The organism is Streptomyces sp. NPDC004435 (genome assembly GCF_042873895.1).
Classification (GTDB): domain Bacteria; phylum Actinomycetota; class Actinomycetes; order Streptomycetales; family Streptomycetaceae; genus Streptomyces.
Genome location: NZ_JBIAMB010000001.1, coordinates 225,589 through 282,986 on the forward strand (window position 1 = coordinate 225,589; position 57,398 = coordinate 282,986).

Genomic DNA, 57,398 nt, shown 5'->3' on the forward strand with positions numbered 1-57,398 from the left:
CACATGTGACGAGGACGGGACCTCCGTGACAGAAGTGACGAACGGTCACAGCGGCGCGCCTCCGTGCGCGGAGCCCCCGGTCACACCCCGCAGGAGCGGAGATAGCCCCGGGTGCGCAGGGCGATCGGATAGGGGGCGTCCGGCTCGCACGGATACATGTCCTGCTCCACGATCGCGAAGAGCTCCACGTCGAGCGCCGCCGCGGCCGCGAGCACCGGCTCCAGCGCCGGCACCCCCGCCGGCGGCTCGCACATCACGCCCCGCGCCACCGCCGGCCCGAAGGGCAGCCCCTCGGCCCGCACCGACGCCAGCACCGCGGGATCCACCTGCTTCAGATGGAGGTAGCCGATGCGCTCCCCGTAGCTCTCGATCAGCTTCACGCTGTCCCCGCCCGCGTACGCGTAGTGCCCGGTGTCCAGGCAGAGCGCCACCGCCTCCGGATCGGTGGCGTCCAGGAAGCGGGTCACGCTCTCCTCGTCGTCGAGATGCGTGTCGGCGTGCGGATGGACCACGATCCGCAGCCCGTACCGCTCCCGCACCTCCCGGCCCAGCCGCTCGGTCAGCGCGGTCAGGTCCCGCCACTGCCCCGCCGTCAGCACCCGGTCCTCCAGCACCTCACCGGTCCTGTCGTCCCGCCAGAAGGAGGGGATCACCACCAGATGCCCGGCGCCCATGGCCTGCGCCAGGGCCGCGTTCTCCGCGACGTGCGCCCACGTCCGCTCCCACACGGCGGGCCCGTGGTGCAGCCCGGTGAAGACCGTGCCGGCCGACACCCGAAGCCCGCGCCGGGAGGTCTCCTCGGCGAGCAGCGCCGGATCGGTGGGCAGATAGCCGTACGGACCCAGCTCGATCCACTCGTAACCGGCCCCCGCCACCTCGTCGAGGAACCGCTGCCACGGCACCTGCCGGGGATCGTCCGGGAACCACACCCCCCAGGAGTCCGGGGCGGAACCGATGCGGATGCGGGCGGGCGACGGCGACGGCGGCGACGGCTTCGTCATGCCAGCCACCTTGACCGCGCCCCGGAGCAGCGTCAAGACACCCGCCGGACGCGCGGCGCATCCGTCCGAATGTCCTGACATATCGTTGACACGCCTCCCGGCGGACGGCTAGACCTGGGAACGGACGCCGGAGTCGAGAGGTGGCACGGGTGGAGTCGGAGCCGTACGACCTGATCACCATGGGGCGGCTCGGCGTCGACCTCTACCCCCTCCAGAGCGGCGTCGGACTCGACCGCGTCGAGACCTTCCGGCGGTTCCTCGGCGGCTCCCCGGCCAACGTGGCCGTCGCCGCCGCCCGCCTCGGCCGACGCACCGCCCTGATCAGCCGCACCGGCGCCGACCCCTTCGGCGGCTACCTCCGGCGCGAACTCAAGGAGTTCGGGGTGGACGCCCGCTGGGTCACCGAGGTCCCCGAACACCCCACCCCGGTCACCTTCTGCGCCCTCTTCCCGCCCGACGACTTCCCGCTCACCTTCTACCGCCGCCCCAAGGCCCCCGACCTGGAGATCCACCCGCACGAGCTGGACCTCGACGCGATCCGCTCCGCCCGCGTCCTGTGGACCACCGGCACCGGCCTCAGCGAGGAGCCCAGCCGGACCGCCACCCTCACCGCCCTGAAGGCCCGGTCCGGCCGCGCCCACACCGTCCTCGACCTCGACTGGCGGCCCGCCTTCTGGCCCCACCCGGCCACCGCCCGCCCCCACTACACCGAGGCCCTGCGGCACGCCACCGTCGCCGTCGGCAACGCCGAGGAGTGCGAGGTCGCCACCGGCGAACGCGACCCGGAGGCCGCCGCCCGCGCCCTCCTCGGCCTCCTCGCCCCCGGCGACGCCGGCACCGTCCCGCTCGCCGTCGTCAAACGCGGCCCCGAGGGCGTCCTCGCGCTCGCCGCCGACGGCCGGCGCGCCGCCGTCCCGCCGCTCCCCGTCGACGTCGTCAACGGCCTCGGCGCCGGCGACGCCTTCGGCGGCGCCCTCGTCGACGGCCTCCTCGCCGGTCTCCCCCTCGCGGACACCCTGCGCCGCGCCGGAGCCGCCGGCGCCCTCGTCGCCGGCCGGCTGGCCTGCGCCCCGGCCATGCCGGACACCGACGAGATCGACCGCGCCCTCGCCACCGGCTCGGGCACCCTCCCGACCGAGGACGACCCCTGGTGACCGACCGCCGCCTCCACCTCCCCGCCGGGAGCGCCGCCCGAGGGCCGTACGCCCTGGACATCGACCCCGTGACGGCCGGATGGAGCCGTTCCGCACTCCGCGTCGTCGACCTGCCGCCCGGCGGGGAGCACACCTTCGACAGCGCGGATGCCGAATGGGTGGTGCTTCCCCTCGCCGGGGGCGGTACCGTGCGCGTCGACGGGGAGTTTTTCGAACTCGAGGGGCGCGCAAGCGTGTTCGCCTCCGTGACCGACTTCGTCTACGTACCGCGCGACGCCCACGCCCAGATCGCCTCCGGCGCGGGAGGCCGCTTCGCTTTGGCAGGAGCGAACTGCGAGCGACGACTCCCCGCCCGCTACGGCCCCGCGCCGGAGGTTCCCGTCGAGGACCGCGGCAGCGGCGACCGCGCCCGCCGGGTGCGGAACTTCGCCTCGGCCGACGCCTTCCCCTGCGACCGGCTGATCGCCGTCGAGGTGATCACCCCCGGCGGCCACTGGTCCTCCTACCCGCCGCACAAGCACGACGAGTACCGCCCCGGGACCGAATCCGTCCTGGAGGAGATCTACTACTACGAGATCGAGGACCCGCGCGGCTACGCCTACCAGCGGATCTCGCCCTCCCGGCCCGGCGGCGCCGACCTCCTCGCCGAGGTCCGGCACGGCGACGCCGTCCTCGTCCCCGACGGCTGGCACGGCCCCTCGATCGCCCGGCCCGGCCACGACCTGTACTACCTCAACGTCATGGCCGGCCCCGGCCCCGCGCGGGAGTGGCGGGTCAGCTTCCACCCCGACCACACGGAGGGATACGCGTGAGGCTCACCGTGGCCCAGGCGCTGGTGCGCTTCCTGGCCGCCCAGTACACCGAGCGCGACGGAGCCCGGCACCGGCTGATCGCCGCCACCTGGGGCATCTTCGGCCACGGCAACGTCGCCGGGCTCGGCCAGGCCCTCGTCGAGCACGCCGACGGCATGCCCTTCCTCCAGGGCCGCAACGAGCAGGCCATGGTCCACGCCGCCGTCGGCCACGCCCGCCAGACCGGCCGGCTCTCCGCCCACGCCGTCACCACCTCCATCGGCCCCGGCGCCACCAACCTCGTCACCGGCGCCGCCCTCGCCACGATCAACCACCTCCCGGTGCTGCTGCTCCCCGGCGACACCTTCGCGACCCGCCCCGCCGACCCGGTCCTCCAGCAGCTCCAGCTGCCCCACGCCGGCGATGTCTCCGTCAACGACTGCCTGCGCCCCGTCTCCCGCTTCTTCGACCGGATCGGCCGCCCCGAGGCCCTGGTCCCGGCCGCCCTGGAGGCGATGCGGACCCTCGCCGACCCGGCGGCGACCGGCGCCGTCACCCTCGCCCTCCCGCAGGACGTGCAGGCGGAGGCGTACGACTGGCCGGAGGAGTTCTTCGCCGACCGGGTCTGGCGGGTCCGCCGCCCCCGCCCCGACCGGGCCGAACTCGACGCCGCCGCGCGGGCGCTGAGGCAGGCCGACCGCCCGCTGCTCGTCGCCGGCGGCGGGGTCCGGCACAGCGCCGCCGAGGACGCCCTGAGCCGGCTCGCCGAGCGGGCCGGGCTCCCCGTCGCCACCACCCAGGCCGGCAAGGGCGCGCTCCCGCACGACCACCCCTGCGAGGTCGGCGGCCTCGGCCACACCGGCACCGCAACGGCGAACGACCTGGCCCGCGCCGCCGACCTGGTCGTCGGCGTCGGCACCCGCTACACCGACTTCACCACCGCCTCCGGCACCCTCTTCGCCCCGGACGCCCGCTTCCTCAACCTCAACATCACCGGCTTCGACGCCCACAAGCAGGGCACGCGGCTGCCGCTCGTCGCCGACGCCCGCGAAGGACTCACCGCCCTCGCGGACGCCCTCGGCGACCACCCGGCACGCCCGCTGACCTGGACCGCCGCGAAGGCCGCCTGGGAGGCCCGGGTCACCGCCGCCTACGCGGCCCCCGACGAGACCGCCCGCCCCACCCAGGCCCAGGTCCTCGGCGTGCTCGACACCCTGGTCGACTCCACCGACATCCTGATCAACGCCGCCGGCTCGCTCCCCGGCGACCTCCACAAGCTCTGGCGGACCCGCTCCCGCGACCAGTACCACGTCGAGTACGGCTACTCCTGCATGGGCTACGAGATCCCCGCCGCCGTCGGCGTCCTCCTCGCCGCCCCCGGCCGGCCCGTCTGGGCGCTCGTCGGGGACGGGACGTACCTGATGAACCCCACCGAGATCGTCACCGCCGTGCAGGAACGCCTGCCCCTGAGACTGGTGATCCTCCAGAACCACGGGTACGCCTCCATCGGCGGCCTCTCCGAGGCGGTCGGCGCCGAGCGGTACGGCACGGACTACCGCCTGCGGGACCCCGGAGGGGGCTTCACCGGCCCCCCGCTCCCCGTCGACCTCGGTGCCAACGCGGCCTCCCTCGGGATGCGCGTGCTACGCCCTCGTACCGTCCGTGACCTGCGGGAAGCCCTCGCGGACGCACGCGCGGCCACGGATCCCACATGTGTCTACATCGAGACCGAAACGCCCGACAGTGTGTCGGGCCCGCCTCCGGCCCAAGCGTGGTGGGATGTGCCCGTGGCCGAGATCTCGACCCGCCCGTCGGCGGTCAAGGCCCGCGAGGAGTACGACCGGCACGTCACCGCCCGACGCCGCCGTCTCTGAAGGCACCGAAGGCTCTGAAGGAGTAACTCGTCATGACGAAGAGCGTCCACCACTGGATCGGTGGCAAGACCGTCGAGGGCACCTCGGGGAACTGGGGCCCGGTCACCGACCCGGCCACCGGCGCGGTCACCACCCAGGTCGCCCTCGCCTCGGTGGAGGAGGTCGACGCGGCCGTCGGCGCCGCGAAGGACGCCTTCGCCACCTGGGGCACCTCCTCGCTGGCCCAGCGCACCACGATCCTCTTCAAGTTCCGCGCGCTGCTCGACGCCAACCGCGACGCCATCGCCGAGCTGATCGTCGCCGAGCACGGCAAGGTCCACTCCGACGCCCTCGGCGAGGTCGCCCGCGGCCTGGAGATCGTCGACCTGGCCTGCGGCATCACCACCCAGCTCAAGGGCGAGCTCTCCACCCAGGTCTCCAACCGCGTGGACGTGGCCTCGATCCGCCAGCCCGTCGGCGTCGTCGCCGGCATCACGCCCTTCAACTTCCCGGCCATGGTGCCGATGTGGATGTTCCCGATCGCCATCGCGACCGGCAACACCTTCATCCTCAAGCCGAGCGAGAAGGACCCGTCCGCCTCCCTCAAGATCGCCGAGCTGCTCGCCGAGGCCGGCCTGCCGGACGGCGTCTTCAACGTCCTGCACGGAGACAAGGTCGCCGTCGACCGCCTCCTGGAGCACCCGGACGTCGCCGCGATCTCCTTCGTCGGCTCGACCCCGATCGCCCGCCACATCCACACCACCGCCTCCGCGAACGGCAAGCGCGTCCAGGCGCTCGGCGGCGCCAAGAACCACATGCTGGTCCTCCCGGACGCCGACCTCGACGCCGCCGCCGACGCCGCCGTCTCCGCCGCGTACGGCTCCGCCGGCGAGCGCTGCATGGCGATCTCCGCCGTCGTGGCCGTCGGCTCCATCGGCGACGAGCTGGTCGAGAAGATCCGCGAGCGCGCCGAGAAGATCAAGATCGGTCCCGGCACCGACCCGACCTCCGAGATGGGCCCGCTCATCACGGCCGTCCACCGCGACAAGGTCGCCTCCTACGTGCACGGCGCCGAGGCCGAGGGCTGCCAGGTCGTCCTCGACGGCACCGGCTACACCGTCGAGGGCCACGAGAACGGCCACTGGATCGGCCTCTCCCTCCTCGACCACGTGCCCACCACCGCCAAGGCCTACCAGGACGAGATCTTCGGCCCGGTGCTGTGCGTGCTGCGCGCCGAGACGTACGAGGAGGGCCTGGCCCTCATCAACGCCTCCCCGTTCGGCAACGGCACCGCGATCTTCACCCGCGACGGCGGCGCCGCCCGCCGCTTCCAGCTGGAGGTCGAGGCCGGCATGGTCGGCGTCAACGTGCCGATCCCGGTGCCGGTCGGCTACCACTCCTTCGGCGGCTGGAAGGACTCGCTCTTCGGCGACCACCACATCTACGGCAACGACGGCGTGCACTTCTACACCCGCGGCAAGGTCGTCACCACCCGCTGGCCCGACCCGGCCGACGCCCCGACCGGCGTGGACCTGGGCTTCCCGCGCAACCACTGACCGCCAGGGCGGCACACGAGCGTGCTTCGGCCGTTCCCCGGGCGCGCTCCCGGGGAACGGCCGAAGCGCTTCCCACGGCCGGGCAGAGCGCCGCGGACGCGCGGCGGCCCCACCCCTCCGCCGGGGCCGGGGCCGGTGCCAGGGCCAGGGCCTCCGCCGGGGCCGGCGGCGCCGGGCGGTCCGCCGGTGTCAGGCCTCGTGACCCTCCGCGCCGAAGGACCAGGCGAGGACCGCGCACACCCCGTCGTGGGCCGCGCCCGCCGAGCGGTATGTGGCGAGCGCCGGGCCGTTGTCCGTGTCCACCGGCACCCACATGCCCGCGCACCCGCGCTCCCGGGCGGCCGCCAGCAGCGCTTCCGTCAGCGCCCGGCCGAGGCCGCGCCGCCGGTACGCCTCGTCGACGCCCAGCTCGTACAGGCACAGCTCGGCGCCCTTGTCCGGGTGGAGCATCTCGATCCCGGTCACGAACCCGGCGGGCGTGCCGTCCGGCGCGTACCCGATCAGCATCAGGTGCCCGGGAGAGGCGAGAAAGCGCTCCGCCCACGCGGCCCGCGCCGGCCCGTCGTACAGGTGCTCCGCCGCGAGCAGCTCCTCCACCGTCCCGGCCCGCCGGATCTCGAACCCGTCCGCCACCGCGCGTCTCCCTCACCGCCGCCGCCCGGTCGCGCGTACCGCGACCGCTGTACGCGGACCGTACTGCGTACGACTCCAGGAGGCCGCGCATCTCCGCCCCGGGGCAGCCGTGCTCACACCGGCGGTCCGCCTAGGCTCGGGGGCATGCGACTCCGACTTCCCCGGTGGGCCGCGGTCACCGCCGCGCTCACCGTCCTCGCGGGCGCCGGCGCCCTGACCGCCGTCGCCCAGGACGAACCCCCGCCCGTCCAGCGCGAGGACCGGGCCCTCGACCTCGACGGGGTGCGGATCGACACCTCGTACTTCACCGGCGAGGGCTCGGGCCGCCGCCCCGCCGTCCTGCTCGCGCACGGCTTCGGCGGCTCCAAGGACGACGTCCGCCCGCAGGCCGAGCGGCTCGCCCGCGACGGCTACGCGGTCCTCACCTGGTCCGCGCGCGGCTTCGGCGCCTCCGGTGGGCAGATCGGCCTGAACGACCCCGACCACGAGGTCCGGGACGTCGGGAAGCTCGTCGACTGGCTCGCCGCGCGGCCCGAGGTCCTCCTCGACAAGGCCGGCGACCCGCGGGTCGGCGTCACCGGCGCCTCCTACGGCGGCGCCATCTCCCTCCTCGCGGCGGGCCACGATCCCCGGGTCGACGCCATCGCCCCGCAGATCACCTACTGGAACCTCGCCGACGCCCTCCTCCCCGAAGGCGTCTACAAGAAGCTGTGGGCCGGGATCCTCTTCTCCATGGGCACCCCCATGGGTACCTCCGCGGGCGTGCCCGAGGGCGTCCCCGCAGGCACCCCCTCCGGCACCCCCGAGGGCACGCCGGAGGGCCGTCCCTCCGAGGCTGCCCCCGGCGCCGCCGCCGCGGGTCCCGGCGCCCCGGGCGGCGCCTGCGGCCGATTCGCCCCCGAGATCTGCGCCCTGAAGGAGCGCGTCGCCGTCTCGGGCCGGCCCGACGCCGCCGCCCGCGCGCTCCTGGAGTCGCGCAGCCCCTCCGCCGTCGGCGACCGCATCAAGGTCCCGACCCTGATCGTCCAGGGCCAGACCGACTCCCTCTTCACCCTCGACCAGTCCGACGCGATGGCCCGCGCCCTCGCCGCCAACGGCGCCCCCGTCGCCGTGGACTGGGCGGCCGGCGGCCACGACGGCGGCGACCGCGAGACGGAGCGCGTCGAGGACCGGGTCGGCGCCTGGTTCGACCGCTGGCTGAAGCGGGACACCTCCGTCGACACCGGCCCCGCCTTCCGGGTCAGCCGCACCGGCGGGGTCGACTCCACCGACGGCCGGGCCACCCTCCGCGCCGCCACCGCGGACCGCTACCCGGGCCTGCGCGCGGACACCCGCGAACTCGCCCTCGCCGGACCGCCGCAGACCTTCACCAACCCGGCCGGCGGCGCCCCGCCCGCCGTCTCCGCCGTGCCCGGTCTCGGCGGCGGCCTCGGCGGACTGTCCTCCTCCCTCGGCGTCGGCCTCGCCCTCGACTTCCCCGGCCAGCACGCGCGCTTCGACGCGGCCCCGCAGAGCGCGCCGCTGCGCGTCACCGGCACCCCCACCGTCCGCGTCAAGGTCACCTCCACCGCCGCCGACGGCTCCGCCGTCCTCTTCGCCAAGGTGTACGACGTCGGGCCCGACGGGCGGCAGCAGGTGCTGCCCTCCCAGCTCGTCAGCCCGATCCGCGTCGAGGACGCCGGCGAGGGCCGGTCCGTCACCCTCACCCTGCCCGCGATCGACCACGAGGTGGAGGCGGGTCACCGGCTGCGCCTCGTCGTCGCCGCCACCGACCTCGGCTACGCCTCCCCGGTCACCACCGCCGGCTACACCGTCGCCGTCGAGGGCCCCCTCACCGTGCCCACCGCGCCCGCCGTCACCACCCAGGCCGCCGGCCTGCCCTGGTGGGTCTGGGGCCTGCCGCTCGCCGGCCTCGCCGTCGCCGCGGCCCTCCTGCTGACCGCCCGCCGGCGCACGGCCGCCCCGGCGCCGGACCCCGCGCTCGCCTCCGTACCGCTCCAGATCACCGGCCTGTCGAAGAAGTACAAGGGCGGCGAGCGGTACTCCGTCCGCGACCTCTCCTTCCGTGTCGAGCAGGGCCAGGTCCTCGGTCTCCTCGGCCCCAACGGGGCCGGAAAGACGACCACCCTGCGCATGCTGATGGGCCTGATCACCCCCGACGAGGGAGAGATCCGGGTTTTCGGCCAGGCCATCCGCCCCGGTGCCCCGGTCCTCTCCCGGGTCGGCTCCTTCGTCGAGGGCGCCGGCTTCCTGCCGCACCTCACCGGCCGGGAGAACCTGGAGCTGTACTGGAAGGCCACCGGCCGCCCGGCCGAGGACGCCCACATGGACGAGGCCCTGCGCATCGCCAACCTGGGCGGCGCCCTCCAGCGGGCCGTCCGCACCTACTCCCAGGGCATGCGGCAGCGGCTCGCCATCGCCCAGGCCATGCTCGGCCTGCCCGACCTCCTCATCCTCGACGAACCCACCAACGGCCTCGACCCGCCGCAGATCCGCGAGATGCGGGAGGTGATGATCCGGTACGCCGCGGGCGGCCGCACCGTCATCGTCTCCAGCCACCTCCTCTCGGAGGTCGAGCAGTCCTGCACCCACCTCGTCGTCATGGACCGCGGGCAGCTCGTCCAGGCCGGCCCGGTCGCCGAGATCACCGGCGCCGGAGACACCCTCCTCGTCACCCTGGGCGCGCCCGTCGGCGACGCGCTCGTCGAGAAGATCGCGGCCCTGCCCGGCGTCGGTGCCGCGGTCCGCGCCGAGGACGGCCTCCTGGTCCGTCTCGGCACCCCCGAAGGAGGCGCCCTCGAAGGGGCCTCCGAGGGCGCACCCGGCAGCTCCGCCGAGGGCACCCCAGACGGCACCCCCGACGGCGGCTCCGCCGACGTGACCGCGCTGATCGGCGAACTCGTCCGCCTGGACGTCCCGCTGACCGGGGTCGGTCCGCACCGACGCCTGGAGGACGCCTTCCTGACCCTGATCGGAGGATCCGCATGACCGCGACGGCCACCGGCCCCGGCCCCGGGAGCCTCGCCCCCGAGGCCCTCGCTCCTGGTTACCGCCCCGGGCGCACCCTGCCGCTGCGCGTCGAGGCCCTGCGCCAGTGGAAGCGCCGGCGCACCCTGGTGATGGCCGGGGTGCTCGCCGCCCTGCCCTTCGTCCTGATCGTCGCCTTCGCCATCGGCGGCCCCGACGCCGACGACCGCGGCGGCCGGATCACCCTCATCGACACGGCGACCGCCTCCGGCGCCAATTTCGCGGCGACCTGCCTCTTCGTCTCCGCCGGTTTCCTCCTCGTCATCCCCGTGGCGCTCTTCTGCGGCGACACCGTCGCCTCCGAGGCCGGCTGGTCCTCGCTCCGCTATCTGCTCGCGGCGCCCGTACCGCGCCATCGGCTGCTCGCCGCCAAGCTGACGGTCGCGCTCGGCTACAGCACCGCGGCGCTCTTCCTCCTGCCGCTGATCGCCCTCGCGGCCGGCACGGTCGCGTACGGCTGGGGACCGCTCCAGCTGCCCACCGGCGGCTCGCTCCCGGCGGGGGAGTCCGTCCTCCGGCTGCTCATCGCCACCTCCTTCGTCCTCGTCTCCCAACTGGTCACCGCGGGCCTCGCCTTCTGGCTCTCCACCCGCACCGACGCCCCGCTCGGCGCGGTCGGCGGCGCCGTCGGGCTGACCATCGTCGGCAACGTCCTGGACGCGGTCACGGCGCTCGGCGACTGGCGCGACTTCCTGCCCGCGCACTGGCAGTTCGCCTGGATCGACGCGCTCCAGCCCCGGCTGGAGTGGGGCGGCATGGCCCAGGGGGCGGCGATCTCCGTCACCTACGCCCTGGTCCTCTTCGCCCTCGCCTTCCGGGGCTTCGCCCGCAAGGACATCGTGTCCTGAGACCCGGTGGGACCGGGTCTCACAACCACCCCCGACGAGCCGCTTCCGCGCCCGCGCGGAAGCGGCTCGTCGTCCCCAGGGCCGCCATCAGCTCACCCACCCGCCGGCTGTAGGTCCGTGCCGACATCCCGAGCCGGGCCGCCGCCGTCTCGTCCGTCACCCCCGAGAGCAGAGCCTCCAGGACCGGCCGCAGCTGCTCGGGCGGCCCGCCCGAGGACCGCGGCGGAGGGATGTGCCCCAGCTCCTCGGCCGTCGCCCAGCAGGCGTGATGGGCCCGCACCAGGGCCTGCACCACCACCGGGTCCCGGATCAACAGCAGCCCGTTGTACAGCAGCTCCAGGTCGAGCGGGATCGCCGCCACCGTCCGGTCCACCACGATCAGCTTGAACGGGATCGAGTCGGCGAACCGCGCCCGCCCGGGTATCCGCGGGCCGTCCGCCAGCCGGGGGAGCGCGTGCCGGGGCACGATCCGCCGCACCTCACCGGCCCGCTCCGCCGCGGCGCGCATGCACGCCCCCGCCAGCTCCAGGAACGGCCCGGGGATCGCGTGTTGCGCGGAGGCCACCGGATCGTCGAAGGTCAGCAGCTCGTGCCGGGTCGAGGCGGCCAGTCCGGCGAGCGCCGCGCTGATGCGCCGCGCCCCCCGGACCGGGCGCCCCGCGGGCCGCTGTCCCTCGGTCGCGGACCGGTTCATCGCCGAACGGGCGAGCATCACGGAGCCCGCGCTCTCTGCCACCGCTGACCACCCCCGCCCGCTCGATGTCCACTCTATGTACTCATGTGACTGCTTACGGTGACAACCCCTGTGGACAAACCTGGCGTCTCCATGCCATCGCCCCTCGTTCTGTCTCTCGTTGCCACATCGAGATCCATCCGCAACTCCTTCGCGGGGTCCGCGCACGCCTCCCGTTCGTCACAGTCGCAGGAGCCGGGGCGCGGCTCCCGCCGCACCCGGTGGTGGCCCGTGCTCGGAACAAGGTCCTTACAGAAACGGGGAGTTGTCCATGAAGCGTGCTCACAGGAGAAGCGGGGTCCTCGCCGCGGCGCTCGTCGCCGGGCTCCTCCTCGGCGGCTGCGCCGGCACCGGGAAGGAGTCGGCGAGCGACGGCCACAAGGCGGCCCCGTACGTCCCCGACGGCGGCGGCAGCGCCGCGCCCCGGCCCTCCGGCGCCCCGCCCTCCGCCGCTGCCGAGGACCGGCCCACGGGTGGGCCCGAGGGGGAGCAGCGGGCCCCTAGCCCCGCCCCCGACTACCTCTCCACCTTCGCCCTCGACGTCGACACCGCCTCCTACGGCTACGCCCGCCGCTCGCTCGCCGAGGGCCGGCTGCCCGACCCGTCCACGGTCCGGCCCGAGGAGTTCGTCAACAGCTTCCGCCCCGACTATCCGCGCCCCGCCGACGACGGCTTCAGCGTCACCGTCGACGGCGCCGCCACGGGGGCGGAGGGCTGGTCGCTGGTCCGGGTCGGTCTCGCCACCCGGGGCGCGGACCGGGCCGGCGAACGCCCGCCCGCCGCCCTCACCTTCGTCGTCGACGTCTCCGGCTCGATGAGCGAGCCCGGCCGGCTCGACCTCGTCCAGCACTCCCTGCGGCTCGCCGCCGACGAGCTCCGCGACGACGACTCCGTCGCCCTGGTCGCCTTCAGCGACGAGGCCGAGACCCTGCTGCCGATGACCCGGCTCGGCGAGGCCCGCCCTCGCGTCCGCGAGGCCGTCGACGCGCTCGCCGTCCGCTCCTCCACCAACCTGGAGGCGGGGCTGCGCACCGGCTACGACGTGGCGTCCGAGGGCCGCCGCGAGGGCGCCACCAACCGGGTCGTCCTGCTCTCCGACGCCCTCGCCAACTCCGGTGAGACGGGCGCCGACGCGCTCCTCGGCCACATCGACGAGCAGCGCAGGGAGCACGGCATCACCCTCTTCGGGGTCGGCGTCGGCAGCGACTACGGCGACGAGCTGATGGAACGGCTCGCCGACAAGGGGGACGGGCAGACCACCTACGTCTCCACCCGTGAGCAGGCCCGCAAGGTCTTCGTCGACCAGCTGCCCGCCCAGGTCGAACTGCGCGCCCGGGATGCCAAGGCGCAGGTCGCCTTCGACCAGGAGACCGTGGAGCGGTTCCGGCTGATCGGCTACGAGAACCGCGAGGTCGCCGACGATGACTTCCGCGACGACCGGGTCGACGGCGGCGAGGTCGGCGCGGGCCACACGGTCACCGCCCTGTACGCGGTGAAGACCCGGCCCGGCGCGAGCGGCCGGATCGCCACCGCCACCGTCCGCTGGCTCGACCCCGAGTCCCGTTCCCCGCAGGAGCGTTCGGGCGGCGTCGAGGCCGCCGCGCTGCGCGCCGGACTCTGGGACTCCGGCCGCGACAGCCTCCAGCTCTCGGCGATCTCCGCGTACTTCGCGGACCGGCTGCGCGGCGGTTCGCTGCCGGGCGCCCCGCGCCTGGGCGAACTCGCCGCGTACGCCGACGGCATCCGGGAGCGGTCCGGTTCGGCGGTGGTCGGCGAGCTGGCGGAGGCGGTACGGCAGGCGGACCGGCTGATCGGGGAACGTCCGGCGGAGGAAGGTGAGTTCAGGTCCTCCGACCCGTACGCGTGAGACCTGCCGGGGGCCCGCCACGCGCGCGTGACCGGGCCACCGGGAGGAACGGGCGGCTCCGCCGCCGGGGCGGCATCATGGCCCCATGGCCACCCTGCTGCTCGCCCTCGCCGTCGTAAGCACCGGCCTCTACGCCGGCTTCTTCCTCATCTTCCTCACCGGGATCATGCCCGCCCTGGGCCGCCTCTCCGACGCCGCGTTCGTCACCGCGATGCGCCGGGTGAACGAGGCGGTGCCCAGGGCGGTCTTCATGGTCGTCTTCGTTGCGGCGGCCGCCCTCCCGCTCGCCGCCTATCTGGTGCCGGTGGAGGGCCGGACCGGGACGGATCGCTGGTTGGTCCTCGCCGGCTTCGTCTGCGCGGTCCTCAACCACCTGATCACCGTGGTCGGCAACGTCCCGCTCAACAACGCGCTCGCCGCCGCCGAGGGTCCCGACGAGGACCCGGCCGCCACCCGCGCCGCCTTCGAACCGCGCTGGAACGCCTACCACCGGGTCCGTACGGCCCTGATCGTGGCCGCCTTCGGCATGCTCACGGCCGCCGCCGTGGGCTGACCGGAACCCCCTCGACCCGGCGGGGAAACAGACCGCCGGGTCGGCTTGCCCCTCCCGGTGGCGCGATCTCGTCGAAGATCGCCTTCCCCGCATCCACAGGGACCCTTCAAAACCAAACTACCGAGTCCGAAACATGCTGCTGGCATGCATCGGCTTTCGGCCCATGGCGAGAACTTGCCGTCCTTATATCCTGGCAAAGGGGGTGAATCACCCCGATTTCCGGGATCCGGATTCCATACCTTCCGGTTTCTTATTGACATGACCAGGGGGGTCTTTTTTTAATCAACCCGAGGATCCGCGTGCGCAGACACCGAGGGGGCATAGTGGACGTCCACATCCTGGGGGGACTGTCGGTCCGCGAGGGCGGGGTATCGATCACCCCGACCGCGGCCGCGCCACGCCAGGTGCTCGCCCTGCTCACCGCCTTCGCCGGTCAGGTCGTCCCCGTCACCGTCCTCACCGAGGAGCTCTGGCCCTCCGGCGCCCCCCGCGGAGCCCGTACCGAGCTCGCGACCCACATAGCCGAGCTGCGCACGCTCATCGCGCGCGCCCTGCACGACTCCGAGGACGACGGCGCGCCCGGCGGCTGGAGCGAGCGGCGCACCGCCGACGCGGTCCTCGTCTCCCTCCCCGGCGGCTACCGGCTCGACACCGGCGTCGGCGTCCACGACATCGGGCAGTTCGAGCGCGCGGTCGGCGCCGGCTACCGCGCCATGGACGTCGGCGACCTGGCCCGTGCCTCGCTCCGGCTCGGCGAGGCCCTCGCGCTCTGGCGCGGCGAGCCCTACGCGGGCGTGGCCGCGGGCCCCTGCCTCCGCCGCGAGATCGAACGCCTGGAGAGCACCCGCCTCAGCGTCCTCGACCAGTGGGTCGAGGCCCAGCTCGGCCTCGGCCGGCACGAGGAGATCCTCTCCGAACTCCCCGGACTCGCCGCCCGCTACGCCACCGACGAACCGCTCCAAGCCCACCTCATGGTCGCCCTGCTCCGCTGCGGCCGCCACGAGGAGGCCCTCGCCGCCTACGAACGGCTGCGCACGGTCCTGCACCGCGAGACCGGCATGGAGCCCTCCGCGCGGCTCCGCCGGCTCCAGCACTCGGTCCTCGCCGTCCGCCACACGCGCGTGGGCACCGGCCGGACGACCCCGCACCCCGCCGACGCCGCCTTCGGCCACGGCTACGCACCCGTCCCGACGACCCCCGCGCGCACCGACGGGGCACCGCTCGTCACCTGGTACGGCCCCGCCCTGCCGCGCATCCCCGCCCAGCACCAGCCCGCCCGCGCCGACACCCCCACCATGGGCGTGGCCGTCGCCGTCTGACGGAGCGTCGGTTGCGCTCACGGAGGGAACCGGGACCGTGGGGAACGAAGTGCCGCACGTCACCGTTGACCCACTCCCGGGGCCGAATTAGTTTCGGCCGCGAGGACGGGTTTCCTCCGAGGTGCCCGATTTAAGCGAAACGACGGGGGTGGGGGCCATGGACACGCACGGCGCGGACGGAGGGGCGGACGCCGACACGCTGCTCGCGGTCCTGGAACTGCTCGCGGGCCAGGCCCTGCCCGGCCAGTTCGAGGCCCTCCTCGACGAGGCCCGCATCGCCGGACTCGACCGGGCCGGACTCGACCGCCTGGAGCGGGCAGTCACCCTCGCCCGCGCCCTCCACGCCGAGCGCGCCGCCGACCGGGTCCGCGCCGACCGCGACGGCGCCTCCCTCGCCGTCCTCACCGACACCGCCCGCGACCTGACACTCAGCTACGACCTCGACGGCCTGCTCCGCATCGTCACCCGCCGCGCCCGCCGCCTCCTCGGCCTCGACATGGCGTACGTGACCCTGCGCGGCCCCCAGGGCGCCTGCTACATCCGCATCACCGAGGGCTCGCGCACCGGCGGCGACACCGGCGGCACCGGCGGACCCGGCCTCAGCGTGGGGATGCGCATCGGCTCCGGCAACTGCCTCGGCGGCGTCGTCCAGCGCACCGGCGAACCCGTCTGGACCCCCGACTACCCGGTCGACGAGCGGTTCACCAGCGGCGCCGCCCCCGACCCGGCCGCCGCCCTCGACGACGCCGAGGTCGTCGACCCGGGCGACGAGGCCGTCCGTGCCGAAGGGCTCCGCGCCATCGTCGCCGTGCCGCTGCGCAGCGGCGACTCCGTCATCGGCGCCCTCTTCGGCGCCGACCGCCGGGTCCGCGAGCACACCCCCCAGGAGGTCGCCCTGCTCGGCGCCCTCGCCGACCTGGCCGCCCTCGCCGTCGAGAAGGCCGGACTCCTCGACCGCACCCGCGCCGAACTCCTCGAACTGGAAAGGGACAGCGCGCGCGTGCGCACCAGCCTCACCCGGATGCGGCACACCAGCGAGGCCCACGGCCGGATCATGAACCTGGTCCTCGCCGGCGGCGACCTCCCGCACGTCGCCAAGTCCGCGGGCGACGCCCTCGACGCCACCGTGATGGTCCGCGACCCCGGCGGCCTCCGACTCGCCGCCAGCGGCGACTTCCCCGACCTCGACGAGGACGCCGTCGCCAAGGCGTCCCTCGACGCCCACGCCCTGCGCCGCCCCGTCCTCGCCGCCGACGCCGTCTGGGTCGCCCCCGTCATCGCCGGCTCCGAGAACCTCGGCGGCCTCGTGGTCCGCGCCGAGGGCGGCCTCACCGAGGAGGACGAACGGCTCCTCGAACTCGTCGCCCAGTCCGTCGCCCTGCTCCTCCTCATGCAGCGCTCCACCGCCGTCGCCGAGGGCCCCGTCCGCGACGAACTCCTCGACGACCTCATCGCCGACCCGCCGCACTCCCCGCAGCAGAGCGCCCAGCGCGCCCGCCGTCTCGGCGTGGACCTGCGCAAGCCGCACGTCCTCGTCGTCGCCCGGCCGGAGGGCGGCGAGCAGGGCCGGGCCGTGGTCTGGGCGTCCTCGTACGCGTACCGGCTCTCCGGCCTGAAGACCGTGCAGGGCGGCTGCATCGTGCTGCTGCTCCCCGGCGTGGACGCCTCCGCCGCCGCCGCGGCCGTCTCCGAGGAGCTCGCCCCGCTCCTCGGCCACCCCGTCTCCGTCGCCGCCGCCGGACCCGGAGGCAGCCCCGACGCCGTCGGCCCGCTCTACGCGGAGGCGCTCCGCTGCCTGGACGCGATGAGCGCGCTCGGCGGTACGGGCTCCGCAGCGGCCGTCACCGACCTTGGCTTCCTCGGCATGCTGCTCTCCGACGACCACGACGTGGACGGCTTCGTGGAGAACGCCATCGGGCCCGTCCTCGACTACGACGCCGAGCGGCTCACCGACCTGACCCGCACCCTGGAGGCGTACTTCGCCTCCGGCGCCAGCCCCACCAACGCGGCCGAGGCCCTGCACGTCCACCCCAACACGGTCTCCCGCCGGCTGGAGCGCATCGGCGAACTCCTCGGCCCCGAATGGCAGAAGCCCGGCCAGGTCCTGGAGGTCCAGCTGGCCCTGCGGCTCCAGCGCACCCGCGAGGTGCTGGCCCGCCGCCGCGCCGCCACGGCCCCGTCCCGCCCCCCGACGGGCCCGGCGGACTGAGACCCGTCCCACGCGCGCGTGCGCGGGATTCCGACGAGGACTCCCGGAGCCGTACCCGGTACGCACGGGTGCCCGTCCGCGCGTGCGGACGGGCACCCGCCCCGGTGGCCCGTTGGGGCGGGCTCGGGGGACGGCCGGACGGGACCCGGCCGTGGCGGAGACTCCGACGTGGTGTCAGCCGGCCGCGCGGCGCGTGCCGTAGCCCGTGCCGTACCCCGACGACTCCCACGCGGAACCGAGCACGGTCGCCGTGTGCGCGGCCGAGGCCAGCGTGATGTGCCGGTGCCAGCCCTTGAACGAGCGGCCCACGAAGTCCCGCAGCCCCGCCTCCTCGCCCACCGCCGCGAAGTCCCGGTCCACCCGCTGCGCCAGCTTCGTCAGCCGCAGCAGCGAACCGACCGTCGCCTGCGTCAGGTCGCTGATCCACACCCGGGCCGGACCCCGGCGCGGGTCGTCCCACTCGCCGAGCAGCATCAGCGGCCGCATCCGCTCCCCGCCGGGGGAGGGCAGCGCGACCCGGACGGCCGTGGCCAGCGAGGTGCGCGAGGTCCGCGCGCCGCCGACCGTGTCCACCCAGCTCACCGGCCTGCGCAGGCCCTTGAGGGACTCCAGTATCTGCGCCGCCGGCAGCGGGCCGGCGCCGAAGCCGGGCAGCGAGCGGTCCGCGATCGCCAGCCGGGAACCGGCCCCGATCCGCGCCACCACCGGCACCCCGGCGGCGGCCAGACGGGTCAGCGCCGCCCGGCCCGCGCCCCCGCGTATGTCCAGCAGCACCGGCTTGCGCGAGACGTCGGTCCAGCGGGCGGTGTCGAGGGCCGCGGCGACCGCGCACTCCTCCAGGGTCTCCTCGCCGGCCTCGTCGGGAACCTCCGCGCGGTCGCGCCGCGTGCGGTCCTTCACCCACGGGTCCGGAAGGAACAGGCGCCAGTTGACCGGCGCGCTGAGCTCCTCGCCGGCGAACCACACGCCGAACGCCTGCTGGCCCTGGAAGACCTGCCCGCGCTCCGGGTCGAAGCGCCGGTCCACGCCCACCGAATGCTCGCCGGCCTTCGGGATCGGCATCGGCCGCACCACCCACGCCTGCGGGTGCCCGCCGCGCTCCAGGAACCGCCCGAGCTGGGCCCGCATCGGCTGCCAGTCCCAGGTGGAGCTGGAGATGAAGTGGTGCAGGCTCTGCTCGGCCGCCGGACCGCCGATCTGCGCGGCGATGTTCCGGATCGACTTGCGGCCCTGCGCGGTGAGCAGCCCGTGCAGGTACTGCTCGGCCTTCAGCCGCTGGTCGCGGCGGGCGAAGCCGGAGAAGAGCGCGGTGGACAGCTCGGTGAAGACGTCCTCACCGGGGCGCGGCGCGGCGGCCCGGGGCACGGCGCGGACCCGGGGCCGCGGCACGGTCAGCGGAGCGGCCGCGGATGCGGTCCCGTACTTGATTGCGACGGATGTACTCACGACACTCCTGCCCGTCCTGCCCGAAGGATGCGCAGCCGGCTTCCGCTGCCCCATCACCGTCGCGCGAGCACCCCCCGTCCGGCGAGGTGGACCCGGCACCCGATTCGGCCGCCGGATGGTGGCCGGACCACCGTTCCGCCCCTGACCTGCGCCTCTCTGGCTCCGAGCGGTGTCTGGATCGCGTCAGGAGGTGCCGCGGGAACACTCCGGCGGCCGGGTGCGGTGGTCCCGCCACACCCACCCGGAGCCACTGCGACGACCACTTCCGGCCTCCCTCCGGAGGAACTGACAGACTCGCCGGACGTGCTTTGACCCGTCGCGCTCCGTCGCCGGACCATCGCAGAGCGAGGCGACACGGGTGCCCGGTTAATGCCCCAGGCCGGGGGACCCCGCCCGTGCGCCTCGCCCTGACGGCGGCCCCGCCCGTACCCGCGGAGCCGTCCCGGAAGGCGGCCCCGTACCCGCGGTGCCGTCTGCTGACGGCGGCCCCGCCCGTACCCGCGGAGCCGCTTGCTGACGGCGGCCCCGTACCCGCGGAGCCGCCGGCCCCGACGGCCTCCCCGTACCCTGAGGCCGTGACATCGCGCGGTCTGCTCCCGGTCGCCCTGGTGGTCTCCGCCGGCGGGGCGCTCGGCGCTGCCGCGCGGTACGGGGCCGCTCTCCTGTGGCCCGCCCCGGACGGCCGGTTCCCGTGGACGGTCTTCCTCGTGAACGCCTCGGGCTGCGCCCTGCTGGGCGTGCTCATGGTGCTGCTCACCGAGGTCCGCGCCCGCCCCGCCCCGAACCCGCTGCTGAGGCCCTTCCTCACCACCGGGCTCTGCGGCGGGTTCACCACCTTCTCGACGTACGCCCTCGACACCCAGCGCCTGCTGGCCGGCGGGCACACCGCGCGCGGGCTGCTCTATCTCGGCGGGACGCCCGTCACCGCCCTGGCCGCCGTCTGGGCCGGGACCGCCGCCGCGCGGAGCCTCGTACGCGACCGGCGGGAGGCGGTGTGAACTGGCTGCTCGTGGTCGCGGGAGCGGCCGTCGGCGCGCCGCTGCGCTGGTACGCGGACCTCGCCGCGAGGGCCCGCTTCGGGCCGGGCTTCCCCTGGGGCACCCTCGCCGTGAACGTCGCCGGGTCCTTCGTCCTCGGCCTGGTGGCGGGCCTGGCCTCGGCGCGGGCGCAGCTGCTCCTGGGCACCGGGCTGTGCGGCGCCCTCACGACGTACTCGACGTTCTCGTACGAGGTGCTGAGGCTGTACGAGGACGGCGCGAAGGCCCGCGCCGTCCTCTACGTCCTGCTCAGCCTGGCCGCCGGGCTCGGAGCCGTGTGGCTCGGAGCGGTGGCCGGCCGCTGACCGGGAGCCGGAGGGGCACCGGTCAGGCGGTGATCCAGTCGGAGGTGGCGATCACCGGCTGGACGCCGTCGCGGTGGACGGTCCCCTCGATGAGGCCGTACATGCGGTCCGCCGCGAAGTACACCTCGTTCTCGTTCTTCAGCCCGAAGGGCTCCAGGTCCACCAGGAAGTGGTGCTTGTTCGGCAGGTTGAGCCGCACCTCGTTGACCGACGGCACGTGGTCGAGGACCCGGCAGGCCATCGCGTGCAGGGTCTGCTGGAGCGAGTAGCTGTACGTCTCCGCGAACGCCTCCAGCATGTGCCGGCGGGCCTTCTCGTACGAGCGGTCCCAGTCGTGCTCCGGATCCGCCGCCGCCGTGGCCGAGTTCGCCCAGCGGGCGGTGACCTTGGTGGCCAGGATCCGGTCGTACGCCTCCTGGAGCGTCGTGTACTCGTCCTTGATGAAGCCGTGGAACTCGGAGTTGGTCGAGTTCATCACGGTGAGGTCCTTCAGCCCGGACAGCACCTGGAGACCGGTGCTCTCGCTGTACGTGACCTGCGCGGTACGCACCTCCTGGCCCTTGCGGACGAAGGAGTGCTGCTCCTTGCGGGTCGGCACCGGGATCCGCTCCCAGGCGTACTCCTCGACGCGGATCTGCGCCTCGCGGATCACCGACTGGGAGGTCACGAAGTGCTTCGCGAGGAGGATCGCGAACGCCTCGGGGGAGGCGATGCCGTGCTCCTTGGCGAAGGCGTAGACCGTGTTCTTGGTGGTGTCGGTCGGCAGGCAGTTGCCGTTGTCGCCGGTCAGGTGCACCTCGCGGTACTCGCCCCGCAGCGCCACCGACACGTTCAGGTCGCGGATCTCGTGCCAGGCGCCGTCCTCGCCGCCCCTGCGGGCGATCCGGACGATGCGGTTCTCGGCCTTGCCGTACTGGTTCTGGGCCAGAACGTGCTTGCTCATGCAGTTCACTCCTGCGGGTACGCGGATACGGGTATCCCGTACGCCCGGCGTCCAGCGCGCCCGCGTCCCGCGGCCGTGCGCTCCCCGCCGTCCGGCCCGTGAACGGCGGACCGCCCCGGGACTGACTCGCATCCCGGTCCGTAGGTTGTGGCTCGAAGATAAGTGCCTTCCGGGTGGCTGGCAATGGGGGAGCGGCGTGGCGTCCCGCTCCGGCCCGGCGGCTCAGTACGGCAGCACCCGGGTCTCGGCCGCGGGCAGGCCCTTGGCCCACCAGTGGTCGTATCGCGCGTACACCCGCGGATCGCGGTCGGCCAGGAGCCCGCCCAGCGCCGCCGCCTCGGCCGCGAGCCCGGCCCAGTCGGCGGCCGTCAGCGGGTGGAAGGCGGCCGCCTCGATCCCGCCCGCGACCGGCCGCCAGGCCCCGGCCACGTACCCGTCGACGAGCAGGGTGGGCAGCACGTCGCCGTTGACGCGTATGACCTGCCGGCGGTACGCGGCCGGGACGATCCGGCTCCGGTCCGCGTACGCCAGCAGCGTGCTGTCCCACATCGCCATCAGGCGCGGCGGCGCCGGCGCGTCCCCGTCCGGCCGGTCCGCCCCCGGCAGGTCGTACAGCACCGTGCCGTCCGGGCCCGCCAGGACCTCGGCCGCGCCGTCCCGGACGAGCGCGTCGAGCGCCGCGCGGGCCCGGCCGCGCTGCACCAGGCCGAACTGGGCCAGATCCGCCGCCGACGCGGGTCCGAACCCGGCCAGATAGCGGCGCGCCAGCGTCTCCAGCCCGGCGGCGGCCGCCTCGGGGCCGGTCCGCGCCGGCTCGGGTCCCGACGCGACGAAACCGGGGGAGGCCGCGTACTGCCACGGCGGGCCGCCCGGCACGTGCCACAGCGGCGCGTACTGCCGCAGCAGCCGACCGGCCGCCGGGGTGAGGCTCCCGCCGCCCCAGGACTCCTCGGCGCGCGCCCGCAGTTCCTCGCCGGTGCGCGGCCGGGACGCGTACGCGAGGAGGTCCGGCAGCAGCGTGTCCGCGTCGTCCGGCGTGATCCCGGTGTCGGTGAACCTCCGGTCGCGCAGCCGGCTCCCGCGCAGCGTCGGCTCCACCGCCTCCCGGAACGGCCGGTAGTCGTCGGTGTGGACGAGGTGCAGGGTGATCCGCATCAGCGTCGAGCGGACCAGCCGGAACGACTCCACGGCCGCGTCGAGTCCGGCCGGGTCGAAGCCCGCCACCCGGTTCCACAGCGCCACGTAGGGCGACCCCGGCTGCTGCGCCTGGAGCGCCACCACCCGGCGGACGGCCTCCTCGACCCCGACCTGTTCCCTGGCCAGCAGCAACTGGCGGCTCAGAGTCGCCCGGTTGAGGGCGCGGGCCGTGAGGGCGGGCGGGGGCGGCGGGTTCGCGGTCATGGTTCCGATTGTGGCGCGCGGGTCCGACAACGGTCCCCGTCTCACGGCGGGACGACGTGCGGGTGTCCGGGGACATCGTGGTCGTGCCGATTCGGAGGTGCCTCGGGCGGGGCGGTCCTTCGGGTGGGCCTTCGGTGGGTCAGCTCGCGGGCGTAGTAGGGGACTTGCCGCCGCCGCGGCGCAGCAGCAGGGCGATGGCCGCGAGCAGCACCAGGCAGGTCGCGGCGAGCACCCAGATGACGGTGTGGAAGGAGCTGTCGTAGGCGTCGACGAGGAAGTCGACGAAGCCCTCGCGCTGCGCTGCGGAGACCGCCTCCGCGGGTCCGTCGATGTTGCCGCCGGCCGCCGTGCCGGCGACGGTGGCGGCGTCGCCGGCGCCCGGGAAGGCGGCGATTCCGTCGCTGTTGCGGCCGGTGAGGAGGGTGGCGAGGAGCGAGCCGTAGACGGCGACCGCGACGGCCTCGCTGCCGAGGCGCAGGGTGTTGAGGAAGCCCGCGGCCATGCCGGCCCGCTCCGGCGGGATCAGGCTCAGGGCCTCGCCGTCGACGAGACCCGCGGCGAGGGCGTACCCGGCACCGGTGATGAGCATCGGCAGGGCGACCAGCGCGAGGTCGACGTCCGGGGAGAAGAGGGAGAGTCCGGCGACGCCGACCACCAGGCAGGCCAGGCTGACGAAGATGACGGTCATCGCCCGGACGCCCTTGGCCACCAGCTTGGCCGCGAGCAGCGGGAGGACCAGCATCGGGAAGGTGAGCAGCACCATGATCAGGCCGGCCGCGCCGCTGGAGTAGCCGCCCGCCGCGGTGAGGTAGCTCGGCAGGTACGTGAGCATGGTGACGAAGGCGAAGGAGCCGGCGACCGGCACCAGGCACAGGGCGAGGAAGCGGCGGTCGGCCACGGCGCCCAGGTCGAGCATCGGGTGGGTGTGCCGCTTCTCGACGGCGGCGAAGGCGGCCAGCGCCAGGATCGTGCCGGCGAAGAGGCCGAGGACGCCCGGACTGGCCCAGCCCCACTGCGAGCCCTGGGCGATGCCGGTGGTGAGGAGCAGCATCGCGACGACGAAGAGGGCGGTGCCGGCCACGTCGATGCGGGCGTCCTGGTCGCGCGTCTCGCGGACGCCCTTGCTCATCGCGGGGACGGCGAGCAGGACCAGGCCGAGGACGACGGCGTGCAGGGCGAACACCCAGCGCCAGCCGGCGGTCTCGACGAGCAGGCCGGACAGGGAGGGGCCGAAGGAGACGCCGAGGCCGGCGACGGTGCCGAAGAGGGCGAACGCCCGGCCGCGGGCGGGGCCCTCGAAGACGGTGGAGAGCAGGGCCGCACCGCAGGCGAAGAGCGCCGCGCCGCCGATGCCGGCGAGGGCGCGGGCCGCGTCCAGGACGTAGACGTTCGCGGCGAAGACGCTGACGAGCGAGGCGGCGGCGTAGAGGGCCGCGCCGATCGTGAAGGCGCGGATGCGGCCGATGATGTCGGCGATCGAGCCCCAGGCGAGGGTCAGGCAGGCGAAGGCGACGTTGAAGGCGTTGACCACCCACTGGAGCGGGACCAGGCTCGCGCCGATGTCGGCGCCGATGTGGGGCAGGGCCACGCCGGTGCCGGAGATCGAGGTGGGGACGACGAAGACCGCCAGCAGCACCGCGGTCAGGATCAGGGTCTGCCGGCGGGGTGCGGCGGCGCCGGGGGAGTCGGTGCGGGTTGCGGCGGTGCCGGGTGCACCGGTGCGGGTTGTGGCGGTGCCGGGTGAGTCGGCCTCGGGCCCGGTGGCGACGGACTCGGTCTGTGTCATTGGAGGAAGCTCCCGTTCCAGCGGCGCACTTGAGAAAGGTTCGAAATTTTTCGAACCTAGGCTGGCAGAGCTGAAGGTACGATGCAAGTGAAACCTGACAAGCTCGGCGGCCTCCGGACGAGGGCCGCCTCCGCCGGACGGTGGACGAGCAGACCGAAGGAGCCGCAGCGCATGCCCGACGAGGAAGGCCACCCGACCCGGAGCGAGATGGACCTGCCGACGGTCCTCAACGCGCTCTCCGACCCCCTCCGGTACGAGGTGATCCAGGGCTTCCTGACGCTCCCCGACGGCACCGAGCGGACGTGCCTCTCCTTCGGCCTCCCGGTCTCCAAGTCGACGCTCAGCCACCACTTCCGGATCCTGCGCGAGTCCGGCCTGGTGCAGCAGGTCAACCGCGGCAACAGCCGCAAGGCCCAGCTGCGCAGGGAGGACCTGGAAGCCCGCTTCCCCGGTCTGCTCGACCTGCTGGCGGCCAACCCGCTCGCCCGGCGCGCCGGAACGGACCCGGAGCCGGAGCCGGGGGCCGCGGCGCCGGTGCGGTGACGAGCGGGCGGTTGCCGGGGAGTCGGCCGGACGGCGACCCGGCCACACCGGACGGGCCACACCGGCAGCCGGGCGGCACGCCTCGGCGCTGAACGCCGGCCGGTCCACAGCGGGTTCCCGCTTGTCCTGGGCCGTTCGCTCGCCGGCCGCACCGCCCACACCGCCCGCACCGCCTGCTGCGGCCTCGGCGCCCCCGGCGCGGAGGCGGAGCACGGCGCGGCGCACTGAGGCGGGCGGGGGCCCGCGTTGAGCAACCGGGCGGCGCGCCGGGAGGTCGTACGCCCCCTCCCGTACGAACAATGGGGTGAACCGTACCGAAACGCCCCCGGGAGACGCCCGCCGATGAGCACGACGACGTCCGCACCCCCCGTCCGGATCGGCGCCCTCGCCCCGCTGACCCGCCCCGGCTGGACGGAGGCCGGGCGGCATCTGCTGGCCGGTCTGGAACTGGCCGTCGCGGAGACCGACGCGGCCGGCGGCATCGACGGCAGGCCGCTCGACCTCATGGTCCGGGACACCGCCGCCGATCCTCGCAGGGCCGAGGCGGCCGTGGACGAACTGGCCGGGCTCGGCGTGGCAGCCCTGGCCGGCGAGTACCACAGCGTCGCCGCCCGCGCGGCGGCCGCCCGGGCCGACGCGCTCGGCCTGCCGTTCCTCTGCTCCTCGGCGGTGCTGGACGCGCTGACCGAGCGGCCGACGGACCGGGTCGCGCGGCTGGCCCCGGCACAGTCCCACGGCTGGCGCGTCTACGCCGACTTCCTGCTCGCCGCCGGCCACACCCGTGTCGCGATCGCCGCCGAACCGAGCGTCTACTGGGCGGCGGGCACCCGCATCCTCCGCGACCACCTGGCCCCGCGAGGCGGCACGGTCACGACGCTCGACGCGAGCGCCCCGACCCCCGGACCGCTCTGCGACGCACTGGCCGCCGGCGGCGCGACGGCCCTGCTCCTCCTGTCGGGCTTCCCGGACCCGGCGGTCCCGATCGTCCGGGCGGTCCGCAGGGACCCCCGCCTCGCCGGCCTGCTCATCGGCGCGCCGGCCGGCCAGCCGGAGTTCGCCGAATGGGCGGCGCTCCTGGGCGGCGACGGCGCGGCGATCCCCTTCCTCCGCTACCTCCCCGAGCGCCCGACGCCCCTGGGCGCCCGCGTGGAGACGGCGCTCCGCGCCCGCCTGGGCGCCGCCCCCTCCTTCGTCGCCTTCGAGGGGTACGACACGATCACCGTCCTCGCCGAGACCCTCCGCGCCCACGGCACGGACCGGGAGGCCATCGCCCGGTCATGGCCGCGCGTCACCGTGGAAGGCAGCCGCGGCACCATCCGCTTCACCCGCCCCGCCGGTACCCCGGTCCGCCAGTGGGCCTGGCCCCCGGTCCAGGTGGCCGACCGCGACCCGGCCGCGCCCACCCGCTTCCGCACCCTGCACACGACCCCGGCCTGACCGCCGGCACCGAGCCCCCGGCGCTCGAATCACGGCCCCAGGCGAGCGTCAGGCGCCCGCCGCCTCTCCGGTCACCTCGATGATCCGCGAGATCCACTTCCGTGTCTGGTGCCACCGGTTGCAGTACCGGCGCGAACGCCACCACGACCGGTACGCGACCGGCCGCTTGCACCACTTGCACGTCCTCACACGCCTCTGAGCCCCCATGCCCGCGACTCTAACCCGACCGGCCTGCGGCATCGCTAGGGGCAGGGGCCGTCGCCGACGGTCGCGTGGGAGACGTAGAAGGCGAGCCTGTCCGGGCCGGGAGGCGGGAGGTCCGCGGTGTCGGGGAAGACGACGGGCGGTTCCTCGTCGAGGGTCAGGGTGACGTGAGCGCAGTACGAGGCCGTGGTGTCAGCGGTGCTGACGGTGTACCTGCCGGCACCTGCCTCACGGGTCTCGACGCCGTACTCGGGCCCGATGCCGCTCCTCCGGATCGCCTCGGTGATCAGACCACCGTGGTCGCCCTCCAGGACCGTGTAGTGACGTCCCCCGTCCAGGCGCTGGATGCCCGCGTGGACGGCGTCGCGGAGCTCGCCCTCGCTCCACGTCGACTCGGCCCGCATGCCGATCAGCCCTCCGAGCGCGAGGAGCGGTGTGAGCACGATGAGGGCGAGACCGACCGGGTTGCGGTGGTTGTAGACGTACCGGCTGGTTCCCCACCTGCTCCGTACGAGAACGTGCTCGTCGTCGTCCACCGTGCTGCCTCCGTCTCCTGCGGGCCACACCCATGACGGGGCGTCGGACACGCCCCCCACGGCCGGTGCGCGGCCTTCGCCCCGCCCGGAATCCACCGCCCTGTCCGCCCCGCCCGGAGAACCGCCCCCGCTGCGCGAGACGCCCGGGGCGAGCCGGGCGTAACTCCGCCTCTCCCCCATGGTCGCGAAAATTCCGCCCCAGGACACCGTGAGGAAGTCGGCAGAGCTCACCCCCCGTCCCTGCCGGAACCCGGCAACACCCCCGGGCGCCGCCCCCCCCGCCCGGAACCAGCCCCGCCCGGAACCAGCCCCCGCCCAGCAAAAAGACCCTCCCGAAGGAGGGTCGATCGCGGTGCGCCCCCGGCAGGACTCGAACCTGCGGCCAAGTGCTTAGAAGGCACTGGGTGGGTGGGGGAGCGGGGTGGCTATGACCTGCGCGAACGGTCTTGGCCGCCGGATTCTCGCGAAAATTTCGGGCGCTTTCGGGACGGCAGGGCGGTCAGTGGCTGCTCCTCGCCTGTGACAGAGGTGAATATTCCTCAGATTGCCCCGATCGTGTTGTTGCGGACGTGGCGTACGAGGAGAAGAGCGGGACCGCGTCGTGGTCCAGAGCCGAGTCCCTTGGCTCCGCCAAATCGGGTGCTCTCTGTCAGACCCGCCCACCATGATTGGTGACGCAAGTGGCACTGAGGGGAGGCTGAGTTGGAGAAGCTGACTGCTACACAGCTCAAGGAGGTGTTCGGTTTGTCGGAGGAGGCGTGGTTGCGTCTCGCCGACGACGTCATCGAGCCTCTCGATGACGAAGCCTTCGCTGATGGCCCGAAGAGATGGTCTGGATACGTGTTTGCACGGTGGCTCGCCTCTGCCCATCCTGAACTGGCAGGCGCGGGGCCTCTTCTGCTTCGTCCTGCACCCTTGGCTGAGCCCCGATATTTGGGGGGCGTGTACCGCGACGCGGACGACGGAACGGACGTCCGTGCCGAGTACTTTGCCGGGCGTTGGGACACCCGAGAGGGAATCATCGCCATCGTCTTTCCGCGTGACGGCATGCCCGACGCGAGGAGCCTTCTCGAAGTACACACGGACACCGCCAGCCTCGTTGTCGTCGAGCACTTCTACGCCTTCGATGGGCCCCAACTGCAGGTGGTGGACCGAGAGAGGCCTGAGCTCGTTTACCACCCGTCGTGGAGCGACCTAGCCGCGCACGTGGGCGGCCCCGTCCCATGGTGGCCCAGCGCGTTGCGTCGCCGTGTCCACCTCACCGCATGGACCCCCGGAGACGCTCCAGTCCCTGTCGACGTGGCCACCTATCCCTCCTGGGAACCGCTCTACGAGCTGGCACGACAGGAACCCGAGGGTTCCCCGGTGCGACACGCCTGCTTCACGATCGGCCACCGCATCCGGACTAGTGCGGCGGAGCACGCGTCGTGGGAGATGGAGAACCTCCGCTCCTGGACGGCAGGGCCGGGCGATTCGATGGTGTATCCGGCCGTTCCGAGAATGTCCGACCCCGGCCCCGGAGAACTCGCGACGGACGCTGTCGTTGGTGCCGGACTTGCCGAACTCTGCGGGCGTACCGATGACCTGGCCGTGGAGTGCCTCGAGCATGTCAGTGCCTGGAGCAGCGAAGACCTTCCTTACGGTGGCACGTTCCAGGTGACCCGAACGGACGTTACCTGGATGGCGGCCGAGTGGATCAACCGGCTGCGTGAGGTCCCACCGACGGCTCTACACCGGGTGTGGGGCGAGAGTTACCAAACCGTGGGTACCTTCGTCGATCCGGTAACCGGCAGCCCGGTGGTCGCGGTGAAGGGGAAGTTCATTTTCCGCCGTGTCAGCGAGATCACCTACATAGGTCGGGCGCCCAAGCGCCTTCCCGAGGGGACGGTCCTTAAGGAGGTCATCCTCGACGATCCGATCTGGGTGCGGACCGACGACGGAGTGCTCTACCCGGCTCCCGTCATGGACGCCCCGGGGCTGTCCTGGGGATATAACGGTTCAGGTCCCCACACGCTCGCCCAGTGCGTAGGACGGTTGCTCGATGACGGAGGCGCCCACGCGGTTACCTATGGCGACGACGGTAAGGACGAGCCAGGGCTCGGGAAGTACTTCCGGATCAAGCACAAGCGCGGGACGCGTCTGACACGGAGTGACCTCGTTCGAGCCCGCAGGGGCGGGTGATCTTGCGCCGCATCACTTCCCGACTTCACGGCCAGATCGCACCCTGGACTCCACACCCCGCCTCTTCCGAAAGGCACTTCGTTCATGTCCCGACGCCGCCCACGCCCTGCTTGGCAGGTTGCCGACTTCTTCGCCCTGGAGCGGGAAGCGGAGGTGTACCTTGCGGCGGTCGATGCCTGCCTGGCCATGCCTGCCGTCGCACGGCGCCTCGGTGTGCGGCCCCAGGCCACAGCTGAGAACGCCCGTGCGGCCATGCTCACCGAGGCCAACGTCGAACGGGCTGTCGCACCTTGCCAGGCCACTCAGGAGCGCTTCCGTTCGTTGCTAAAACGAAGCGAGCGGCAGCGCCAGCGGCTCGACTACCTCCACGACCGCATGCATCCGCTGACTGCGCTCTTCTGTGGAATCACCGTACTTGCCCTACTAGTAGTGGCCTTCTCCTCCTGGCCGATAGCCCTCGCTGCCGCGTTGGCTCCGCTGCTGACTGCAGCGGCGATCTGGCGGCACCAGGTATGGCGCATGCACGTCCTGCTCAACCTGCGGGAGTGGGCCCTGCGTCCACGCGTCGCCCTGCTGGACAGAAGGACCGCGTGGGCGGCAGCCGCTTGGAGCCGGGACCTCCAGGGAAATGGCGTCCGCCCGCTGACCGATCGGGTGGTCGAGGCACTGCTCGGCGAGGACCACGACTCACTGCTCCTTGCAGACAACTTCCACGGCCTGCGCTCGCCGCGCAATCCGCAGTACGTGGTTGAGAGCCTGGCTGCCCGGAGTCTGACCCGCAAGATTGCCCAGCTTGAGAGCGGTGGGACGATCGCGGTCAGTGGCTCCCGAGGCGCGGGCAAGTCGACCCTTCTGGAGACTTGCGCCGGTGAGGCTGGGTTCGCAGTCGTCGTGCAGGCTCCGGCCACCTACTCGCCGTACGACTTCCTGTTGTCCCTCTACGTTCGAACCTGCGAGAGCTATCTCGTGCACATGGGTCACGTGCCTCCCGCGTTCCTCCGGCTCTCGCCTTTGCGTAGAGCGGCACGCCAACTGTTGCCGGCTTTGCGAAAAGGGCTCACGGCGCTGGCATTCGGGCTGGCGGCGGGCTCACTTGTCATCCTCGGGTTGGCCGCAGCAGTGCGTTCCTTCACGGCCCAGCAGTGGCCGACTGTGCGTGCTCGGGCGGTGGACCTCTGGCATGAGGCAGTAGCTGTAGTGCTCGACATCTGGAAGGGCGAACGGATCGGCGCGGCGGTCCTCGTCGTGGCTGCGGGCGTCCTGTTGTGGAGTCTGCGGCGGTGGAAGCGATGGCGTGCCATTCGTGAAGGTGCCCGGGTCGTCCTCGTCGTCGCGGGTGTAGGGCTGATTGTCGCCACCTTCTTCTCGCTGTTGGGCGATGACGACTTGCGCACCCTCGTGGGGGAGGCCATCGGAAAGACTGATGGAAAGGCTGATGGAGAGGGCTTCTTCCTGCTGTTTGTCTCGCTCGCTGGCCTTTTTAACCTCCTTATCGAACAGCCATGGGAGATCCGTGGGCGAATCCTCCTCACCCAGCGTTGGCGGCGTCGGGTTGGATGGGTCCTCTTCCTTATAGGGCTTGTGCTGCTCTTCACTTTGCCCCTGACGCAGGCTCTGGTGGCCGACCCTGAAAATCCGCTTCGCCTCACCGTCGCTCTCACAGGCCTGATGCTTGTCAAAATGGTCACGTGGAGCCCGGTGAGCCCAATCCCGCCCCTCGTCACCACCTGCCGCGACGAGCTGTACCGGCTGCAGACCGTGCAGACGGCCTCCTCTGCCGTGACGGCCGGGCCGCCGCAACTGCTCACTGCGCAGACGACCTCGCTGTCGACCCTGCCGCCGAACTTCCCAGAGCTGGTCACCGACTTCCGTGCGCTGCTGACGGAGATCGCCGCCGAGCAGCACCGGCGCGAGCAGCGGGTCGTGATCGCGATTGATGAGGTGGACCGGCTGGGCTCCGATACCGCGGCGCTCGCCTTTCTCGGCGAGATCAAGGCCATCCTCGGCGTGCCCCATGTGCACTACCTGATCTCGGTTGCCGAGGACGTTGGCGCATCCTTCGTGCGTCGTGGGCTACCCCACCGCGGGGTCACCGACAGCTCGCTGGACGACATCGTGCACGTTCCGCCCTGCACGTTGGAGGAGTCCAAAGAGATCCTGGAGCGTCGGGCGTCCGGTCTCTCCGAGCCCTACAAGGCACTCACGCACGCCCTCTCAGGCGGCGTACCCAGGGACCTCATCCGCTACGGCCTGCGTCTGGACGAGATCGAGGCCAAGACACGGTTCGTCGAGCTCACCGACATTGCGGAGCAGCTGATTCTTGAGGAGCTCAGCGACACGCTCGCCGGCTTTCGTACACTCCTGGGCAAGCAGCGGTGGACGGAGCGGACCGGAACGATCCTCGTTGCCTTCCGGAACGCGATGGACCATCTGCGGCCGACCTGTTCCTGTGGCTCGACCGAGCTCCGGTGGGCCCTCGAGCACGTGGCCTTCCACGACCTCCGCGGGCACCTGAGCGAGGAGGCGGCTGCAGAGGTCTCGGACGAGGCCCGGGAGCTCCTCGACGAGGCGTCGGCCTATGCCTTGTTCTCTCTGACACTGCTCGACATCTTCGGCAGGGGAGACTTTGCCCGCCGTCGGGATGAGGCAGCGGCACGCGGCCCCGCCGGGGCCTTGGAGCTGCTCGGTCGCGCTCGTCAGGAGCTGGAGGTGTCGCCGTACAGCGCGCGGCACCTGATCGGATCGATCCGTACCGCGTGGCGGCTACAAGAGGGCCCGGCTGCTAACCCGCTGGCCGCTATCCCCCTGCCCCGTGGCACCGAGTGTCCGCGTCATCCGAGAGTGCCGGCCTGATGCTGATGACGCTCTTTGAAATCGGCCACCCTCTGCTCAGGGGTGATCCCACACCTGAGCGCGATTCCCCAGTCTGGAGTGACATGACCTCCGTGGTGCAGGGGCCGGTTTGTTCCTCGGCTGATGGTCAGGGCTGGTTCGCGATCTGTCGGCCGAGCTGTTCGAGGAACTCCTGCAAGCTGGACGCGGCGACCTCGAAGTCGTCAGACCAGGAGGCCGCGGTGGACTTCCAAACTTGTCCGCTGTCTCCGATCGCGAACAGATGGCCTCCGCCGTCGCTGGCGAAGACCAACGCGATCGATTCGCCGACGATCGGAGCGGGGCCGCACTCGCGGAAGTGTGCCGCCACCGTTGCTGGTGAGTGGATGAAGTACCCGTTGTCGACGTCGGGCAGGGAAGCCTCGCTGATCACCCAGTAGAGAGTGGTCAGGTCAGAGGGGATCGGCGTCAGGTCCACGAGCGCGTCCGTCGCCTGGTGGCTGTCGTCGGTTGCGAGCATCACGGTGTTGTGGCCGGGCGGGAAGCCGTGCGTCGGGAGGAAGGACTGCATCAGCTTCGTCAGCGCCACGTCGGTCTGTTCCCGCCAGGACCGGACCCACTCCGCGTCAAGCCGCTCACCAGGCACGTTTCCCCTCGAATACGCGTGGGACCCGCCGGCGCGAGCCCGGAAGAACATATCGGAGGGGTCAGCACAAGGCCCGGCGACCTTCGGTCGCCGGGCCCTCACACGCGCTCTTCGCTCCCCAGATTCCCCACTCACTTCAAACCGCACCGAAGTGGAGGGAAGAGCGCCCCTGGCCGATTTCAGAGATCCTCATCAATGCTGTCCGAGGTCACGTGATGGGTGGCGGGGCGGGGTGCTTCGCCGCCGCGCACACGCGAAAGTTCCGGCCTAGAGGGGTCTGTACGGTTCACTAAACAGACCCACGGTCATCCCGTGTGACCTTGGAGAGCCGGCTTCGTAGGGTTGAGGCCCAAGCCGACCGGTTACGAGTGCAGTTGGCGCAGCATGGAAGCGCACCAGCATGGCCTGCGATGCCTGGTGCTGCGACGTCATGGGCACCCGTTCCTGCGACGGATGCCCAGTGGTATGGCCCAGACTGCCTTGTAATGCGGGGAAGCAGCGGGTGCGATGCCATGTCTGAGCGATCAGAACAGACGCATGTCGACGGGCGCCTCAGTCTCCACCGCGTTGCTGATCTCAACAGGGACGGGGACACCGAGCTGGACCGCGGTCGGGGTATAGAGGTCGGCGCTAACCTCAGGCGTGCTCAGGGAAACGAGGAGCGCGTAGGGTACTGAGCGGCCTATGCGATCGCTGCTGTTGTGGTACTTCCACCAGCCGCCAGCGGGGAAGACCGCGAGGACGCCGCAGTCGGCTAGGTCTCGGGCGGTCCCCCGCCAGATGTCCGCGTGCAGGGAGCCGCGGTCACGGTTGGTCCGGCCGATCAGCCAGTCGTTATCGGTGTCGAAGGGCTGGATCCTGGTACGGGCGTCATCCTCGGCCTGGGCGTGCTGCGCAATGCGCTGTTCGAACGCCTTCACGGTCTCGGTAGGTCCCTTGAGGGCAAACCGCAGACGGTGCGAGGCGTAGGTGTGCTGACCTAGCATGCCTCGGCGGCCAGGGTTGGGCTCGACGAAGTAGGAGAGCGTCACGCGCAGCTTGACATCTGTTGCATCGAGTTCGAGCAGTTGCTCGCGGGGCCACGGCAGCTCGTGGAGCTTGAGCTCACCGAGCTGGATCGACGTGCTGGCGCGACGGAACGGTATCAGGGAGTTCTGGACGATCAGGGTGACTGCGTTCGTGGTGCTCGCCAGGACCCGTTCTTCTGTGGGGACGCCCCAGCCGTAGCGGCGCAGCAGTGTGCGGGCTAGCTTGCCTGCACTTCCTTTGCGGCGTCCGTTGCGGTTGTAGACGCCCTCCACCATGGCCGGGGTCCACTCAGCTTCATGGGCGAGTAGGCCCCGGACGGCTTCCGGTCGTAGGTCGGGATATCGGGCGTACGCGAGGGCCGCGAGGCGGGCGGCTTGGGCAGTGGCTGGACTGGTCGCATGAACAGTGGTCAGGTGTCGACCGAGGCTGCTGCGGTCCGTGGTGGTCAGCTGCACAACGTCGTGGCCAGTGACTTGGGTGAGGCCGGCGTCGATGAGAAGGTTGCCGCCCTCCATGACGATGTCCGGCTTAATGGGGGTTGCCTCGGGGAACTGCACGGAGGTTCGGCTGTGCGGAGAGAGCTCGCCGGGGGCGGCTACCGGACGGAACCCCTCGAAACTCGGGTCTGTAGGAACGTCATTGCGTTCCGTGTAAGCGCCCACGGTCAGGATGTTCCACGCTTGTGCCGGGTCCTCAATGCGGGATGTATCGCACAGAGTGAGGTGATCGATGCTTCCGTCGGAGTTCACGAGGTCGGCTGCGCGGTGATCTCGGATGTTGCCAGCCGAGACGACGATCAGTCGTGCCAGTTCGGGCTCCGGTGCTCCGATCAAGTCAAGCCGGTCGTCGGTGACGACGACGTCCGTGCCGGCTGCCAGGGCATCCAGGGACGCGGACCACAAGGTGGCGGTGCCGTCGGTACCGCCCATGCCATCCCCGGATTCCACGGTCACAGCCATGGAATAGACGCGACTGCGAGGAAGCTCGGGCTGGGCTGTTTCCGCTGTAGCCACGGCGACTGCGGTGACCTCGCCGAATGGGCGAGGCTGGCCTTTACCCCAGCGCGGCAAGATCTTTACGGACTCGAGGTGATGTTCCAGTGGAACAGGCCCGAGTGAGTTGAGTGCCCCTTCGAGAGCGTCGCCGAACAGGGCAATGCCGCCCATCTGGGTCCCGTGGCCAGCATTATCGTCAGGTCCTTCTCCCTCGATAACGCTGTGAGCTCCGGCGATACAGGCACGCAGCAGTGTGTGTTCCTGGTCGATGCCGGTGTCTAGCAAGGTCACCGCCGGCGCTCCTGGGCCTGCGGGACGCAGCCGATCGGCGAGATCGAGGACGAAGCCATGGTGAAGATCTCTCAGCTCTCGGCTGTGGAGTTCTTCGGCGAAGGTGGGCTTGCGGATCTCGGAGGGGCAGGCGTTGGTGGTCAGCACCCTGGCGAGTTCGCGCGTGGTAGTGCTGACCTGTGCCACGCGGAACTGGCCGATGCCGATGCTGCGGCGCAGCATCGGCCAGCCGTGGGCCTCGGCCAAGGCGCGGAGGGTCTCAACTTGGTCGGCGTCGGTGAGCTTGGGGTCAAACCACAGCTCCCACCATGCCCTTGTATCCAGCCCTGGAAGCGGTTCCTCTTCCTGCCACAGGCTCTGGATGGTGGCCTGCTCGATCTCTTCGATGTTGGCAACCAGCGCGTTGTTCTTGGGCTTCCCGCGGCGGGTGTCTTCGGTGAACTGGCGGATCTTCTTCAGAAAGCCCGGGGCGGCGCCGTCTGGAATCCACACCACGGCATCCTGCGAGTGAGTCTCGGTAGCAGGACGCACGCTCATCAGTGACAGGCCGGAGCTGTCCAGGGAGTCGAGCTTGAGTTCCGCGTTCGGCGCTGCCTCGATGCGAACTGCGAACCCGTCGGCGCGGAGGGCCGACGGTGTCGCGTGCTGTTCGATGTGAGCGGCTGTCTGAGCCGCAGTGAGGTCCCCTGCGAGCTTTCGAGCATGATCAGCCCGACTGCCGGAACGATCGACGATGGTCTTAGCGCCGCCCCCTGCTCTTGGAGGTTTGGGGGTGAGGGTCCGCGCGGGCCAGGGGACAAGCAGGTGGGATGCGCGTGGTGCAGGGCCCTCAGGCATGGCGCAGGGAATGCCTTTCTTCTAGAGCTTCCCTGAGGTGCCGGGCGTTGATCACGTCGCTGTCCCCCAGAATCGCCCGTTTGGCGGCCGACTCGGACGCCTTGACCAGTTCTGCATGACTCAGCCGTTCAGTGAGAGCGGCTAGGTCAGGCCACGCTACAGCGGAGGTGTCCATCGCGGCGAGCCTTCGCCTAAGAACCTCGATCGCTTGGTCAGGGGAGGGCGGGGCATACAGGATCGCAAGGTCGAAACGGCGGAACAGCGCTCCGTCGAGCAGATGGCGGTGGTTAGTGGCGGCCACGACGAGTGATTCGGCGGGGGCCTGGTCAAGGAAGAGAAGGAAGGAGTTGAGAATTCGGCGGGCTTCGCCAACGTCGTTACCTGCTGCGCGGTCCGCTCCCAGGGCGTCGAACTCGTCGAAGAGGTAGACGGCGCGGTTCTCTGCCGCAGCGTCGAAGATCAACCGGAGTTTGGAGGCCGTCTCGCCCATGAAACGGCTGATCAAGCCATCCAGGCGGATCGTGAACAGCGGCAGCCCGAGCTCCTTTGCCAGTGCAGCCGCAGTCATACTTTTCCCGGTTCCTGGGGGGCCGGACAGTAGGAGGCGGTGCACTGGGGTGAAGCCGAATCGCTCCAGCCTGCTTCGCTGCCGCTGTTCGTGCAGGACCTTCTCCAGCAATGCCTGAGCGTCGTCCGCAAGTGTCATGTCTGACAGACGGATGTCTGGGTAGTCCGCGGTCAGCAGGTTCGCGAGTTCGCCGCGCGGCTGCACCACCGGAGTGGGCGCCGGATGGCGGATGATCTTCTGGGCGCGGGATGCGTCGATCAACTCCCGAAGCTCAGTCGCGAGCCGGGTATGCCCCTGACGTGCAGACTTCGCGACAACCTGGAGGGCGATGCTGTAAAAGCGGTCATCGTCACCTTCGGCATGGGCGCTGAGCAGCGCTTTTAGATGGTCGGCGCTGGCAGTCATCGTCCACGCCTCCCTCGGTGACTAGTCCTTCAAACCTAGCGAGGGCCTCCGACAAGCGCGCTCCCAGGGCGCCCCCACTCCCAGAGGCCCCGCTCATCGTAGTTCTTCCCCATCGGTCGAGTGTGTCCCCTGAGGCGAAGAGGTGATGGAGATCCCTGCCCCTCCTGCTCGCAGGAGGGGCAGGGATCTCCACTCCGCAGGCGCTTTCAATCCCAGGCCGGCCGCTTATATGGCGCAGTGGGGGCTTCCTCATCACTGTCAGTAGTCGACATATGCCTCGCCAAGGATGTCGGCCAGGGTGAGGGATCCGTCGGCCCACTTCGCCAGCTCGTCTCTACCTACGGTTCGAATCTCGTGCCTCTGGGCGAAGGCCAGTGCTGACTTCGTGAATCCGCCATTGGTTACTACGAGCGCAACCTTTGCCCCGTGCTCAGGGGTGGCTGTGCCGTTCACCTCGTACATGGTCGCAGCGCCCACGTTTCGTCCAGTTCGGGTGTGCTTGCACTGGACCGCGATGTAGACCCCGTCGTGGTTGGTGGCGAGAACGTCGGCTGCCATGTCGTTGGCGCGGCCACCGCGCCGAGTGATCGAGCATTCCGATCGCTCGAGAAGGCCGGACACGAACTGCTCAAACTGGCTTGGCGTGAGGCGGTCGATCTTCTCCAGGCTGATGCTCAGCGAATCGCGCGTGGGAAAGAGGAATCCGTTGTCCGGCGACATGTTTACCCGATTTATACCTGCTTGCTCCTTCAGGTGAGCCAGATCGTCTGCGTCGGGGACGAGGAAGAAATGCGCGCGGTGCAGGTACACGGGTGCGGAACTGCCGGTACGGAGTCGGTAGTACGGCGGCTGATTCGGCTTGCGGATCCGAGTGCACTCATGGACGAGCATGGGTGTGCCGCCGGGTCCCATGATGTGGTTGCCCGGCATGAGTGCGGCCAGAGTGACCGGCGTGGGAATGACTCCGGGGACGCACGTCGTGCTTTCGGTCGGAGTGTGCCAGGCCAGTGGCCAGCCATTCTCTGCGCCGACAGTGAAGAACCTCTGCCGACCAGGCACTAGCGGCTGGCCGCACAGTACGCAGTCGGTGCAGAAGCGCCCACGGTCTTCTGGAGCCAGCCGGCTCTTCCGATCAGAGCGTGGACCCCTCGACAGGAATGTGGCAGGGACGTCAAGCACGATTCCTCCCCCGTTGGTGACTGACCCAGCATGCATCACGGGGCTGACAATCGTGGCGGTCATGGCGGCTTCCCTGGCCAGGAAGCCGCCATGACCTCGCGGGCGAGGAAAGCGCTGGCGGCTGGAGCCGACAAGATCTGACAGACACCGACTGCGACCGTGGCTGGGATGTCCTCCGCCCGCCACCTCTGGGGTTCGGCTGGAGCCCCGCGGCTACGCTTTTCTGCTGCTCAGCCCGGTCGGGCAGAAGCGTGGTCGGCTTCTACGTACCAGCGCTTGACTACCCGCGTCGCTACTTGAGAGGTCAGGGGAACGTGGTGCATCGGAAGCTGTTTCGGATACCCGTCAGCGGTTCCCGGTCGCGGGTGAAGTAGAGCTTGTTGGTGAGGAGGGCTGCCCAGCGTTGCTGCTTCGGGCTGATCCACATGCCGGTGCCGGTGAAGCCGTAGTGGACCCAGACGTCCTCCCCGAGATCCGTGCCAGAGGCCGGGTGCCAGAAGAGGCCACGGGGCGGCGTGAGTTCGCCGGTGCGGATGCGGAGGGACTCGGCGATCCAGCCTGGGCCGAAGGCGAGCTGCGCCGGCGCGAGCATGTGGCGGAGGAAGGGGCCGAGGTCGGCGAGGGTGGAGAAGGTGCCGGCGATGCCGCAGGTGCCGCCGAGGAGGCGGGCGGAGAAGTCGTGGGCGGTGCCTTTGAGATGGGTGCCGGTTTCCTCGTCGAGTTCGGTGGGGGCGCAGCGGGCGACCGAATCCGGATGCAGGGGGCCGAAGCGGGTCTCGGTCATGCCGAGGGGTTCCCAGATGCGGCTGGCCGCCAGGACGTCGAGGGGCTGACCGGCGAGGTATTCGGCGAGGTAGCCGAGGATCAGGGCGGCTCGGTCGGTGTACTCGACGGCCTCGCTGGGGGCGCGATGGAGGGCCTCATGGAGGACGCCGTCGCGGATGTCTTGGGGGTCGGTGCCGTACAGGTTCTTGAGGTTGGCACGTAGAGGCAGGCCAGCCGTGTGGGTCAGGAGCTCGTGGGTGGTGACCTGGGCAAGCGGGTGGCCAGTGGCCTCGGGCCAGAAGATGCCGAGCGGGGTGTGGAGCTGGAGCTTGCCCTCTTCGACGAGGGTGCCGATGACGGCCCACACAGCGACGATCTTGGTGAGGCTGGCGATGTCGAAGACGGTGTCGAGCCGCATCGGCTCGTCGGGGCGGGTCGGGTCGAGGAGGCCGACCGCCCCGCTTGCCGTCGTACCGGAGGCGTTGCCGACGGCCCAGACGGCTCCCGGGTAGACCCGGTCGCGGACGCCGTCCTGGAGGAGCTGCTCAATGCGCGGGATGTCGAGCGTCATGGTGTTCCGATCGTAGTGAGACGGCCGGTCATGGTGGGGGTGCGCCACGGGTGATCAGGTGAGTCGCCTGCCGAGCTCGGCGAGGGCTTCGGCGGTGGCGCTCAGGGGGAAGCGGGCCGCGTTGGTGGTGCCGGCCGTGCGGAGCGCCGACAGGAGGCCGGGGTTGGTGCGGAGGCGGTCGAGTTCGCGGGCGACGGCGTGCGGGTCGGCGAAGTCGGTGGCGAGACCGGTGCCGCCCAGTGCCTCGGTGAGACCGGGAACGGGTTGGTAGAGGACGGGGAGGCCGCATGCCTGGGCCTCGAGCGCCACGAGACCCATGGCCTCCAGCGTCGTGGAGGGCATCACCAGCACGTCGTGGTCGGCGAAGGTCCTCCAGAGCTGTGGCCTGCGTAGCCATCCGAGGTAGTGGACGTGTACTCCGCGCTGGTGGAGACGGGGGCGAAGGGCGTGGAATTCGGCGCGGGGCGCGGCGATGGACAGCTCGGCGGACTGGGTGAGCGGGAGGGCTGAGAGGAGGGTGTCGAAGCCCTTCTCGGGGGTGAGGCGGCCGGCGTACAGGATCCGCAGGTGGCTGGAGGGCCGGTTCCGGCGCCTCGGGGGAGGGGCGGCGATGAGGTGGTCGGGGATGCCCCAGGGGATCTTCTCGATCTTGCGGCGCCGGGTGTCGGGGGCGAGGAGGATCAGTCGGTCCGCCATCGCTCCTGTCGGCACCACGATCGTGTCGGCGGCCCAGGCTGCCTCGCGCAGGGTGGCCAACTGTTCGGGGTGCGTTTCGGCGAAGAGAAGGTCTGTCCCGTGGACCAGGGCGATCCGTGGGAGCTTCGGGAAGGCTCTGAGCAGAGCCGGTGTGGCACCGAAGGCCAGGTGCTGCAGATGCAGGACTCCGGCGTCGCCCGGATCCACCGCCTCGGCTAGGACTCGCTGGAGGGTGGCGACGTAGCGGCGGAAGGCGTACCCCGTCAGGCACTTTCCCGGCGCCTGCACCAGCTCCAGCCCCGCCGGTATGGGCGGCCGCGGGCCCCTGCGCTCGGGCGTGAGCATGAAGGCCCGGGCGGGCAGGAGGGGAACGCGGCCGGTGTAGAGGTCCAGGAAGAGCTCGACGCTTCCGCCGGGGCTCGGGAACGGCAGGTCGAGGGCGGTGACGACGGTGGGGTTCACGCGGGGTCTCCCGGGTTCTCCTCGTAGAGGCGGGACGTTTCGATGCCTTGGCTGGCCCTGTATTTGAGGCCGTGGTTCTGGTAGCTGGCCGTGGCGCCGAGGGCCTGGAGGAAGACCAACTTGCCGAACGTCATGCGCGGGTAGACCCGGACCGGTCGGCTCGCCCGGATCTCCAGAGTCCATCGGATGGCGTGGCCCTGGTGCCCGAGGGGAGCGGACACGTGGACCCAGATGCCGAGCGCGCCGATTGTTCGGTCGCCGTTGAGGAACTGCGCGTACGCCTCGGAGCCGGTCCGCTCATACGTCGTCCCCAGGTAGAGGACCTCCGGCCGTAGCACGTACCCGGACTCGGGGATCGGCACTTCCTGGAACTCGGTCGGCCTCGCCGCGTCCAAGGAGCCGTCGTGGAAGCGGAGGGTGGCGCCGAGACGCCAGTCGTAGGCGTTGGGGGAGATCCTCCGCGGCTCGTACGGCTCGATGGCGATCTCACCGGCGGCCCTGGCGGCGGCGATGGCGGGGCCGGTGAGGATCATGAGGCCACCGCCCCGAGAGCGGCGAGGTCCCGCCAGTACGCGGAGGGCTGCGGGCCGGCGGACGACTGGTACTTGCCCGCGTAGAGCGCCACCGGGCCGACCGACACGAAGAACATGATCTGGCCGATCCGCATGCCCGGGTACACGCGCAGCGGCCGGATCGGGGAGAGCATGAGCGTCCACTGGCCGTGGAAGCCGATGTCCCCGATGGGAGCGGTGATCTCGACGAACAGGCCGAGGCGGCCGACCGAGGAGCGGCCGAAGAGCAGAGGTACGAAGGTGTCCGAGCCGACCTCCTCGGTGGTGTGGCCGAGGTAGAGCTGGCCGGGCTGGAGCTCGAAGCCGTCCGGAGCGATCTCGATCGACTCGGTGGCGTTCGGCCGGTGGGCGTCCAGGGCGTGTCCGGTGTACGTGAGCAGGGTCCCGCCGAGACGGACGTTGTAGCTGTTCGGGTTCACCTGCGTCGGCTCGAACGGGGAGATGCGGATGCGGCCGTCGGCCGCGGCCTGGGTGATCTCGGGGCCGGTGAGGATCATCGGGAGTCTCCATCAGTGAGCGTGTGCTGCACGGCCTGGCTGAGGCGGATGCCGGCCTGCCGGGTACGGCCTCCGAGGTACGCGTCGGCGAGATAGCCGGTGGTCAGTACGGTCGGCAGGCGGTCGGGCAGGGGACAGGGCGCGGACACGACCAGGCCCGTCTGTGTGGTGAGGTGGGCGAGCAGGGCCGCCGGGTCTGTGAGGAAGCGCTCCGGCACGTGGGCGTGGACGAGCTGGTTGTCGAAGGGCTCGATGGCCAGGAGGTCGCCCTGCGTGAGTACGGTCTCCAACCGGGGAGATCGAAGTGCGGTCTCGTTCAGCAGGACGGCTTCGACGCCCAGACCGCTGTGGAGGCAGCCTGCGACGTCAGTGAGCAGTGCGTGACGGTCAAGCAGGCCCCTCGCGTACGGGGTCCGGAGCGGACCGATCGGGGTGCGTAGTCCCCCGTGGAGGGCGTCGACGGCCTCCCGTACGGGGGATAGCTCGCGGGGGAGGCCAGCTGCCGGCGGGAACGATCCCACCTGGGCGGACCAGCCCGTGCCCACGGGCTCGGCCAGCGCGTACCCTGCCGCGAGTTCACCCCCCTTGAGGACGAGCGTGTCTCCCACGGGCACGGGTTCTGGCCGATCACTGTGACAGTGCCCGGCGAAGACAACGTTCAGGAACGGGCAGGCAGCAGCCAACTTGAGATCCTCGTCGAACCCGGAGTGGCTGAGCACCACCCAGGAGTCGGCCCGGTGGTGATGGGTCAGCATCAGCTCGCGCAGGGCCTGGACGGGTTCGGTGACCCGGTGTCCGGCGCGCTGTTCGGCAGGGATGGCGTTGAACGCCTGGGGCCCGATGACACCCGTGACGGCGACGCGGCGGGTGCCGACGCGTACGAGGCGAGTCGGACGGAAGAGCGGGTCGCCGGCCTTGGCGTCGACGGCGTTGGCGCACACCGTGATGTCGTGGAGGTCGGGTTCGAAGTAATGGGCCCATCCGTGGTTGCCCGGGGCGACGGCGTCGTAGAGACCGACCAGGACGTCTCGCTCGATGCGGCCCTGACCGAGACGGTAGTAGCCGGTGCCCTCGAAGAAGTCCCCGCAGTCGACGACGAAGCTGTCGTGCCTCCTGGCGTGCAGGTACGCGAGCATCGGTACGGCGTTGTCGAAGGCCGAGTGGAAGTCTGTGGTGGCGATGATCCGCTGGAGATGTCTGGCGGTGGTCATGGGGTGACCTCGCAGATGTCGGCACCGAGGGCGAGGAGCTTGCCAGGCAGGTCGGCGTGGCCGCGGCGGATCTGGTCGACCCCGCCGAGCGTCGTGACGCCACGGGCGGTGAGCCCTGCGACCATCAGCGCCGACCCCGTGCGGATGTCGGTCGCCTCCACTCCGGCCCCCGTCAGTCTCTGGGGCCCGGTGAAGCGGCATTCGGTCGAGGACAGTTCGGTGATCTCCCCGCCCATGCGGACGAGTTGGGGGATGAGGTTGCTGTGGCGCCCAGGGTTGATCGGGTCCGAGAACAGGTGAGTACCGGGGAAGCTCAGAGCGAGCCCGAGCAGCGGCGGTTCGAAGTCGGCGTCGAGGCCGTTGGGGGCGAGGGTGGCCATGGCCCGGAGGGGGCGGCCGGTCGGCTGGGTGGCCCGACCCTGGACGATCAGTGCCTCGGGCTCCTCGGACGTGGGGATGCCCATCCGGTTCAGCGCTGCGATCAGCGGTGCGACGTCGGATCCGTGGACACCTTCGATCCGCGCGGTGCCGCCGGTGGCTGCCACGGCACAGGCCAGGGTCCCGGCCTCGATCTTGTCGCCCGGTACCTTCCAGACGGGCGCGTCCTCTGAAGCAGAAGACGGAGGGGCGAGAGTGAGGACGCGTTCGCCGGCACGATACTCGTACCCGACAGCCGCCAGCGCGCTCAGCACGCAGAGGACCTCCGGGGAGAGGTTCGGCTGCCCGAGCCGCAGCGGCACACCTGCGACCACGGCCCGCAGCACCGCAGCGATCGTCGCCCCGCGCGAGCGAAACGGCAGGACCAGCGACACCGTGCCACGGACCGCCCTGCCGGCTTCGACCACGTACCCGCGATCGTCCACGCGGACGCGGTCGCCGAAGGCTTCGTACACCTTGAAGTGCTGCTCCATCCCGCGGTCGCCGATCCGGCATCCGCCCGGCCAGGGAAGCCGGGCCCGGGCGCACAGGGCGATCAGAGCGGGGACGAGGTAGTACGAGGCGCGGATGCTGGAGGCGGCCTCACGCAGGCCGTCGGGCGCAGGGGCCGCCTCGCCGGGAAGGACGAGGACAGTGTGGCTGTCACCGACCGGATGGGCGGTGTTCCAGCCCGCCCGCCGCAGCAGGTCGAGCAGCGTCCGGACGTCGGAGCTGGCGGGCACATTGTCGAGGCGGACGGGGCGAAGGAGCGCCGCCGCAGCCGCGACGAGCGGGAGCGCGGCGTTCTTCGAACCGTCGACTGCCACCGCACCGGTAAGGGGCCGGCCGGGTCGGATCGCGATCACCTGGGACGTGACGGCGGGTACTCGGGTACTCACGTACCACTCCTCTGTGTAGGAAGGGACAAGGCGGCAGCGACCTCGGCCTGAGGTGGGGCAGCCATGTCGATCTCGGCCCAGCAGCATTTGCCGGACTCCGTCAGCGCTGTGCCGAAGCGGTCAGCGAGCACGCCGATGAGGAAGAGACCGCGTCCGCCCTCGCTGTCCTCGTCCGGCAGCGCGGGTTTCGGCGGAGTGCGGCTCCCGTCGCTGACCTCCACCCGCAGAACCGCGTCGGAGAAGTGGGCCACGACGCTGATCGGCTGATGGCCTGCGTAACGGACTGCGTTGGTGACGAGCTCGCTGACGACCAGCTCGGCCGTGTGGACGGCTTCCTGCGCCGCGGGCATGGCCGGCCAGGTGGCTATGGCCTGCCGCACTTGGCGTCGTGCCGTGGGCACGGCGACCGGTGTCGGCAGGAGAGTGAAGGTGAGCTGGTGCGCTTCCACGAGCGGCCTCCGGGATTCGGATCGACCACCCCAAGGAACCGCGCAAGACTCGTCGTTCGCGATGCTTTGTGCCTGCACCGCATCGTCTATGCAGAAGCTGCATGACGCCCCCGTACCGCTCGCCTACGCTGCGTCCGGAGGGCATGCTCGACGCGGACGGAAGGGCATGGATGGCAGACGTGAGGACCGAGGCCGAGAGGATCGGCGAGACGATCAAACGGGCCCGGCAGCGCACCGGCCGCTCGCAGGCGGACGTCGCCACCGCAATGGGTTATCACCAGTCGAAGCTCAGCCGCCTGGAGAGCGGGCGGGGCACGGAGGACACCCGGGTTTTACGCGCTGTCGCGGCCGAACTCGGCATTCCTCTCCGCCTCCTCGGCCTGAGTGAATCCGACCCGTCCGTAGAACCGACCGACGACCCTGAGACAGAAGACATGCGCCGCCGCACCTTCCTCGCCGCGAGCATCGCGTCCCTCGCAGCTCCCACCGCACCTGCCACGGTTGCCCACGACGACCTCGTCCGGGCTCTTCTCCCGAGCCCACGCACGGCTTCCGCCCGAATGGACGGCATGGATCAGGAGCCCCTGGAGTCACGGGTCGCCGAGGCCCGGCGCCTCTTCCACACCTGCGACTACGCAGCGCTGGAGGCGACTCTTCCCAGCCTCATTGCCGACCTGCGCGAAGCTGCCGGCGATCACCAGGGCGATGCTGTGATGGCCGGGCTCCTGGCCACGGCCTATCAGACCTCCACGAGCTTGCTGCTCAAGCAGGGAGACCACGGCAACGCCTGGCTCGCCGTGGGCCGTGCCACGGCCGAAGCAGAACGCTGTGGCGACCCGGTCGTTCTCGCCTCCAGCGTCCGCGTCCACGCCCACGTCCTGACCCGCGAGAAGCACACCGCCCAGGCCGTCACCCTGGTCCGGCACACCGCGGGCCAGCTCGCTGGCTCATACGACCAGCGCTCCCCGCGCTACCTCGCGGCCGTAGGACTCCTCCTCCTGCGAGGCGTGACGGCCTCCAGCACGGCCGGCGATCGTGCCGCCACCCGCGAATTCCTCGACGAGGCCCGGGACATCGCCCGCTACGTCGCACTCGACCGACCCGATGCCTGGGCCAACTTCAGCCCCACGAACGTTGCCCTCCATGCGGTAAGCGCCTCGGTCGCCTTCGGTGACGCCGGCATCGCCCTGAACACCGCCGCGCCCCTCATGCGCCGTCACATCCCCGTCCCCGAACGCCGGGCGGCCCTGTGGGTCGAGGCCGCCCGTGCCTACAACCAGCAGGGCCGCCTCGCCGAGGGCTACCAGGCCCTCCGCATCGCCGAGACCTGCGCCGCCCAGGACGTACGCCGTCCCGCCGTCCGCGACCTGGTCGCCGACATGGCTGCCCGCGATCGGAGACGTACGCTGCCCGAGCTCCACCACTTCAGCCGCCGACTGGGAGTCCCCGCGTGAGCGCACAGCCGTTCCTTTACGTCGTCGTCTGCGCCGCCGGCATCGCGGGCGACGCGCACTGGCTGATCACCGCCGCGCAGGAGCAGGGCTGGGGCGTCGGCGTCGTAGCCACACCCCAGGGCCTCGGCTTCCTCGACACCAAGGCGATCGAGGCCCAGACCGGCTACCCGATCCGCTCGGCCTGGCGCAGCCCCGGCGACCCGCGCCCCCTCCCGCCCGCCGACGCCATCGCCGTCGCGCCGGCCACCTTCAACACGATCAACAAGTGGGCCGCCGGCATCGCCGACACCCTCGCGCTGGGCATCCTGTGCGAGGCGTACGGGATGGGCATCCCGACGGTCGTCCTGCCGTACGTGAACGCAGCCATGGCCGCACACCCGGCGTACGACCGGAGCCTGAACCAGCTGCGGGAGATGGGCGTGCTGGTCGGGTCGTACGAGCCGCACCGGCCGAAGGCGGGCGGGGGAGCGGACCGCTTCCGGTGGGAGGAGGCGCTAGAGCTCCTGGACGGCAGGGGCGCAGGTCTCTTCGGACGGTGATCCGGATCGAGACCCGCGCTCCTGTCGTCGGACGGAGAGGATCGGGCGGGTCTCCGTCAGTGGGAGGAGCCCGGACGCGGCTCCTCCTCCTGTCCCGGCAGCAGCCGCAGAGCGAGGACCGATCCGTCGGCATGGACGGAGACCGGGCCACCCCAATCCTTGTCGTAGCTGAGGTGGGGGCGGGCGTGGCAGCCGGCGTGGACGAGGGCCCGGTACTCCTCGACGTCGCCCCTGGCGAGGAGTCGGAAGACCTCCTCGTCCACACCGGAGAACGCCTCGATGCGGGGGCCATTGAGGCGGAAGACGTGGTCGGTGCCGACGTACGCGGTGCCGAAGAGAGTGTGGGCGGCGTCCTGGATGCTCATGGCGGCCGCGTGTTCGAGACCGGTGAAGCGTTTGCGGCCCTGCCGGTCGGTGAGGTGGCGGGCGGTGGCGTGGCCGGAGCCGGTGAACGCCATGAGGCCCGCCGCGGTGGTGTGGGCCAGGGACTCCTGGAACCAGGCGTAGTCCTTCGGCTGGACATGACAGCCCCGTACAGGCTCCGGCGTTACCAGGCCCTCGGTGGGCGGGTGGATGTCCGGCATCACGTTCGCCTGGAACGGCGGTGCGTTCAGGTTCGGCTCACGACCTTCCGCGGGGGACAGCCGTCCGCCGCTGCCGGGTGCCTGGAGGGCGTGGACGGTCATCGTGCCGCCGTCCGTCGGGAGCTGCGTGCTGAACAGCAGGCCGGGGGTCTCGTTCCACGCGCCGATGTGGACCGCCTCGGCGTGGGCCGAGGCGGAGGCCAGCTGGTCGGCGGAGGTGGCGGCGTCGCCGTGGTTGCCCTTGCAGGCGAGGGGGATGACGAGAGACGGCTCGCCAGGACGCCAGACCTCGGCGAAGTACTGCGGGCGGTAGCGGTACTTCACCTTCTCGCCCTTGTCCCTGCTTGTGAGGGCCCAGCCCGCGCGTAACACCGTGTCGGCGGGGACGATCGTCACCGAATGGTCGGGGAAGCGGCTGCGCAGCACGTGCTCCGCGAGGGTCAGCGCGAAGCCGATGCCGAGCTCGCCGGACTGCAGCGACTTGTAGTGGTCCGCGATGCGGTGGCCCTCGTCGGTGAGACCGAGGAAGGAGTCCCTGCCGCCGGCCAGGGCCTGGGTGTATTTCAGCGCGCCCCAGTGCTCCGCCAGTCCCCGTCCCGCGCCACGCCACGAGAGGGCGGTGGCCCGGGCGAGGGTGTGGAGGACGTCCCAAAGGGTCACTTCGAACTGCCGGGGCAGCTCCGTCGACGGGATCGGGACGAGGGCGGGCTTTCGGCGAAGCGGCTTGTCCTCGTTCTCCTTCCGCTTCTTGTTGTCCGCCGTGATGGCAGCTTCCACCTTGCCGATGAGTGCGTCGTCGGAGTGAATGGAGATGTTCGACGGCTGGGCCAGGTCCTGGAGTACTTCCTCGGTCGGCTTCAACAGCTCTCCTTCACGGTGTGCGAGGGCGGTTCGCCATCAGCTGGACCGTACGGAAGGGGGGAGCGGCGCACGCAAGTGCGCAGGGGCGCGTGGTCTGGACTTCGGCACGGCGGCGGACAGTGTGCAGCCGGTGGCAGGGAAGACCCCCGCCACCGGCTGGTTGTTTGCATGGAGGATCTGGCCCGTTCCTGCTATTTCTCTTGGGTCATGAATCGGCGCCTGCGGCAACGATGCCGCACAGGCGGTCGTATTCGAGCATGTCCTCGTGGGTCATGAACTGGACGAGGGCCATGTGATGGTCCAGGGCGTAGGAATAGATCAGCTTGGCGAGTTCGGTGAGGGCTGCTTTGGCTTCGGTTCCTGCTTCGGGGTCGTGGATACGAACGCCGGCGGCCTGGAATTCTTCGAGAGTCGCGTCATCGGCGATTGCCTGCTCTTCGTCGGTGAAGGGGCGGCCGTCGAGATGATGGAAGGTGCGGGTGCCCCACGGTCGGTCGAAGTCCGTGTCGAATAGCAGGGCCATGACGTGGGGGCGGGGTGCGGGGGAAGGGGTGGGCATGGAGGTTTCCTTGTGACTGGTCAGAAGGTGTACGGGGTGAAGGGGAGAGCGGGTTCGATCATGAGCTTGAGCAGGCGGTCGAACTCGGCTCGTTCGTCCTCCGTCATGAGGGCGTGGGCGTTGCCGAGGTTCTTCTCGTCGAGCTGTTCCATGAACGGGGCGAGGAAACGCTGGATGGCTTCGGGTGCTTCCTCGTGCGTCCGGAGGTACTCCAGGTAGCGCGAGTGCTGGGACTTCAGCTCTTCGAGGTCGGCACGGGTGGCCTTGAAGACCGCTTCTCGTTCCTCCTGGGTGAAGGGGCGGCCGTTTCGATGGGACCAGGGGCCGGTTTCGCGGAAGTGCTGGAAGTTCGCGTCGCAGAGCAGGGCGACGATCTCGGGGCGTGCTTCGGACGGGGGCATGCGGGATTCCTTCCGGGGGTTGGTCGGAAGGTCAATTGTTGGGAGAATCGCCGGTTAGGCTAACCGGCGATTCTGGGCTATCTTTCCGCCTCGTTTCGCGGGTCAGCGCTGCCTTCGGGTGTTGTTCGAGGTCCTGGCGTCGAGGTGTGCCGCACGTTGCTGCGAGGAGGCGGCAGCGCTGCCTCGTCCATGCGTGCTGCGGGAGTTCTGGGGATCGGCGGGGAGGTCGGCCATCCGTCGTAGCCGCCACACGAGCACGTCACTCATGCGCTCCGCCGTGTCCAGCTCCCTCCGAGCGGCTGCCTGCACCAGCAGAGCGGTGGGGTTGTGGCCGGTGGTCCGGGCTTCGTCGAGGGTGGCTGCGAGGGCGGGCCATCCGCGTTCGGCGAGGACCTGGTCGGCCAACTCGGGCAGGGCTTGGCGCAGGGTGGCGGCGTGATGGCGTTGCCAGGCAGGGGTCAGACGGCTGCCCCGCTGGTGGAGGAAGGCCATGGGGAGGTCGGCAGCGGCGGGATAGGCGGCGCGGAGGTGCGCGGCGGTCCGCTGGGCGGCTTCGGCCTGCTGGAAGTGCTGCTTCCTGGCGTGCCAGTGGGCGGCGGGGGTGGTCAGGAAGAGCAGCATGTCGATGACCATTGCGGTGGTGGCGCCGTCCTCGCCCCGGCCGAGGGTCGGGCCGCTGTGCACGAGGTCGCGGGCGGCTTGGCGCAAGGCGTGATCGTGGCCGCGTGCGGCGCGGACGTGGGAGCGGGAGGCGCGTTCGAAGGCGGCTGCTGCGGCTTGGAGTTCGTGGCGGGTGTGGACGGCAGAGGTTTTGGCGAGGGCGTCCAGGACCTCCCCTGCGGCGGCGATCTGCGCGGCGATGACACCGTCGTCGCCGTGGTCGATGACGAGCAGGGCCTGCCAGGCGGCCGTGGTGGCACGTCGGCGTGCGGACGCGGGCCCGGTCACCCACGGCTGGGAGGGCTCCGAGGAGAGGGCTTCCGCGGATGTGGTCCAGCGTTCACGGATCCGGGGCAGCGAGAGGTCTGGGGCGAGCTTGGAACCGGAGTAGAAGACCGGCTCGCCCTTGCCGTTGCGGTCATCAGGGAGGGCGACGGTGTAGCCGAGGGTGTCGCCCGAGGGTGCGATGCGCCGCCGGACGAGTAGACCGGCCGAGGCGAGGCGGTCGAAGAACTCCTCCTCACTGGCTGCGCCGGCCACCGAGCGGCGGACTTCCTCGCGCAGCTTCTCGCGTGGGGTGCGCTGTCGGCCGAGGTGGGCGGCTTTGTGGCGTTCGGCGCTGGTGGGCCGCGTGGCGGCGGTACCGTCCCCCGCCGCCACGCGGTGGAGGCCGTAGTCGACTTCGATCTGGCGGCATTCGGTCTGGGCACGCTTGGCGGAGCGGTGGTGGTCGGGGCGGCGGCCGTCTTCACGGACGAGCGTGGCGATGAGGTGGATGTGGTCGTCGGCATGGCGGACGGCTGCCCAGCGGCAGCCCGCGCCGTCGCCGGGGTCGATCCCGGTGGCGGCGATGACGCGGCGGGCGACATCCGCCCATTCGGCGTCGGTGAGAGTGCGGTCGCCAGGGGCGGCGCGGACGGAGGTGTGCCATACGTGGGTGGTGGGGCGGGCATCTTCGTCGAGGAGGTGCAGGGGCTCGTCCAGGAGCTGGGCGAGGTCGGCGAGAGTGACGCTGGGGTCGCGGCCGGGGTCGGGGGCGAGGCCGTCGAAGGAGGCGACGAGGTGGGGGTCGGTGTGTTCCTCGCGGCGGCCGGGGCCGTAGAGGTAGGCGAGCAGACGGACGGTGTTGCGGCCCTGCTTGTGGATGCGGGGTATCAAGCGGCGGTGCCTTCGGAGTTCGGGTCGGTGAGGCGGGCGGTGACGTGGCGGACCTCGTCGACGGCATGGCGGACGGCGGCAATGGTGTCCTCCAGACCGCCGGGGTAGGCGCCGCTGTTGAGCGCGTGGGCGGCCTGGTTGAGGTTGTTGTTCGCGTACCCGAGCTGGCGCCGGAGCGCGAAGAGGGCTGTCAGAGCGTCCTGGCGGGTGGCGATGGCGGCTGCGGTGCGGTCGAGGTCGCGGGCGGCGGCGAGTCCGCTGTGGGCGAGGAAGCCGGCGACGCTCATGCCGACCGCTTCGGCGCCGGCGGCAACGGTCGCGTGCTCGGCATCGCTGAGGCGGACGCTGTGCGCGCGGCGCTGCGTACGAGCGCGTACGCGGGACTTGCCCCGGCGACGCCGCACCGGCTGCGGTCCGCCCTCGGCCGCAGCGCCTCCCTCCCGCGCCCCCTGGAGCGGGAGGGTGCCCGTCACCCCCGGGGCGGGCACGGGTTCGGACGCACCCCCGACGGGGGAGTGTCCGAACCTCCAACTTGCTCCGCCCGGGGCAGGGCCGGCGGTCATCTGCAGGTGGGTGGGTGCTTCGGTGTGGTCGTCGTACATCGGGGGTTCCTTGGAGTCAGTGCTGCGCAGGTGCGGGACGAGAGGGCTTCAGGGCGTGACGGCGAGGTTCTTGATGGTGGCCGCTTCCTCCATGACGGCGTCGACAGCCCTTTTGGCGCGGGCCCTGTCGACGGTGAAGCCTTGGGCGCGAGCAGCGTTTTCGACGGGGGTTCGGGAGACGTGGCCCGTCTCGCTGTGGATCTGGCGGGCGAGCCGCAGGAGGTAGGCGTCGGTGGCCTTTGTCTTGCGCTCGCCGGGCTTTGGCGTCGCCCTCGGCGACGGCGCGGTGGTGGGGACCGGCGCCTTGGCGGATGCGACGGGGGCCGCAGGTGAAGCAGCCGGCGGAATGGGTGGTTTCGGTGCGGGCTTGGCGGCCGGTGGTGCGTGGCGGTCGGTGGCAATGGCGGAGGACGTGGCGCCTGGCGGCTGTGGTCCGCCACTGGGCGCCTTGGCGGTTGGCGGTTCCGCCGCCGTCACCTTGTTGGCGGTGAGGTGGCGGTTGATGACGAGGTACAGGTGGACGGCGCCGGCGAGGGCGAGCGGGGCGATGGCGGACAGGGCGCCGACCGTGGCGTTGTTGAGGTGGAGGCGGGCCTGTTCGTTGAGGCGGATGGCGTGCAGGGCGTTGGCCCAGATGCTGGCGCCGGTCGCCAGGGTGACGAGGGTCCACACGTACAGCCGGGAGCGGAGCGGGGCGGTGCGCAGGATGAGCAGGGCGGTGACGCCGAGGGCGATGAAGCCGTCGATGATGAGAGGGAAGAGGTAGGTCAGCGGTCCACTGATGTGGGCGGCGACGGCCATCTGCCGCAGGGCGTCGTAGGAGAGGACGAAGCCGACGACGGCGATCAGGGTGATCCCCATGAGGAGGGGACGTCCTCGCTGCTCGATGGCGGGGCGTATCGGGGCAGGGGCAGGCACGGGCAGGACTCTCCGAGGGCGGTGCGGGGGAGCGGATGGGGGCCGTCGGGGGTCAGGCGACGGGCTTTGTGCGGCGGCGGTCGGGGCCGTCGAGGATGACCCGTTCGGTCATCTGGGCGAGGCGGGAGGAGACGCGGTCGCCGAGGGCCGAGCGCAAGGCTTCGGTGATGAGGTTGGTGGTGATCAGGGTGGGGCGCAGATGCTCGTACCGGTGGTTGATCAGTCGGTAGGTGAGCTCCTCGGTCCACTCGCTGGTCTTCGCCGCGCCGAGGTCGTCCAGGAGCAGCAGCGGGCAGCGCATCAGGCTCTGCAGGTCGCGCTCGCTGTCGAACCCGGGGCGTGGGCGCAGCCGGGCATACAGGTCGGCGGCGGTGACGGCTTCCCAGCGCAGGCGGACCCCCGCGGCGAGCAGGGCGCGGATGGCGCCGTACGCCTGGTGGGTCTTGCCGGTGCCGGTCGGGCCGACGATCCGCAGCGAGGGTCCCTCCGCGATGCCCGGTGCGCCGGCAGGGCCGGTGCGCCCGGCGCGGGCGATTTCGTCCACCCAGGCGGTGACCTGGGGGTGGTCGGCGAGGGCGTGGCGGTAGCGGGCGGGGATACGGCCTTCGGCCAGTACCAGTGCGGTGACCGGCTCAGGTGCCGGCTCCTGGGCCTCGGCGTCGGGGGCGATGCCGCGCCGGGCCAGGATGTCGCCGAGTCGGCTGGTGATCCGGGCGGGCTGCTGGGGAGTGCGGGTGAGGGCGGTGGCGGTCAGAGGTCGCCTCCGTAGGCAGCGGCGGTGTCGGCGGGGTTGGTCCACGGCTGGTGGGCAGCGGCGGCGGGGGTGGCGTTCATGGCCTCGTGCACGAGGCTGGGCAGGGTGCTCGGGTGCAGACCCTTGGCGCGGTGGCGGTCGAGGCCGGCGCGGATGTGGTTCGGGGAGATGCCCTCGGCGAGGAGCTTCTTCACCTCGCGGCCGAGGTGACTGAGCACGTCCTGCGGCGGGCGATGGGGGCACGCGGCGGCGTACTCGCCGATCAGGTCCTTCGCCGAGACCGAGCCGGGCGCGGGGGCGCTTGTGCCCCCCAACGGGGTAGATCCTAGATTCCTGTTCCTAGGTCCTAGATCCGGACGGTGAGGGCTCAGGGAGGGTTCGGGGAGTCCTCCGTGAGGCTGCGGTGAGTGCTCACGGAATCGGCTCTGAACTGCGGATTCGCCGTTCCCGGAGGGGTCCGTGAGCCCTTCCGGTCCTGTCACGGAAGGCTCGGTGAGTCCTCCCGGACGACTCGCGGAAGTCTCCGCGAGGGCTCCCCGCATCTGCGGTGAGGGCTCACGCGGCACCCCGAGATCATGGTGCGGGCACGGGGGAGTACGGATGCCGCTGGGCCGGTTGATCTTCTGGTGCTTGGCGAAGGTGACGATGTGCAGGTACCGCTTGCCGTCCTCGCCCTCGTAACGGCAGATCAGCCCGGCGTCGTCGAGCTGGATGAGGTCGTCCTCGACCGCCTCCGGCCCGTGCTCGCGGCGTAGCGACCACAGCTGGCCGGCGATGACCGCTGCCTGGTCGCGGAACCGGCCCTGGTCGTCGGCCTGGGTGAGCAGTCCGAAGAAGGTCCGCTCGGCGGACAGGGACACCGCCGCGAGGGACTCGGACGAGAACGCCTCGGGCTTGATGGTGCGGATACGGGCGATGGCGATCGACCGCCTTTCAGGGGGGCAGGGGAATCCGGCGTCGCCGGGGTGCATGGCCAACACAGCCACACCTGGTGCGCAGAAGTCCAGACTTTTCTAGGAATTCTGAGCAACTCCCCGGCATGTCGTGCCGACGGGTCCGGCCACTGTAGAGGCGAATTCCCGGTCGACGAAATCACCGCCGAAAATCACCGCGCGATCGGCATCGCTCACGGCAGACAGGAATGCCCTTCCGGACTGGTCGGCGCGCAAGCTACAACACCACCCATGCCGCCACGACCCCTCGCCATCGGACCCGCCGGACACGCCGCCGCCCACGCCATCGAACGCACCCGCACCGCCCGCGGCTACTCCCAGCGCCAGCTCGCAGCCCGGGTCACCGCACTGGGCCGGCCCATGACCTTCACCGCGCTCTCCCGCATCGAACGCACCGTCCGCCGCTGCGACATCGACGACCTCGTAGCCATCGCCACAGCCCTCGGAATCGCCCCGCAGACCCTTCTCGCCGGCGCCCTTACGCACTCAGGGGCGGCCGGGGTGGGCGAAATATAGCCGACGATCCCCGGTTTCCCTAACCGGGGATTCTCCGGATCATTGTGGATCCCGGAACGCCCGTAGGTCCGGTCCCCGCCAGAGCCATGTCAATTTCCCGAAAGAGACACCTTGCGTCGATCCCCGATAACCGCCACCCGCCGCTCCGAGGAAAAGCTCACCGTCGACGAGCTCTGCGAAGAGTTGCGGATTTCCCGGTCTACCTTCTACGACTGGCGCCAGAAGGGACGCGCGCCCCAGTGCGTGAAACTCCCGAACGGCAGCCTGCGCGTCCGCCGCAGCGACCTGGAGAACTGGCTCACCGACTGTGAGGCCGCCGCGTGACCAACCGGTGCTACAAGGTCCGCTTCTACAAGACGGAGGTCTACAAGGGGAAGCGCGGCACCACCCACACCGTCCGCTGGTCGGTCGACGGCCGGCGACACGGCGAGACGTTCAAGAAGAGCGCGCTCGCCGAGTCCTTCCGCGCCACCCTGCTCGTCGCCGCCAACAACGGCGAGCCCTTCGACCTGGACACCGGCCGCCCGGCCTCACACGCCGCGCCCTCCACCGAGATCACCTGGTACGAGTTCGCCCTCCAGTACGTCGACATGAAGTGGTCCCGCATCTCGGCGAACAACCGCATCAGCACCGCCAAAGCCCTGACCAAGGCCACGCTCGCCCTCCTCCGGGCCGAACCTGTCCAGTACGAGGGCGTCGACGTCCGCAAGGCGCTGCGCGAGTACGCCTTCAACAAGAACCGCCGGGACGAGGCCCCGCCCGAGTACCGGGCGATCCTGGCCTGGATCCGCCGCAACTCGCTCCCGATGAGCGCCTGGGAGGACACCAAACACGTCGACGCCGTCCTCCACGCCCTCGACACCGTCCTCGACGGCACGCCGGCCGCCGCCAGCTCAGCCAAGCGCTACCGCCGCATCCTGAACGTGGCCCTGCGCCACGCCGTCCGCCGGAACGTCCTCCGGGCCAACCCCATGCCCAAGGGGAAGGAGGACAACGCTGCCCCGAAGTCCTCCGGCGCCGTCGACAAGCGCTCCCTCCTCAACCCCCACCAGGTGGCCGCGCTGCTCATTTGGATCGCCGGCCGCCCCCGCACCGGCCACCGGCTCACCGTGTTCTTCGCGGCCCTCTACTACGCCGGCCTCCGCCCCGAGGAAGCGGTCGCCCTGCGAGTCGAGGACGCCGTTCTGCCCGCGGCCGGCTGGGGCGAGCTCCGTGTCCACACGGCCGAGCCCGAGGTCGGCAGCCACTGGACCGACGACGGCGAGGTCCACGAGACCCGTAACCTCAAGGGCCGCGCATCCGGAGACACCCGCACCGTCCCCGTCCACCCCGACCTGGTCGCGAGCCTTCGGGACCTGATCGCACGCGAGCAGCTCAAGCCTGGTGACCTGCTCTTCCCCGGAGAGAAGGGCGGCCTCCTGGCCGGCTCGGTCTACCGGCGCATCTGGGCCAAGGCCCGTGAGGCCGTCCTGCCCGAGCACGAGTACGACTCGCCCGTCGGCAAGCGCGTGTACGACCTCCGCCACACCTGCCTGACCACCTGGCTCAACAACGGCATCCCGCCCGCCCAGGTCGCCGACTGGGCCGGCAACAGCGTCCCGGTCTTGCTCTCCACCTACGCCCGCTGCATCACCGGCCAGATCGCCGAACTCCAGCAGCGCATCGAAGGGCCCCAGTCCCTGCCCGGTCCGCGGTTGCCTTCGCGCGCCGGCCCTGTTCGTGCCGCAGTCTCTTCGGCGAGAGATGCTCGCGCACGGTGACGCTTCGGCGCGATGCTTATCGTGCGTTGCCGACCGAGCTGCGCCTTGAAGGCCGTTGGGTCCGATATGCCGTCGCGTGACGCGGCCGGTTACTGCGACCAGCGGGAAAGGTGCCCGAGAAGCCTTGCAGCTGGCTGCGGGAGGCTCTGTCAGGGGCGGATGGCACCATGCCCCGCATGAATCTCGCACACCCGCTCGACGGCCTGGACGCTGTGCCCTGGGCATCTTCCTCCCACGCGTACGGCAGCGCGGAAGACGTTCCCGACCTGCTCCGGGCTCTTACAGGTACGGACGCCGCTGCGGCGTCCGAAGCGCTGTCGGAGCTGTACGGGAGCGTGCTGCATCAGGGGACGGTCTACGCGGCCAGCATGGAAGCGGTGCCGTTCCTCGCCAGGATCGCGGCGGCGGGCCACCGTACGGTTGACGTCCTCGGGCTGCTCGGTGGCATGGCCGAGAGCGAGGACGAGTACGGGGTGGCGCCGGGTGGTGTCCGGGCGGCCGTGGCCGCGCAGTTGGAGTTGCTTCTGCCGTTGCTGGCCGATGCCGAGTCGGACGTCCGGCGGACCGCCGCCTGGGCGGTTTCGCACACTCGCGACGGCAGAACCGTCCTGCCCGCCCTGGAGATCCGCTGGGCGGAGGAGACCGAGCCCGCAGTCCGGGCCGAGGTCCTGGCCGCGACCGCTCGGCTCGACCCGGAGCGTGGAGCGGCTGAGGCGGTTTACGTCCTGGACCCGTCCCAGCCTGCCGTGGTGCGGCTGGCCGCCCTCTTCGCCTGCCTCGACGCAGGCGCTCCGTGGTCTGATTCCCTGCACGCGACGATGCTGTCGCTCTTGCCGGCCGACTCCTTGCGTTCCGACTTCGACCTCGAACGCGGCGAGCCGCTGGCCGCCGTCGTCGAGGCCCTCCTGGGGCGGGCTCACGGACCGGCGCGGGAGGCGGCGTTCGCCCTGGTCGATGCGGCCCTGCGCGACAGCCGGGCCGAGGTTCGGGCCGAA

49 protein-coding genes (1 of these 49 running past the window's edge) are annotated in these 57,398 nt (G+C 71.5%); 22 read left to right on the forward strand and 27 right to left on the reverse strand.

What is annotated here, in order from left to right; genetic code table 11:
- Window positions 1-80 precede the first annotated feature (80 nt).
- Entirely contained in the window at window positions 81-1,001 is a 921-nt protein-coding gene (locus tag ACFYT9_RS01030) for a sugar phosphate isomerase/epimerase family protein (RefSeq protein ID WP_387273961.1), read from the reverse strand.
- 179 nt (window positions 1,002-1,180) lie between these two features.
- Between ACFYT9_RS01030 and iolC the strand changes: the two genes are divergently transcribed.
- The 4 genes from iolC to ACFYT9_RS01050 are packed head-to-tail and all read left to right on the forward strand — an operon-like array spanning window position 1,181 to window position 6,355.
- The gene (iolC, locus tag ACFYT9_RS01035; protein ID WP_389160605.1) at window positions 1,181-2,155 is read left to right on the forward strand and encodes a 5-dehydro-2-deoxygluconokinase; all 975 of its coding nucleotides are present in this window, start codon (window positions 1,181-1,183) and stop codon (window positions 2,153-2,155) included.
- The gene (gene iolB / locus ACFYT9_RS01040; RefSeq protein WP_389160123.1) at window positions 2,152-2,967 is read left to right on the forward strand and encodes a 5-deoxy-glucuronate isomerase; all 816 of its coding nucleotides are present in this window, start codon (window positions 2,152-2,154) and stop codon (window positions 2,965-2,967) included. Before iolC ends, iolB begins: the two co-directional genes overlap by 4 nt.
- Entirely contained in the window at window positions 2,958-4,820 is a 1,863-nt protein-coding gene (gene iolD, locus ACFYT9_RS01045; protein WP_389160607.1) for a 3D-(3,5/4)-trihydroxycyclohexane-1,2-dione acylhydrolase (decyclizing), read from the forward strand. The genes iolB and iolD overlap by 10 nt, the downstream gene beginning before the upstream one ends.
- 32 nt (window positions 4,821-4,852) lie before the next feature.
- Window positions 4,853-6,355, forward strand: a complete 1,503-nt coding sequence (locus ACFYT9_RS01050) for a CoA-acylating methylmalonate-semialdehyde dehydrogenase (protein ID WP_387273957.1) — start codon at window positions 4,853-4,855, stop codon at window positions 6,353-6,355.
- A gap of 189 nt (window positions 6,356-6,544) precedes the next feature.
- On the opposite strand, the gene ACFYT9_RS01055 is transcribed toward ACFYT9_RS01050, so the two are convergent.
- Window positions 6,545-6,988, reverse strand: coding sequence for a GNAT family N-acetyltransferase (locus ACFYT9_RS01055; protein WP_389160125.1), 444 nt, complete (start codon window positions 6,986-6,988; stop codon window positions 6,545-6,547).
- 144 nt (window positions 6,989-7,132) lie between these two features.
- On the opposite strand from ACFYT9_RS01055, the gene ACFYT9_RS01060 reads away from it, so the two are divergent.
- Window positions 7,133-9,976, forward strand: coding sequence for an alpha/beta fold hydrolase (locus tag ACFYT9_RS01060; protein WP_389160127.1), 2,844 nt, complete (start codon window positions 7,133-7,135; stop codon window positions 9,974-9,976).
- Window positions 9,973-10,863 carry an ABC transporter permease gene (locus ACFYT9_RS01065; protein WP_389160128.1) on the forward strand — a complete coding sequence of 297 codons (891 nt, stop codon included), beginning with the start codon at window positions 9,973-9,975 and terminating at the stop codon, window positions 10,861-10,863. Before ACFYT9_RS01060 ends, ACFYT9_RS01065 begins: the two co-directional genes overlap by 4 nt.
- A 19-nt stretch (window positions 10,864-10,882) precedes the next feature.
- Here the strand turns inward: ACFYT9_RS01065 and ACFYT9_RS01070 are convergent, their stop codons facing one another.
- Window positions 10,883-11,599, reverse strand: coding sequence for a DNA-binding response regulator (locus ACFYT9_RS01070; RefSeq protein WP_389160130.1), 717 nt, complete (start codon window positions 11,597-11,599; stop codon window positions 10,883-10,885).
- Between the two features lie 268 nt (window positions 11,600-11,867).
- Here ACFYT9_RS01070 and ACFYT9_RS01075 point away from each other — a divergent pair, with 268 nt between their 5' ends.
- The 4 genes from ACFYT9_RS01075 to ACFYT9_RS01090 all read left to right on the forward strand — a co-directional run bounded on the left by ACFYT9_RS01075 (window position 11,868) and on the right by ACFYT9_RS01090 (window position 17,544).
- Window positions 11,868-13,463, forward strand: coding sequence for a von Willebrand factor type A domain-containing protein (locus ACFYT9_RS01075; protein WP_389160131.1), 1,596 nt, complete (start codon window positions 11,868-11,870; stop codon window positions 13,461-13,463).
- An 85-nt stretch (window positions 13,464-13,548) separates the two neighbouring features.
- Complete coding sequence (locus ACFYT9_RS01080) at window positions 13,549-14,016, forward strand: DUF1772 domain-containing protein (RefSeq protein WP_387273945.1); 468 nt, start codon at window positions 13,549-13,551, stop codon at window positions 14,014-14,016.
- A 323-nt stretch (window positions 14,017-14,339) separates the two neighbouring features.
- The gene (locus tag ACFYT9_RS01085) at window positions 14,340-15,335 is read left to right on the forward strand and encodes a BTAD domain-containing putative transcriptional regulator (protein WP_389160133.1); all 996 of its coding nucleotides are present in this window, start codon (window positions 14,340-14,342) and stop codon (window positions 15,333-15,335) included.
- A 157-nt stretch (window positions 15,336-15,492) separates the two neighbouring features.
- The gene (locus ACFYT9_RS01090; protein ID WP_389160134.1) at window positions 15,493-17,544 is read left to right on the forward strand and encodes a GAF domain-containing protein; all 2,052 of its coding nucleotides are present in this window, start codon (window positions 15,493-15,495) and stop codon (window positions 17,542-17,544) included.
- A 174-nt stretch (window positions 17,545-17,718) separates the two neighbouring features.
- Here the strand turns inward: ACFYT9_RS01090 and ACFYT9_RS01095 are convergent, their stop codons facing one another.
- Window positions 17,719-18,990, reverse strand: coding sequence for an IS701 family transposase (locus ACFYT9_RS01095; protein WP_376595826.1), 1,272 nt, complete (start codon window positions 18,988-18,990; stop codon window positions 17,719-17,721).
- A gap of 575 nt (window positions 18,991-19,565) precedes the next feature.
- Between ACFYT9_RS01095 and ACFYT9_RS01100 the strand changes: the two genes are divergently transcribed.
- Both ACFYT9_RS01100 and crcB read left to right on the forward strand, forming a co-directional pair.
- Window positions 19,566-19,988, forward strand: a complete 423-nt coding sequence (locus tag ACFYT9_RS01100; protein ID WP_376595827.1) for a CrcB family protein — start codon at window positions 19,566-19,568, stop codon at window positions 19,986-19,988.
- On the forward strand, window positions 19,985-20,332 hold the full coding sequence (gene crcB, locus ACFYT9_RS01105) for a fluoride efflux transporter CrcB (RefSeq protein WP_376595828.1): 348 nt from the start codon (window positions 19,985-19,987) through the stop codon (window positions 20,330-20,332). Before ACFYT9_RS01100 ends, crcB begins: the two co-directional genes overlap by 4 nt.
- Window positions 20,333-20,354: 22 nt before the next feature.
- Here the strand turns inward: crcB and pucL are convergent, their stop codons facing one another.
- From pucL to ACFYT9_RS01120, 3 genes are all read right to left on the reverse strand, one after another.
- Complete coding sequence (pucL, locus tag ACFYT9_RS01110; RefSeq protein ID WP_376595829.1) at window positions 20,355-21,275, reverse strand: factor-independent urate hydroxylase; 921 nt, start codon at window positions 21,273-21,275, stop codon at window positions 20,355-20,357.
- A 222-nt stretch (window positions 21,276-21,497) separates the two neighbouring features.
- Window positions 21,498-22,676: a winged helix DNA-binding domain-containing protein gene (locus ACFYT9_RS01115; RefSeq protein ID WP_389160137.1), complete on the reverse strand. Its 1,179-nt coding sequence runs from the start codon at window positions 22,674-22,676 to the stop codon at window positions 21,498-21,500.
- A gap of 139 nt (window positions 22,677-22,815) precedes the next feature.
- Window positions 22,816-24,462, reverse strand: a complete 1,647-nt coding sequence (locus tag ACFYT9_RS01120) for an MFS transporter (protein ID WP_389160139.1) — start codon at window positions 24,460-24,462, stop codon at window positions 22,816-22,818.
- Window positions 24,463-24,633: 171 nt separating this feature from the next.
- On the opposite strand from ACFYT9_RS01120, the gene ACFYT9_RS01125 reads away from it, so the two are divergent.
- Window positions 24,634-25,005: an ArsR/SmtB family transcription factor gene (locus ACFYT9_RS01125; RefSeq protein ID WP_389160141.1), complete on the forward strand. Its 372-nt coding sequence runs from the start codon at window positions 24,634-24,636 to the stop codon at window positions 25,003-25,005.
- A gap of 342 nt (window positions 25,006-25,347) precedes the next feature.
- A complete protein-coding gene (locus ACFYT9_RS01130; RefSeq protein WP_389160143.1) occupies window positions 25,348-26,442 on the forward strand; it encodes an ABC transporter substrate-binding protein in 1,095 nt (364 codons plus the stop codon).
- Between the two features lie 242 nt (window positions 26,443-26,684).
- Here ACFYT9_RS01130 and ACFYT9_RS01135 read toward each other — a convergent pair whose 3' ends face one another.
- A complete protein-coding gene (locus tag ACFYT9_RS01135) occupies window positions 26,685-27,182 on the reverse strand; it encodes a hypothetical protein (RefSeq protein ID WP_389160144.1) in 498 nt (165 codons plus the stop codon).
- Between the two features lie 702 nt (window positions 27,183-27,884).
- Here ACFYT9_RS01135 and ACFYT9_RS01140 point away from each other — a divergent pair.
- A complete protein-coding gene (locus ACFYT9_RS01140) occupies window positions 27,885-29,363 on the forward strand; it encodes a hypothetical protein (RefSeq protein WP_389160146.1) in 1,479 nt (492 codons plus the stop codon).
- An 84-nt stretch (window positions 29,364-29,447) separates the two neighbouring features.
- Window positions 29,448-32,216, forward strand: a complete 2,769-nt coding sequence (locus ACFYT9_RS01145) for a P-loop NTPase fold protein (RefSeq protein ID WP_389160148.1) — start codon at window positions 29,448-29,450, stop codon at window positions 32,214-32,216.
- Window positions 32,217-32,343: 127 nt separating this feature from the next.
- Here ACFYT9_RS01145 and ACFYT9_RS01150 read toward each other — a convergent pair whose 3' ends face one another.
- From ACFYT9_RS01150 to ACFYT9_RS01200, 11 genes are all read right to left on the reverse strand, one after another.
- Window positions 32,344-32,784: a hypothetical protein gene (locus ACFYT9_RS01150; protein ID WP_389160150.1), complete on the reverse strand. Its 441-nt coding sequence runs from the start codon at window positions 32,782-32,784 to the stop codon at window positions 32,344-32,346.
- A gap of 581 nt (window positions 32,785-33,365) precedes the next feature.
- Complete coding sequence (locus ACFYT9_RS01155; protein ID WP_359713183.1) at window positions 33,366-35,693, reverse strand: S8 family peptidase; 2,328 nt, start codon at window positions 35,691-35,693, stop codon at window positions 33,366-33,368.
- A gap of 292 nt (window positions 35,694-35,985) precedes the next feature.
- The gene (locus ACFYT9_RS01160) at window positions 35,986-36,966 is read right to left on the reverse strand and encodes an ATP-binding protein (RefSeq protein ID WP_359713180.1); all 981 of its coding nucleotides are present in this window, start codon (window positions 36,964-36,966) and stop codon (window positions 35,986-35,988) included.
- A 258-nt stretch (window positions 36,967-37,224) separates the two neighbouring features.
- Complete coding sequence (locus tag ACFYT9_RS01165; protein WP_359713177.1) at window positions 37,225-37,896, reverse strand: restriction endonuclease; 672 nt, start codon at window positions 37,894-37,896, stop codon at window positions 37,225-37,227.
- Window positions 37,897-38,449: 553 nt separating this feature from the next.
- A complete protein-coding gene (locus tag ACFYT9_RS01170) occupies window positions 38,450-39,481 on the reverse strand; it encodes a serine hydrolase domain-containing protein (RefSeq protein ID WP_362177272.1) in 1,032 nt (343 codons plus the stop codon).
- Window positions 39,482-39,535: 54 nt separating this feature from the next.
- The gene (locus ACFYT9_RS01175) at window positions 39,536-40,639 is read right to left on the reverse strand and encodes a glycosyltransferase family 4 protein (RefSeq protein ID WP_359713173.1); all 1,104 of its coding nucleotides are present in this window, start codon (window positions 40,637-40,639) and stop codon (window positions 39,536-39,538) included.
- On the reverse strand, window positions 40,636-41,172 hold the full coding sequence (locus ACFYT9_RS01180) for a deoxycytidine triphosphate deaminase (protein WP_389160153.1): 537 nt from the start codon (window positions 41,170-41,172) through the stop codon (window positions 40,636-40,638). The genes ACFYT9_RS01175 and ACFYT9_RS01180 overlap by 4 nt, the downstream gene beginning before the upstream one ends.
- On the reverse strand, window positions 41,169-41,708 hold the full coding sequence (gene dcd, locus ACFYT9_RS01185; RefSeq protein ID WP_359713167.1) for a dCTP deaminase: 540 nt from the start codon (window positions 41,706-41,708) through the stop codon (window positions 41,169-41,171). Before dcd ends, ACFYT9_RS01180 begins: the two co-directional genes overlap by 4 nt.
- Entirely contained in the window at window positions 41,705-42,919 is a 1,215-nt protein-coding gene (locus tag ACFYT9_RS01190; RefSeq protein WP_359713164.1) for a bifunctional metallophosphatase/5'-nucleotidase, read from the reverse strand. The genes dcd and ACFYT9_RS01190 overlap by 4 nt, the downstream gene beginning before the upstream one ends.
- A complete protein-coding gene (locus ACFYT9_RS01195) occupies window positions 42,916-44,235 on the reverse strand; it encodes a UDP-N-acetylglucosamine 1-carboxyvinyltransferase (protein ID WP_359713161.1) in 1,320 nt (439 codons plus the stop codon). Before ACFYT9_RS01195 ends, ACFYT9_RS01190 begins: the two co-directional genes overlap by 4 nt.
- Entirely contained in the window at window positions 44,232-44,684 is a 453-nt protein-coding gene (locus ACFYT9_RS01200; protein WP_362177279.1) for an ATP-binding protein, read from the reverse strand. The genes ACFYT9_RS01195 and ACFYT9_RS01200 overlap by 4 nt, the downstream gene beginning before the upstream one ends.
- A 170-nt stretch (window positions 44,685-44,854) precedes the next feature.
- On the opposite strand from ACFYT9_RS01200, the gene ACFYT9_RS01205 reads away from it, so the two are divergent.
- Window positions 44,855-46,138: a helix-turn-helix domain-containing protein gene (locus tag ACFYT9_RS01205; protein WP_389160155.1), complete on the forward strand. Its 1,284-nt coding sequence runs from the start codon at window positions 44,855-44,857 to the stop codon at window positions 46,136-46,138.
- Window positions 46,135-46,677 (forward strand): flavoprotein, encoded by a 543-nt coding sequence (locus ACFYT9_RS01210; RefSeq protein WP_389160157.1) that lies wholly within the window; start codon window positions 46,135-46,137, stop codon window positions 46,675-46,677. Before ACFYT9_RS01205 ends, ACFYT9_RS01210 begins: the two co-directional genes overlap by 4 nt.
- A 56-nt stretch (window positions 46,678-46,733) precedes the next feature.
- On the opposite strand, the gene ACFYT9_RS01215 is transcribed toward ACFYT9_RS01210, so the two are convergent.
- The 8 genes from ACFYT9_RS01215 to ACFYT9_RS01250 form a co-directional block, all read right to left on the reverse strand.
- Window positions 46,734-48,122 (reverse strand): hypothetical protein, encoded by a 1,389-nt coding sequence (locus ACFYT9_RS01215; RefSeq protein ID WP_359713153.1) that lies wholly within the window; start codon window positions 48,120-48,122, stop codon window positions 46,734-46,736.
- Window positions 48,123-48,327: 205 nt separating this feature from the next.
- Window positions 48,328-48,681, reverse strand: a complete 354-nt coding sequence (locus ACFYT9_RS01220; RefSeq protein WP_359713150.1) for a hypothetical protein — start codon at window positions 48,679-48,681, stop codon at window positions 48,328-48,330.
- Window positions 48,682-48,701: 20 nt separating this feature from the next.
- On the reverse strand, window positions 48,702-49,082 hold the full coding sequence (locus ACFYT9_RS01225) for a hypothetical protein (RefSeq protein WP_389160159.1): 381 nt from the start codon (window positions 49,080-49,082) through the stop codon (window positions 48,702-48,704).
- 102 nt (window positions 49,083-49,184) lie between these two features.
- On the reverse strand, window positions 49,185-50,900 hold the full coding sequence (locus ACFYT9_RS01230) for a relaxase/mobilization nuclease domain-containing protein (protein WP_389160161.1): 1,716 nt from the start codon (window positions 50,898-50,900) through the stop codon (window positions 49,185-49,187).
- Window positions 50,897-51,502: a plasmid mobilization protein gene (locus ACFYT9_RS01235; RefSeq protein ID WP_362175730.1), complete on the reverse strand. Its 606-nt coding sequence runs from the start codon at window positions 51,500-51,502 to the stop codon at window positions 50,897-50,899. The genes ACFYT9_RS01230 and ACFYT9_RS01235 overlap by 4 nt, the downstream gene beginning before the upstream one ends.
- 48 nt (window positions 51,503-51,550) lie before the next feature.
- Window positions 51,551-52,363 (reverse strand): DUF2637 domain-containing protein, encoded by an 813-nt coding sequence (locus ACFYT9_RS01240; protein WP_359713138.1) that lies wholly within the window; start codon window positions 52,361-52,363, stop codon window positions 51,551-51,553.
- Window positions 52,364-52,472: 109 nt separating this feature from the next.
- Window positions 52,473-53,174 carry an ATP-binding protein gene (locus ACFYT9_RS01245; protein WP_359713304.1) on the reverse strand — a complete coding sequence of 234 codons (702 nt, stop codon included), beginning with the start codon at window positions 53,172-53,174 and terminating at the stop codon, window positions 52,473-52,475.
- Window positions 53,171-54,091 carry a hypothetical protein gene (locus tag ACFYT9_RS01250; RefSeq protein ID WP_359713301.1) on the reverse strand — a complete coding sequence of 307 codons (921 nt, stop codon included), beginning with the start codon at window positions 54,089-54,091 and terminating at the stop codon, window positions 53,171-53,173. The genes ACFYT9_RS01245 and ACFYT9_RS01250 overlap by 4 nt, the downstream gene beginning before the upstream one ends.
- Before the next feature lie 267 nt (window positions 54,092-54,358).
- Between ACFYT9_RS01250 and ACFYT9_RS01255 the strand changes: the two genes are divergently transcribed.
- From ACFYT9_RS01255 to ACFYT9_RS01270, 4 genes are all read left to right on the forward strand, one after another.
- Complete coding sequence (locus tag ACFYT9_RS01255) at window positions 54,359-54,643, forward strand: helix-turn-helix transcriptional regulator (RefSeq protein ID WP_359713135.1); 285 nt, start codon at window positions 54,359-54,361, stop codon at window positions 54,641-54,643.
- Between the two features lie 111 nt (window positions 54,644-54,754).
- Window positions 54,755-54,967 carry a helix-turn-helix transcriptional regulator gene (locus ACFYT9_RS01260; protein ID WP_376600540.1) on the forward strand — a complete coding sequence of 71 codons (213 nt, stop codon included), beginning with the start codon at window positions 54,755-54,757 and terminating at the stop codon, window positions 54,965-54,967.
- Window positions 54,964-56,403: a tyrosine-type recombinase/integrase gene (locus ACFYT9_RS01265; protein ID WP_389160164.1), complete on the forward strand. Its 1,440-nt coding sequence runs from the start codon at window positions 54,964-54,966 to the stop codon at window positions 56,401-56,403. Before ACFYT9_RS01260 ends, ACFYT9_RS01265 begins: the two co-directional genes overlap by 4 nt.
- A gap of 176 nt (window positions 56,404-56,579) precedes the next feature.
- Window positions 56,580-57,398, forward strand: partial view of a hypothetical protein gene (locus ACFYT9_RS01270; RefSeq protein WP_389160166.1) — the 5' portion only. Its footprint extends 1,329 nt past the window's final position; 819 of the gene's 2,148 nt are visible here — the first part of the coding sequence; it begins with the start codon at window positions 56,580-56,582; its stop codon lies off the right edge, out of view.

Excerpts from the sequence above, each read along its gene's own strand:
- ACFYT9_RS01030 (WP_387273961.1), bottom strand. The coding sequence starts at position 1,001 with ATGACGAAGCCGTCGCCGCCGTCGCCGTCGCCCGCCCGCATCCGCATC.
- iolC (WP_389160605.1), top strand. The coding sequence starts at position 1,181 with ATGGGGCGGCTCGGCGTCGACCTCTACCCCCTCCAGAGCGGCGTCGGA.
- ACFYT9_RS01050 (WP_387273957.1), top strand. The coding sequence starts at position 4,853 with ATGACGAAGAGCGTCCACCACTGGATCGGTGGCAAGACCGTCGAGGGC.
- ACFYT9_RS01060 (WP_389160127.1), top strand. The coding sequence starts at position 7,133 with ATGCGACTCCGACTTCCCCGGTGGGCCGCGGTCACCGCCGCGCTCACC.
- ACFYT9_RS01065 (WP_389160128.1), top strand. The coding sequence starts at position 9,973 with ATGACCGCGACGGCCACCGGCCCCGGCCCCGGGAGCCTCGCCCCCGAG.
- ACFYT9_RS01075 (WP_389160131.1), top strand. The coding sequence starts at position 11,868 with ATGAAGCGTGCTCACAGGAGAAGCGGGGTCCTCGCCGCGGCGCTCGTC.
- ACFYT9_RS01080 (WP_387273945.1), top strand. The coding sequence starts at position 13,549 with ATGGCCACCCTGCTGCTCGCCCTCGCCGTCGTAAGCACCGGCCTCTAC.
- ACFYT9_RS01090 (WP_389160134.1), top strand. The coding sequence starts at position 15,493 with ATGGACACGCACGGCGCGGACGGAGGGGCGGACGCCGACACGCTGCTC.
- pucL (WP_376595829.1), bottom strand. The coding sequence starts at position 21,275 with ATGAGCAAGCACGTTCTGGCCCAGAACCAGTACGGCAAGGCCGAGAAC.
- ACFYT9_RS01115 (WP_389160137.1), bottom strand. The coding sequence starts at position 22,676 with ATGACCGCGAACCCGCCGCCCCCGCCCGCCCTCACGGCCCGCGCCCTC.
- ACFYT9_RS01120 (WP_389160139.1), bottom strand. The coding sequence starts at position 24,462 with ATGACACAGACCGAGTCCGTCGCCACCGGGCCCGAGGCCGACTCACCC.
- ACFYT9_RS01125 (WP_389160141.1), top strand. The coding sequence starts at position 24,634 with ATGCCCGACGAGGAAGGCCACCCGACCCGGAGCGAGATGGACCTGCCG.
- ACFYT9_RS01130 (WP_389160143.1), top strand. The coding sequence starts at position 25,348 with ATGAGCACGACGACGTCCGCACCCCCCGTCCGGATCGGCGCCCTCGCC.
- ACFYT9_RS01145 (WP_389160148.1), top strand. The coding sequence starts at position 29,448 with ATGTCCCGACGCCGCCCACGCCCTGCTTGGCAGGTTGCCGACTTCTTC.
- ACFYT9_RS01155 (WP_359713183.1), bottom strand. The coding sequence starts at position 35,693 with ATGAGCGTGCGTCCTGCTACCGAGACTCACTCGCAGGATGCCGTGGTG.
- ACFYT9_RS01160 (WP_359713180.1), bottom strand. The coding sequence starts at position 36,966 with ATGACTGCCAGCGCCGACCATCTAAAAGCGCTGCTCAGCGCCCATGCC.
- ACFYT9_RS01165 (WP_359713177.1), bottom strand. The coding sequence starts at position 37,896 with ATGCCGGGCAACCACATCATGGGACCCGGCGGCACACCCATGCTCGTC.
- ACFYT9_RS01170 (WP_362177272.1), bottom strand. The coding sequence starts at position 39,481 with ATGACGCTCGACATCCCGCGCATTGAGCAGCTCCTCCAGGACGGCGTC.
- ACFYT9_RS01180 (WP_389160153.1), bottom strand. The coding sequence starts at position 41,172 with ATGATCCTCACCGGCCCCGCCATCGCCGCCGCCAGGGCCGCCGGTGAG.
- dcd (WP_359713167.1), bottom strand. The coding sequence starts at position 41,708 with ATGATCCTCACCGGCCCCGAGATCACCCAGGCCGCGGCCGACGGCCGC.
- ACFYT9_RS01190 (WP_359713164.1), bottom strand. The coding sequence starts at position 42,919 with ATGACCACCGCCAGACATCTCCAGCGGATCATCGCCACCACAGACTTC.
- ACFYT9_RS01205 (WP_389160155.1), top strand. The coding sequence starts at position 44,855 with ATGGCAGACGTGAGGACCGAGGCCGAGAGGATCGGCGAGACGATCAAA.
- ACFYT9_RS01220 (WP_359713150.1), bottom strand. The coding sequence starts at position 48,681 with ATGCCCACCCCTTCCCCCGCACCCCGCCCCCACGTCATGGCCCTGCTA.
- ACFYT9_RS01225 (WP_389160159.1), bottom strand. The coding sequence starts at position 49,082 with ATGCCCCCGTCCGAAGCACGCCCCGAGATCGTCGCCCTGCTCTGCGAC.
- ACFYT9_RS01235 (WP_362175730.1), bottom strand. The coding sequence starts at position 51,502 with ATGTACGACGACCACACCGAAGCACCCACCCACCTGCAGATGACCGCC.
- ACFYT9_RS01240 (WP_359713138.1), bottom strand. The coding sequence starts at position 52,363 with ATGGGGATCACCCTGATCGCCGTCGTCGGCTTCGTCCTCTCCTACGAC.
- ACFYT9_RS01255 (WP_359713135.1), top strand. The coding sequence starts at position 54,359 with ATGCCGCCACGACCCCTCGCCATCGGACCCGCCGGACACGCCGCCGCC.